Annotated in this window: 47 protein-coding genes; 26 read left to right on the top strand and 21 right to left on the bottom strand. The window is 46.9% G+C overall.

What is annotated here, in order from left to right; genetic code table 11:
• On the top strand, positions 1 to 615 hold a 615-nt coding region (locus QUB51_RS18160; protein WP_333298283.1), incomplete at its 5' end, for a calcium-binding protein.
• 48 nt (positions 616 to 663) lie between these two features.
• On the opposite strand, the gene QUB51_RS18155 is transcribed toward QUB51_RS18160, so the two are convergent.
• Complete coding sequence (locus tag QUB51_RS18155) at positions 664 to 1221, bottom strand: NUDIX hydrolase (RefSeq protein ID WP_333057007.1); 558 nt, start codon at positions 1219 to 1221, stop codon at positions 664 to 666.
• Positions 1222 to 1311: 90 nt separating this feature from the next.
• On the opposite strand from QUB51_RS18155, the gene QUB51_RS18150 reads away from it, so the two are divergent.
• The gene (locus tag QUB51_RS18150; RefSeq protein ID WP_333233462.1) at positions 1312 to 2637 is read left to right on the top strand and encodes an AMIN domain-containing protein; all 1326 of its coding nucleotides are present in this window, start codon (positions 1312 to 1314) and stop codon (positions 2635 to 2637) included.
• 109 nt (positions 2638 to 2746) lie between these two features.
• Here QUB51_RS18150 and QUB51_RS18145 read toward each other — a convergent pair whose 3' ends face one another.
• Positions 2747 to 3349 (bottom strand): DUF3172 domain-containing protein, encoded by a 603-nt coding sequence (locus tag QUB51_RS18145; protein ID WP_333057009.1) that lies wholly within the window; start codon positions 3347 to 3349, stop codon positions 2747 to 2749.
• Between the two features lie 291 nt (positions 3350 to 3640).
• Between QUB51_RS18145 and clpS the strand changes: the two genes are divergently transcribed.
• Positions 3641 to 3922 (top strand): ATP-dependent Clp protease adapter ClpS, encoded by a 282-nt coding sequence (gene clpS, locus QUB51_RS18140; protein ID WP_015178019.1) that lies wholly within the window; start codon positions 3641 to 3643, stop codon positions 3920 to 3922.
• 231 nt (positions 3923 to 4153) lie between these two features.
• Here clpS and QUB51_RS18135 read toward each other — a convergent pair whose 3' ends face one another.
• Together QUB51_RS18135 and QUB51_RS18130 are read right to left on the bottom strand one after the other, a co-directional pair.
• A complete protein-coding gene (locus tag QUB51_RS18135; RefSeq protein ID WP_172192890.1) occupies positions 4154 to 4483 on the bottom strand; it encodes an RNA recognition motif domain-containing protein in 330 nt (109 codons plus the stop codon).
• A gap of 287 nt (positions 4484 to 4770) precedes the next feature.
• A complete protein-coding gene (locus QUB51_RS18130; RefSeq protein ID WP_333057011.1) occupies positions 4771 to 6048 on the bottom strand; it encodes a hypothetical protein in 1278 nt (425 codons plus the stop codon).
• 408 nt (positions 6049 to 6456) lie between these two features.
• Here QUB51_RS18130 and QUB51_RS18125 point away from each other — a divergent pair, with 408 nt between their 5' ends.
• Positions 6457 to 7839, top strand: a complete 1383-nt coding sequence (locus QUB51_RS18125; protein WP_333057012.1) for a UDP-N-acetylmuramoyl-tripeptide--D-alanyl-D-alanine ligase — start codon at positions 6457 to 6459, stop codon at positions 7837 to 7839.
• A gap of 123 nt (positions 7840 to 7962) precedes the next feature.
• Here the strand turns inward: QUB51_RS18125 and QUB51_RS18120 are convergent, their stop codons facing one another.
• Positions 7963 to 8397 (bottom strand): hypothetical protein, encoded by a 435-nt coding sequence (locus tag QUB51_RS18120; RefSeq protein WP_333233458.1) that lies wholly within the window; start codon positions 8395 to 8397, stop codon positions 7963 to 7965.
• Between the two features lie 369 nt (positions 8398 to 8766).
• Here QUB51_RS18120 and QUB51_RS18115 point away from each other — a divergent pair, with 369 nt between their 5' ends.
• The gene (locus QUB51_RS18115; protein ID WP_333262557.1) at positions 8767 to 9894 is read left to right on the top strand and encodes an HNH endonuclease; all 1128 of its coding nucleotides are present in this window, start codon (positions 8767 to 8769) and stop codon (positions 9892 to 9894) included.
• Positions 9895 to 10010: 116 nt separating this feature from the next.
• On the opposite strand, the gene QUB51_RS18110 is transcribed toward QUB51_RS18115, so the two are convergent.
• The 6 genes from QUB51_RS18110 to rpsB all read right to left on the bottom strand — a co-directional run bounded on the left by QUB51_RS18110 (position 10011) and on the right by rpsB (position 19169).
• The gene (locus QUB51_RS18110) at positions 10011 to 10547 is read right to left on the bottom strand and encodes a Uma2 family endonuclease (RefSeq protein ID WP_333107390.1); all 537 of its coding nucleotides are present in this window, start codon (positions 10545 to 10547) and stop codon (positions 10011 to 10013) included.
• A 120-nt stretch (positions 10548 to 10667) separates the two neighbouring features.
• Complete coding sequence (fusA, locus tag QUB51_RS18105) at positions 10668 to 12752, bottom strand: elongation factor G (RefSeq protein WP_333056027.1); 2085 nt, start codon at positions 12750 to 12752, stop codon at positions 10668 to 10670.
• Between the two features lie 556 nt (positions 12753 to 13308).
• Positions 13309 to 15816 (bottom strand): ATP-dependent DNA helicase RecG, encoded by a 2508-nt coding sequence (recG, locus tag QUB51_RS18100; protein ID WP_333056026.1) that lies wholly within the window; start codon positions 15814 to 15816, stop codon positions 13309 to 13311.
• Between the two features lie 227 nt (positions 15817 to 16043).
• Positions 16044 to 16973 carry a hypothetical protein gene (locus tag QUB51_RS18095; RefSeq protein WP_333056025.1) on the bottom strand — a complete coding sequence of 310 codons (930 nt, stop codon included), beginning with the start codon at positions 16971 to 16973 and terminating at the stop codon, positions 16044 to 16046.
• A gap of 290 nt (positions 16974 to 17263) precedes the next feature.
• The gene (tsf, locus tag QUB51_RS18090; RefSeq protein ID WP_333056024.1) at positions 17264 to 17923 is read right to left on the bottom strand and encodes a translation elongation factor Ts; all 660 of its coding nucleotides are present in this window, start codon (positions 17921 to 17923) and stop codon (positions 17264 to 17266) included.
• 415 nt (positions 17924 to 18338) lie between these two features.
• On the bottom strand, positions 18339 to 19169 hold the full coding sequence (gene rpsB / locus QUB51_RS18085) for a 30S ribosomal protein S2 (RefSeq protein ID WP_333056023.1): 831 nt from the start codon (positions 19167 to 19169) through the stop codon (positions 18339 to 18341).
• Between the two features lie 536 nt (positions 19170 to 19705).
• Here rpsB and QUB51_RS18080 point away from each other — a divergent pair.
• The 4 genes from QUB51_RS18080 to QUB51_RS18065 all read left to right on the top strand — a co-directional run bounded on the left by QUB51_RS18080 (position 19706) and on the right by QUB51_RS18065 (position 24882).
• Entirely contained in the window at positions 19706 to 22081 is a 2376-nt protein-coding gene (locus tag QUB51_RS18080) for a cation:proton antiporter domain-containing protein (protein WP_333056022.1), read from the top strand.
• Between the two features lie 63 nt (positions 22082 to 22144).
• Entirely contained in the window at positions 22145 to 22651 is a 507-nt protein-coding gene (locus tag QUB51_RS18075; RefSeq protein WP_333056021.1) for a hypothetical protein, read from the top strand.
• A gap of 428 nt (positions 22652 to 23079) precedes the next feature.
• Positions 23080 to 23706 (top strand): DUF3038 domain-containing protein, encoded by a 627-nt coding sequence (locus tag QUB51_RS18070; protein WP_333155037.1) that lies wholly within the window; start codon positions 23080 to 23082, stop codon positions 23704 to 23706.
• A gap of 3 nt (positions 23707 to 23709) precedes the next feature.
• Positions 23710 to 24882, top strand: coding sequence for a DUF4335 domain-containing protein (locus QUB51_RS18065; protein WP_333210621.1), 1173 nt, complete (start codon positions 23710 to 23712; stop codon positions 24880 to 24882).
• Positions 24883 to 25185: 303 nt separating this feature from the next.
• Here the strand turns inward: QUB51_RS18065 and QUB51_RS18060 are convergent, their stop codons facing one another.
• Both QUB51_RS18060 and QUB51_RS18055 read right to left on the bottom strand, forming a co-directional pair.
• Complete coding sequence (locus tag QUB51_RS18060) at positions 25186 to 27225, bottom strand: abortive infection protein (protein WP_333233450.1); 2040 nt, start codon at positions 27223 to 27225, stop codon at positions 25186 to 25188.
• 44 nt (positions 27226 to 27269) lie between these two features.
• The gene (locus QUB51_RS18055; protein ID WP_333056017.1) at positions 27270 to 27941 is read right to left on the bottom strand and encodes a hypothetical protein; all 672 of its coding nucleotides are present in this window, start codon (positions 27939 to 27941) and stop codon (positions 27270 to 27272) included.
• Between the two features lie 239 nt (positions 27942 to 28180).
• On the opposite strand from QUB51_RS18055, the gene QUB51_RS18050 reads away from it, so the two are divergent.
• Positions 28181 to 29116, top strand: a complete 936-nt coding sequence (locus QUB51_RS18050; RefSeq protein WP_333056016.1) for an OmpA family protein — start codon at positions 28181 to 28183, stop codon at positions 29114 to 29116.
• Between the two features lie 538 nt (positions 29117 to 29654).
• Here QUB51_RS18050 and QUB51_RS18045 read toward each other — a convergent pair.
• On the bottom strand, positions 29655 to 30764 hold the full coding sequence (locus QUB51_RS18045; RefSeq protein ID WP_333056015.1) for an AI-2E family transporter: 1110 nt from the start codon (positions 30762 to 30764) through the stop codon (positions 29655 to 29657).
• A 96-nt stretch (positions 30765 to 30860) separates the two neighbouring features.
• Here QUB51_RS18045 and QUB51_RS18040 point away from each other — a divergent pair, with 96 nt between their 5' ends.
• The 3 genes from QUB51_RS18040 to QUB51_RS18030 are packed head-to-tail and all read left to right on the top strand — an operon-like array spanning position 30861 to position 32562.
• Positions 30861 to 31250 carry a type II toxin-antitoxin system RelE/ParE family toxin gene (locus QUB51_RS18040; protein WP_333056014.1) on the top strand — a complete coding sequence of 130 codons (390 nt, stop codon included), beginning with the start codon at positions 30861 to 30863 and terminating at the stop codon, positions 31248 to 31250.
• Complete coding sequence (locus tag QUB51_RS18035) at positions 31243 to 31572, top strand: helix-turn-helix domain-containing protein (protein ID WP_333056013.1); 330 nt, start codon at positions 31243 to 31245, stop codon at positions 31570 to 31572. The genes QUB51_RS18040 and QUB51_RS18035 overlap by 8 nt, the downstream gene beginning before the upstream one ends.
• 33 nt (positions 31573 to 31605) lie before the next feature.
• Positions 31606 to 32562: an alpha/beta hydrolase gene (locus QUB51_RS18030; protein WP_333056012.1), complete on the top strand. Its 957-nt coding sequence runs from the start codon at positions 31606 to 31608 to the stop codon at positions 32560 to 32562.
• A gap of 113 nt (positions 32563 to 32675) precedes the next feature.
• Here QUB51_RS18030 and QUB51_RS18025 read toward each other — a convergent pair whose 3' ends face one another.
• On the bottom strand, positions 32676 to 32903 hold the full coding sequence (locus QUB51_RS18025) for a hypothetical protein (protein WP_333210616.1): 228 nt from the start codon (positions 32901 to 32903) through the stop codon (positions 32676 to 32678).
• 111 nt (positions 32904 to 33014) lie between these two features.
• On the opposite strand from QUB51_RS18025, the gene QUB51_RS18020 reads away from it, so the two are divergent.
• Positions 33015 to 33206 (top strand): DUF433 domain-containing protein, encoded by a 192-nt coding sequence (locus QUB51_RS18020; RefSeq protein ID WP_333056010.1) that lies wholly within the window; start codon positions 33015 to 33017, stop codon positions 33204 to 33206.
• Between the two features lie 50 nt (positions 33207 to 33256).
• Here the strand turns inward: QUB51_RS18020 and cysS are convergent, their stop codons facing one another.
• Together cysS and QUB51_RS18010 are read right to left on the bottom strand one after the other, a co-directional pair.
• Entirely contained in the window at positions 33257 to 34813 is a 1557-nt protein-coding gene (gene cysS / locus QUB51_RS18015; RefSeq protein WP_333262561.1) for a cysteine--tRNA ligase, read from the bottom strand.
• Positions 34814 to 34914: 101 nt separating this feature from the next.
• The gene (locus QUB51_RS18010; RefSeq protein ID WP_333233444.1) at positions 34915 to 35037 is read right to left on the bottom strand and encodes a hypothetical protein; all 123 of its coding nucleotides are present in this window, start codon (positions 35035 to 35037) and stop codon (positions 34915 to 34917) included.
• A 203-nt stretch (positions 35038 to 35240) separates the two neighbouring features.
• Here QUB51_RS18010 and QUB51_RS18005 point away from each other — a divergent pair, with 203 nt between their 5' ends.
• The 10 genes from QUB51_RS18005 to QUB51_RS17960 all read left to right on the top strand — a co-directional run bounded on the left by QUB51_RS18005 (position 35241) and on the right by QUB51_RS17960 (position 46027).
• Positions 35241 to 35504 (top strand): hypothetical protein, encoded by a 264-nt coding sequence (locus tag QUB51_RS18005; RefSeq protein ID WP_333210609.1) that lies wholly within the window; start codon positions 35241 to 35243, stop codon positions 35502 to 35504.
• Between the two features lie 98 nt (positions 35505 to 35602).
• Positions 35603 to 36967 (top strand): DUF4912 domain-containing protein, encoded by a 1365-nt coding sequence (locus QUB51_RS18000; protein ID WP_333056006.1) that lies wholly within the window; start codon positions 35603 to 35605, stop codon positions 36965 to 36967.
• A 907-nt stretch (positions 36968 to 37874) separates the two neighbouring features.
• Complete coding sequence (locus QUB51_RS17995; RefSeq protein ID WP_333262564.1) at positions 37875 to 39191, top strand: ABC transporter substrate-binding protein; 1317 nt, start codon at positions 37875 to 37877, stop codon at positions 39189 to 39191.
• Positions 39192 to 39449: 258 nt separating this feature from the next.
• Positions 39450 to 40343, top strand: a complete 894-nt coding sequence (locus tag QUB51_RS17990) for a sugar ABC transporter permease (protein WP_333056004.1) — start codon at positions 39450 to 39452, stop codon at positions 40341 to 40343.
• Positions 40344 to 40441: 98 nt separating this feature from the next.
• Positions 40442 to 41305 carry a carbohydrate ABC transporter permease gene (locus QUB51_RS17985; RefSeq protein ID WP_333056003.1) on the top strand — a complete coding sequence of 288 codons (864 nt, stop codon included), beginning with the start codon at positions 40442 to 40444 and terminating at the stop codon, positions 41303 to 41305.
• Between the two features lie 146 nt (positions 41306 to 41451).
• The gene (locus QUB51_RS17980; protein WP_333262567.1) at positions 41452 to 42534 is read left to right on the top strand and encodes an ABC transporter ATP-binding protein; all 1083 of its coding nucleotides are present in this window, start codon (positions 41452 to 41454) and stop codon (positions 42532 to 42534) included.
• A gap of 333 nt (positions 42535 to 42867) precedes the next feature.
• Positions 42868 to 43215, top strand: a complete 348-nt coding sequence (locus QUB51_RS17975; RefSeq protein ID WP_333233442.1) for a hypothetical protein — start codon at positions 42868 to 42870, stop codon at positions 43213 to 43215.
• 732 nt (positions 43216 to 43947) lie between these two features.
• Entirely contained in the window at positions 43948 to 44214 is a 267-nt protein-coding gene (locus tag QUB51_RS17970; protein WP_333303915.1) for a hypothetical protein, read from the top strand.
• A gap of 483 nt (positions 44215 to 44697) precedes the next feature.
• A complete protein-coding gene (locus tag QUB51_RS17965) occupies positions 44698 to 45210 on the top strand; it encodes a hypothetical protein (protein ID WP_333233439.1) in 513 nt (170 codons plus the stop codon).
• Between the two features lie 28 nt (positions 45211 to 45238).
• Complete coding sequence (locus QUB51_RS17960) at positions 45239 to 46027, top strand: cobalt-precorrin-6A reductase (RefSeq protein WP_333262603.1); 789 nt, start codon at positions 45239 to 45241, stop codon at positions 46025 to 46027.
• 322 nt (positions 46028 to 46349) lie between these two features.
• Here QUB51_RS17960 and QUB51_RS17955 read toward each other — a convergent pair whose 3' ends face one another.
• From QUB51_RS17955 to hpsA, 4 genes are all read right to left on the bottom strand, one after another.
• Positions 46350 to 46982, bottom strand: a complete 633-nt coding sequence (locus QUB51_RS17955) for a type II secretion system protein (protein ID WP_333210597.1) — start codon at positions 46980 to 46982, stop codon at positions 46350 to 46352.
• A 58-nt stretch (positions 46983 to 47040) separates the two neighbouring features.
• The gene (gene hpsC / locus QUB51_RS17950; protein WP_333210595.1) at positions 47041 to 48093 is read right to left on the bottom strand and encodes a hormogonium polysaccharide secretion pseudopilin HpsC; all 1053 of its coding nucleotides are present in this window, start codon (positions 48091 to 48093) and stop codon (positions 47041 to 47043) included.
• A gap of 79 nt (positions 48094 to 48172) precedes the next feature.
• Positions 48173 to 48814 (bottom strand): hormogonium polysaccharide secretion pseudopilin HpsB, encoded by a 642-nt coding sequence (hpsB, locus tag QUB51_RS17945; RefSeq protein ID WP_333262574.1) that lies wholly within the window; start codon positions 48812 to 48814, stop codon positions 48173 to 48175.
• A gap of 40 nt (positions 48815 to 48854) precedes the next feature.
• Positions 48855 to 53873 (bottom strand): hormogonium polysaccharide biosynthesis protein HpsA, encoded by a 5019-nt coding sequence (gene hpsA / locus QUB51_RS17940; protein WP_333262577.1) that lies wholly within the window; start codon positions 53871 to 53873, stop codon positions 48855 to 48857.
• Between the two features lie 373 nt (positions 53874 to 54246).
• Here hpsA and QUB51_RS17935 point away from each other — a divergent pair, with 373 nt between their 5' ends.
• Positions 54247 to 54516 carry a hypothetical protein gene (locus QUB51_RS17935; protein ID WP_333262580.1) on the top strand — a complete coding sequence of 90 codons (270 nt, stop codon included), beginning with the start codon at positions 54247 to 54249 and terminating at the stop codon, positions 54514 to 54516.
• Positions 54517 to 54743: 227 nt separating this feature from the next.
• Positions 54744 to 55565: a sulfotransferase domain-containing protein gene (locus QUB51_RS17930; protein WP_333262583.1), complete on the top strand. Its 822-nt coding sequence runs from the start codon at positions 54744 to 54746 to the stop codon at positions 55563 to 55565.
• The last annotated feature ends 48 nt before the right edge of the window (positions 55566 to 55613 follow it).

Here is a 55613-nt window from a genome sequence, read left to right as displayed (position 1 = left end):
GATTCTCTGAGTGGGGGTTTGGGTAAGGATACCCTTCGTGGAGGCAAGGATGATGATGTTGTACAGGGAGATGCGGGCGATGATTTGATTTACGGGGATGATGGCAACGATATTTTGTGCGGCGATGAAGGTAATGATACGATTTTTGGCGATTCCGGGGAAAATCGGCGAGGCGCTGTGGGTGAAAACGGTCAGCAAGACTGTATTAATGGTGGCAGTGGCGATGACTTGTTATACGGCAATGAAGGTCAAGATACTATTAACGGTGATCGGGGTAATGACACCCTCCACGGAGGGAAAGATAGCGATATTCTCAATGGGGGTGCAGGGGATGACTGGCTGTTTGGTGATGGGGGAGATGATACTTTGATTGGGGGTATGGGGAACGATCGCTTTGTGTTAAGCGCTAATAGTGGTATTGATACTATCCTCAATTTTTCCGTAGGAAGTGATAAGTTTGTTCTGGCTGGTGGCTTGAGTTTTGAGGCTTTGCAAATTAATTCGACTGCCAATAGCACACTGCTACAAGTTGCGGCGACTGGGGAGGTTTTGGCTCAGGTTTTTGGCGCTGATAATACTATTACTTCTCTGGATTTTATGACTCTTTCGACTTAAGACAATTCTCACAAAAAACAGCGTGTAGGGTTCCATTCACACAGCACCTTACCGCTGTTCATTCAAAAATTCTAATCCTAAAAAAATAGCTGCGATGCTTCCTGCTACACAAATTTCTCGGTTTTTTATTTTCAACAAAACTTCGGTAAGTGGGATTAAAACTACTTCAATATCTTCTGTAATATCTAATTGTATTTGGCTGGCAAGCTTGACATTTTTAGCAAAGTATAGGTAGATAGAATTGGTGTCTTTTACGGGGTTATCATATAAGGTTGCTAGTTCCAAAATTTCTTCAGCAACATATCCCGTTTCTTCGGCAAGTTCTCTGGCGGCTGCCGATTTGCCGCTCTCTTCAGCAGGATTGAAAGATCCAGCAGGCAGTTCCAGCAAAATTTCGCCTACTCCGTGCCTGTATTGGCGCACTAATAAAAGTTCTTGCTGCTCTGTCGTGGCAAATACGAGGGCGATGTTGGGTCGGACATTAACAAAAAAGTCGTCTATAATTTGTCCGCTTGGCAATTCTATTTCATCTTGTCTAACCTGACACCACTTGTTGTTAAGAACGAAGCGCGATCGCAATAATTTCCATTTAGTTAAATTTTTCATATCGCAATAATGTTAAACTTTCAGCGTTATCCGAAGGCAAAATTTTCCCATCCATAATCTATTTCAGATCAAAAATTTCACCCAGCAGCCATGCCATACAAAAAATTACCACGAAAATTTTGGGAAGACTTACAAAAATTGACTGTTAATTATCTAGCACCCGGATTGTTTGCGATCGAGTCACTGAGTCTGAGTCTAGCAGTCGTTGCCGCAGTTGCAGCAGTGCCAGCAACACTGGAACCAGCAAATGCTTCTACAGTCACAAGTTGGAAATTCGATCCGGCGACAAATCAGCTAGAAATTACTCTCCCAGAGGGAACAACCCCCAGATATTCTCTACTCAATCCGTCTCAGATTGCTGTGGATTTGCCCAATACTGAGATCGGAGTAGATACAACTCAGCTATACCCGCAAGGCAGAGTGCGTTCTGTGGAAGTGAGTCAACTTCAACCGGGAACGGCGAGAATTCTGGTCAATTTGGCTCCTGGAGTCGGTTTCAGCGCGGGGAAAGTTCAATTCCAAAGAAGCGGGTTAGAAAATCGCTGGGTGTTGCGTCCTTTGATCGAACCGACTCGAATTATGGAAACTCCCGAAACTCAACCCCAGCCTGCCATACAAGTACCGCAAAACCAGCGGCTGACAGATTCCAACTCAACTGCTGCCCCAGAGGTCGATCGACCTGAGCCTCCTACTTCCCCGAATCCCGCTACAAATTATTCGCAGCCGCCAACTCCCAATGACCAAATCCGGCCGCTAAGAGTGCCTTTAGTCAATGTTCGCCTTGACGAACGCCGTGGGGTACAAGCTGCTGCTCTACCCCGCCTAGATCCTCAAATAACGGCTGCTGCACCCCAACAGCGGACGCTTACTTTTGGTGAACCGCTTCCTGGGGGACGATCGAATGCTCCTTTGCAGGCTGCGACTGGGGCGAATGTCTTGTTGCCGGCGGGCACGGAGCTGAGTTTACTATACCCGGGCGATCGGGCTTTGCGGCTGCAAGCGAAGCCCAGCCAAGAGGAAGTGCTGCTGCTGCAAGGGGGAATTTTCGACAGTCGCGGCAATACGATCGTACCTGCTAATACGCCGGTCATCGGTCGGTTTGAAACGACCAACCTCGGCAGTCGATTTGTGGTCGAAGCTATTAGTCTCAACGGCCGCAATATTCCTCTGTTGGCTCGCTCAGAACCCGTGGGAGGCCGCCGACAACAGCCTTCCGATCGCAGTTTGTTGCGAAATACTGGTATTGGTGGCTTAGCTTTGTTCTTGCTGAGCGGCTTTTCCGGTGTCGGTTTGTTGGCGGGAGCAGCAGGTGGTGTTGCTACAACTTACGTGGCTGCTCCTCAACCTGCTACGATTCAACCCGGCCAAATTTTTCAAGTTCAGTTAACGGAAGATTTCCCCCAGTTTGGTTTTTGAAGCCAGAAGGAGTTTTCCATTCTCTGAAATAAAGTAGGGACTTAGGCTTTGCCTAAATCCCTACCCCATATCTGTAATTGACTCAACTGAAAACCGCTATATCGGCGATTTAGAAATTTTGACCTTCACTGGTTGGAGCTATCGAACCCGGTTGGTTGAGGAACAGGTTTTTAGCGCCGTCGTTTTGGTAGATACAGTTAATTTCGGGTTGAGCTTCCAGGGGGCCGGTGAAGCCAAAGGTGTTCATGCGATTTTTGCAATCGCGCACTTGGTCTTGGCTGATGAGTTTTCTTTGTTCGAGAATTGCCCAGTTATTGGTTCGCAAAACGCATCCGGGGCGCATACTCGGCTGCGAGATGTAGACGTTGAAGGGGTTGAGGGTGACGTAGAGGCGCATATCTGTCACCATCGCGCTTGCTCCAAACTGCACGCAAAGTTCTGGGTTCGGGGCGCTGCGATCGATAAATTCACGGGAGGCTACGTTCTCTGGGCTAATTGTAGCTGTGGAGCTAAAGGCAATGCCAATGCCAATTCCCAGAATAAAGACGGCTGTTAAAATCCCTAGGGTGGCGGAATTGAGGAAAGAGGGTTTACCGGACTGAGGTTGACGCCGCGACTGTCCGCCAAAGGAGCCTGGGTAGTCGGAGTCTTCATCTGCTCGGGATGGGTCGCCGCTGAATCTGTCGTTGTAGGATTTAGGTTTGCGTTTCATATAATGTTCGTTCCCTCAGTTCTGGAGACTCAACAGGTAGTAGTTTGTTATTTTTAACCGATCGCGCCTTTCTAATATTATGGCGCTAGGAAGGTGGTTGCCCAGGGCCCAGGACACGCCCTGTGGGTTTGGTGTTGGGTTCACAGCTTGCGATCGACCAAGGGGCTGCCTTGTCTGAATTTTCAGATTTCAATAAAATAGCTGAAAGTGAGATAGTCTTGCACAGCGGAGGAATCCGGCTCAAGATTGTTGACAAATTTTAACATTTTACAAGTCAGGAGGTATAGATTAGTGTCTGTCGAAATTATTCAAAAGCCTTCCACAGTCCGCAAGCTTGCACCACGCTACCGCGTTCTGCTGCACAATGATGATTTCAATCCTATGGAGTACGTGGTGCAGACTTTGATGGCGACGGTACCGAGTCTGACTCAGCCACAGGCGGTAAATGTGATGATGGAAGCCCATACTAACGGGATGGGATTGGTGATTGTTTGCGCTCTCGAACACGCTGAGTTTTACGCTGAAACGCTCAATAATCACGGATTGAGCAGCAGCATCGAACCTGACGATTAGAACCTGACGGTACTGCAACGGATTCGCCCAGCCGATTTCCGACTTATACCGTCAACCCTCATACATACCAAAAAGCCAAGGGTTAGGCCCTTGGCTTTTTGGTATATTTAATCGGGTAGATATGGAAATTTGAAGAGCATAGATTTTTCGGAACGACCGGAAGTGGTTCGGAGCTAGGTGAGCTCTGGCGCCAATTTCAACTCTCCAATCTCAAATCTTTCTCAGAGGAAATTAATAACGTCCTCCGCCGCCGCCCCCTCCGCGAGCAAATTTTCCAGGGCCACCGCCGCCCCGGTTGCCGCCACCCCGGCCTTCATCTTCGCGGGGTTTAGCTTTGTTAACTTTGAGGTCGCGACCCATCCACTCTGCTCCGTCGAGAGCGCTAATGGCTGCATCTTCTTCTGCATCTGTGGACATTTCTACAAAACCGAAGCCGCGGGGGCGACTGGTTTCTCTGTCGGTAGGTAGATGTACTCGCTTAACGGTTCCGTATTCGGCGAAGACGGTGGTGATGTCTTCTTGGGTAACTTGGTAGGATAAGTTACCGACGTATATCGACATGAGGAATAACTCCAAAATTTAGACAGTGCGAAGATTTCAGTTTCGGAGAGTCCCCTGCCGATACAGAAGGGCAAGTTTTTAGACAATTCTGTAGCAATGAACAAAGCCTGCAACTGAATCTGATTCACACTTGATACTTTAACATAGAATAGAGTCTTTTGAGTAGGTTTCAGGAGTTAATTAAGTTGTTCTAATTAAAGGTAAAACTTTTAGGGTATTCAGAAACCTGGTCGATCGGTGTGATGTTTTGCCTGCAGTGGAAGCAGAGAAAGTTATGCCGCGCCCTCTCATCGCAGGAAAGATACATCCACCTTGCCAAAGTTGGTACTCAAAGCTAGGTTTACGTTTTCCAGGGCTTTGACTAACCAGACTACGCCTTCTCGAGTACTGCATTCGTAGTGACCGAACAAAATTGCCAGCCGCTTTTCTAGGTAGGGCTTGACTTTGCCGCAAATTAGTACGATTTTCAGCAGCAAACCTGTGGTTTGGGTGGGACCGAGGTTTGAGATCAAGTCGATGAAGACAAAGTGGTTGGGCCGCACAGGACTCTCTACTACTAAAAAGTTCAATAACTGGCTGCAAGTTCTGATCATTAAAAATTCATTAAACTTCTGATCGTCGCTGTGGGGCAGGGTATTTTGTAGTTGCTTATACAATTTTTCGTTAAAGAGACGTTTGCCGTAGCGATCGTCGGTGACAGAAGAAATCAGGTATTCGTACAAGTCGTCTTTAAAGGAGCGGTAGGACTGATTTGTGCTGGCGTTCGCCGTGAAACGGCCCGCTAGCTGTCTGTAGGTATCTGCTCCTTCTACTTTTCCGACAAATTGCTTGAGGGCAAAGAATAGTTCCGGGTCGGTCAACAGGGTCGGATTTTTTATAGGTTGTATACTTCTTTTGAAGACAATTGAGGTTTCCCGACGCGCTGTTTGGGCTTTTCTCACTTGGTGAGCAACATACTGGGAGAGGTTGATCTCAAATTGCTGCTGCTTTTGAGCTTGGATTTTTTTAATGATTTTTTGCTGTTCGTAGCTGCTGTCGTCGCTGAGCAGGCAGTGTTTGTACAGGTAAGGGTAGCGGGGAATTAAGGTTCCGAGGGCGAGGGTAGCAGGGGTTTTGCTGCTGCTATCTTCATTGTTGTGAGTTATGACTTTGGCTAAACGTTGGAGGGTGAGGTACTGTTCGCTTTCGGTAAATTGATTTACTAATTGGGGGATGGAGCCTCGCCCCCGCGATCTATGGTATCCAAATAAGATTTTGGGTGCTTCTTCAAACAGAGCGATCAATTCAGGGATGGCTGCTTGCTTGCTGGGGTAGGTTTGCCAGCGGTTGATCAGGATGTGGCAGCAGCGGTTGAGAATGTATTTGAATTCTTGTTCGGCGTGTTTTGAGGCTGCTATTTTTTCGAGTGCTTCGGCGATCGAGCGATCGGGATATCCGGTACCCTGGATAAACAAAGTGCGAAAGCGGCTGATGAGTTCGGCAGGCTGCTCTCGTTGTACCAACTCCAGCCAGTGCTTGTAAAGTAGCTGTTCTTCTTCGTGGCTTTGTCTGTTGTAGTCGTTCACTGTGGATTAACCCTCCGAGGCTGGGGCAGGAGCTTTCAGCGCTATTATTTTGATGAATTGGCAAATGAATCGCAATAATTGAGTCAACCGAGCTTCTCGCCGGCGGAGACTTATGGGTAGAAGCGGTCAGCAGCTTATGCCGATCGATATTTTTTGCTTAGTTAAACTATTTATCAACACCAGCATGACATGAATTGTTGGTAATTAGCAAGGCCTTAAATACCATCGACTGTGTAAAGTATTGGTAAAGATCGTGGGTGGGTACGGGATAATTTTTTGGTGAACCGACGATTTAGTATTAGGATGATCGAGGTCAATCCCGATCCGCCGCCCGCTGTTAGTTAAATTTGAGGTTGGGCGAGGTAGAATTAGCTGTGAAAATAATTATTTTAAATGTGAGTGCTGGTTATGGTTTGTCGCGTAAGTATCGCCCAACTTGCTGAAATTTTAACTGTACCTTTGCCTACTGTGTCTGAAGGCGTTTTGACAGTTGTAGGGACAGGTATTGCCACAGATACGCGCACTCTTGAGGGGGGTGAAGTATTTTTGGCGCTGCGGGGAGACAATTTTGACGGCCATCAATTTGTGGCAAAAGCCAGGGATTTGGGGGCGATTGCCGCGATTGTCGATCGACATTGGCAAGAGGAATTGCCTAATTTTCCGCTGTTGCGCGTTGACGATACTTTAAAAGCTTACCAGTCGATCGCCCGTTGGTGGCGTGACCAATTCAGTATACCTATAGTTGCTGTTACTGGGTCTGTAGGTAAAACTACTGTTAAAGAGTTAATTGCAGCGGTTTTGTCAACGAGTGGAAATGTTCTTAAAACTCAATATAACTACAACAATGAAATTGGAGTACCGAAAACTCTGTTGGAGCTTTCATCGACACACAATTATGCTGTAATCGAAATGGGAATGCGCGGGAGTGGCGAAATTGCGCTGCTGTCGCAAATTGCGCGTCCTACTATTGCGGTAATTACTAATGTAGGAACGGCACATATCGGGCGATTAGGTTCCGAAGAGGCGATCGCCCAAGCTAAGTGCGAACTTTTAGCCGAAATGCCTGCTGATAGCATTGCTATTCTAAATCACGATTGTAACAGATTAATCGCAACTGCGACCGAAGTTTGGCAGGGAAAAACTTTAAGTTACGGTTTAGAAGGCGGGGATTTGTGCGGAGAATTGCTCAACAATGATACAATACTTATAGATGGTATAGAATTACCATTACCGCTGCCGGGACGGCACAATGCTGTAAACTATTTGGCGGCTTTGTCGGTAGGGAAAGTGTTAGGTATTGATTGGGAAGTTTTAAAGCAAGGTTTGTCTGTGCAGTTACCGGATGGAAGGGCGCGCCGTTACGATTTGCCGCAGGATATTGTGATTCTGGATGAGACTTACAATGCTGGTTTGGAGTCGATGTTGGCGGCCCTGAGACTGTTAGCAGATACTCCAGGAAAGCGCCGGATTGCGGTGTTGGGAACGATGAAGGAATTGGGCGACAGGGCGATCGAATTTCACCGACAAGTGGGAATGGCGGCGCGAGAGTTGAATCTGGATGCTTTGTTTGTTTTTGCTGATTTTGAGGAAGCAGCGGCGATGGCCGCGGGCGCGGCGGGTTTGCCTTTTGTGGAGATAGGAGATATTACAGCCAAGGATGGGCGGGAAGATTTAGCAAAGCGGTTGTTGGGATTTGTCGAAAAGGGCGATCGGATTTTATTTAAGGCTTCTCATTCGGTTGAGTTAAATCGAGTTGTGGAGAAGTTTAGGGCAGATTTTGCGGGGGAGTAATAGAAAAGAAATTTTGGGGATTTGAAATTATGCGATCGCTTCTAGTCGATCGCCGCCTCAAACTCACGTTTCGATCGTTGATGCGTAGGGTAAGATGCCCATCTGCACCTAAGTCCCGATGCCTCAATATTTTGATAGCCCTCTGGCCTCGATTTCGATATCGGGATCGATCTCAATTATTGAAATTTTGGCATTTTCAACTACTGTATTTCCGAGCATTGTATTGTGCATTGCCTCAAACTTAGATTCATCCTTAGCAATTCGTTCGTAGTGCAAAATTACGTGATAACGCTTTTCAATTGGCTCTCCAGAATCCGAAATTTCCACCGCGTCCCAATCTATATTTTGAGACTCTTCGGCTTGCTGGCGGTAGCGAGATGCTAAATTTTCTAGGGCGATCGCGATCGCGTGTTCTTTCGTTTGTCCGTAAAAATTAATGGTATCATCAGGGCGATCGCTCAGAGATGACGAAATCTGACAAAGATACTGCCCGTTTGATTGAGCGCAAACGTCGATCGCAATTGTACCAGCAGTGCGATCGGGATTTATTTGAGTCATAAGCTGTTCGGCATTTAAAAGACGATAGTAGGGTGCGTCAGTCCATAAGCGTTTCCCAAGTCCTGTAAGTATTCTAACTGACCACGAATTTCTTGAGGGTAGAAGCCCCCGGATTTATCCGTGGAATCAATCCAAAATCGAAAATCGAAAATCCTCAAGCCCCCGCATTTATCCGTGGGGTCAATCTAAAATCTAAAATCTAAAATCTAAAATCTAAAATCTAAAATCGATTGACGCACCCTACAAGGCTGAAACTCACCACAGCAAAAGTTTTAGGAACCGGGGAAGCATGACCTATTTCAGGATATGTCGAAAAAAAGCTAAAATATCGATTAGTTTTCGTTGCACTTGTCATGTCGGAGAGCAAATATGAATTCAGTTGAGGAGACCGGATTGTCACAAATCGTTGACTTGCCACTGATAGGGTCTGCTGAACAAGATATCTTCTCAGTCGAGGACGATCGAGAGCGTGCTGATAAGCTAAAAGAATTACTTGTCCCTAAGCTTAAAATAATCATTAAACAAGCTTGTGACCAAATTCACCAAGTTTATGGCACAGATGTACTCTCAGATTGTCAGATATTGACTACACCATGGCACAGCCTTGTAGCCAAGAAAACCCGGCCCTTCAAAATAGCAACCGCTGGCTTGGCTATAAAAGGAAAAGGTTGGTATTTCCAACAGAGATTCGAGTGTACTTCTTATAGTTTATTTGTGAATTTTTTTGGATTAAGAGGGCTAGAAAGCAATCCGATTGTTCACGTTCTGAAAAACCATTTAGAAGATGTTACTAGGATTTTGAAGCATGGTATATATAATATTTCCTCTGATAATATTGCACCGGAAAAATATGGTAAGTTAAAGTATGATGAGTTCATTAACAAACTGCAATTAATTCATGAAGGAGGTAGGAATGGTACTTATATTCAGAGTCCATCCCTAGTTCTTCCTATTAAAGACCTAGATGCAGCTCAGCCAGTGATTGATAACTTTGTCACACTCTTTGCGATCTTTCGTGCTGCAGCAAATGTGTTTCTTGGTGAGGAAGACCGTTTTGAGGAATACCTAAAATGTTTGTTGGATTGGCAAAATCAAAATCCGCTTCAGGTTCAGGAATCTGTAACTACTACTAGATTCTTTCCTGATGAAGTAGATTCAGTACAAACATTTCGTGAAGGGGCTGTACGGCAAGTTTCAGTCAATGCCTATGAACGAGAGCCTAAAGCTCGACAAAAATGTATTGATTATTACGGTTCTAGTTGCTATATTTGTGATTTCGATTTTGGCAAAACTTTTGGACAACCAGGAAAAGGTTTCATTCATGTTCATCATCTAAAACCCCTTTCAGAAATTGCAGAAGAGTATGAAATTGACCCTATAAAAGATTTGCGTCCTGTTTGTCCAAATTGTCACGCTATGATTCATCGTCGTTCACCACCATTTAGTCTTGAAGAAATCCAGATGTTGTTGAAGTCTGCTCGTGGTTCTACTATCTAATATGTGGGGCTTCCTGAATAAGCCGATCGCAAACCCAGACCACGCAATATGCGGTATATTCAGCAAACCCTAATTACTATCAACGGGGTTTTAAACCCAGTTTTCTAATAAAATGCCTACTGTCGGCGAATCATAGCCATCACAGCATCAACCGTAAGTTCCGGGAGAATACCTAAAACTGGTAAAATATCTGCACCCGAACAGATTATAGGTAGCTCCTCACCCTGCCATACCCAAACTTGTTGGTGAGAGATATCGATTAGCCATGCTAATTGCGTGCCGTTAATGAGGCAGTGGAGGATCTTATTCTGCAATTTTAAAGTGCTTTGATCCGGCGATAGAATTTCAATTAACCAATCCGGTGCGCCGTTAAGTGGTCCGTCTTCATCGGTAAGCCGATCGCCTGCTACAATCGCTATATCTGGTACTGGCGAGTAGGGAAGTACCAAGCAACGCAACTCTGGTATCGCTTCAAATCGATCAGTCCGATCGTTGATATAGTTAACCAAGTTGTGTTGCAGTCGCGAATGAAAAAGGGTTGGCATAGTTTTTTGAACTGCTCGTCCCAGAATAAATTCCCATGCAGGCGAGGATTCAATATCCGGTTGAGCGAGGAAGTCTGTTAGTGAAAGTGTTGCGATCGACTCAATCATATTTTTTTGTCGAACCTCACTGTACTTATTATCTAGATTAAATCCCCGACTTCGTAGAAGTTGTCGGGGATTGAATTGTTCTGTTTGACTCCAGATAGCACCTACCAGGAGTCAAATACACTACTTCGCAGCTTGACGCTCTTTTGCCGCCTTAATCACTTCTTCAGCGATGTTATTAGGACAAGGAGCATAGTGCGAGAAGGACATGGAAAACTGACCGCGGCCAGATGTCATAGTACGCAAATCGCTAATGTAACCAAACATTTCGCTCAACGGCACATCTGCCTTGATCCGCGCTCCAGTTTGTCCTGTCTCCTGAGATTTCATCATCCCACGGCGGCGGTTGAGGTCGCCGATCACGTCGCCCATGTAGTCATCTGGAGTGAATACATCGACATTCATAATCGGTTCGAGCAACTGAGGCCCGGCTTTCGGCAAAGACTGACGATAGGCCGCTTTGGCAGCAATTTCAAAAGCCATTGCTGACGAGTCAACGGGGTGGAAACCGCCTTCTAGAAGGGTGAATTTCAAGTCTAGGCAAGGGAATCCGGCCAAGACGCCTTTGTCGATGCAGCTTTCAAAGCCTTTTTCGACCGCTGGCCAATATTCTCTCGGCACGCTACCACCAGTCACTTTTGACTCAAATATGAAGCCACTTCCAGGCTCACCAGGCTCGATCACGTAGCCGATTTTGGCAAATTGACCGGAACCACCTGATTGCTTTTTGTGGGTGTAATCGTCTTCGAGGCGCTTGGTAATCGACTCGCGGTAGGCTACCTGTGGTTCGCCGACTTCTACTTCGATGCCGTGGGTGCGCTTGAGAATGTCTACTTTGATGTCGAGGTGTAACTCGCCCATCCCCTTGAGAATCGTTTCGCCACTTTCTTGATCCGTCACCATGTGGAAGGAAGGGTCTTCTTGCACCATCTTGGTGAGGGCTGCTCCCATTTTTTCTTCGCCGCCTTTTTGTTTCGGTTTGACCGAAATCGAAATAACGGGATCGGGGAATACCATCGGCTCTAGGGTTGCGGGATTTTTGGGGTCGCAGATGGTGTGTCCGGTGCGGACGTTTTTCATACCGACGATCGCCACAATGTCCCCTGCTTGGGCCGATTCAATTTCTTCGCGAGAGTTGGCGTGCATTTCCACCAAACGACTGATGCGCTCGGTTTTGCCTGTGGCGGTGTTGAGTACGGTGTCGCCCTTGGACAGAGTACCGGAGTACAAGCGTGTGAAGGTTAGAGCGCCGTAGCGATCGTCCATGATCTTAAACGCGAGTGCCCGCAATGGCCTGTTGGGATCGACGATCGCAAACTCGCCGGTTTCCTCGCCATCGAGATCGACTTCTGGCTGCGGTGTGACTTCCATCGGGTTTGGTAGGTAGTCAACTACGGCATCGAGAACCAACTGCACGCCTTTGTTTTTAAACGATGAGCCGCAGTAGGTGGGGAAAAATGCCCGATCGCGAGTACCTTTGCGAATGCAGCGCTTGAGGTCGTCGAGGCTCGGCTCGTTGCCTTCGAGATACTGTTCCATCACAGTGTCGTCTTGCTCGACGGCCAGTTCGATCAACTTTTCGCGCCAAGTTTCGACATCATCCACCATATCGGCGGGAACATCTTTAATTTGATAGTTCAGGGGATCGCCGGAATCATCCCAGATCCAGGCTTTGCGGGTCAGCAAATCGACTACGCCGCAAAACTTTTCTTCTATGCCGATCGGCAATACCATTACCATCGGTTTAGCGCCGAGGATTTTATCAACTTGCTGGACAACGCGGTAAAAATCTGCACCGGTGCGATCGAGCTTGTTGATGTAGATGACGCGAGCGACTTTGGAATCGTTAGCGTAGCGCCAGTTGGTTTCAGATTGCGGTTCAACTCCACCCGAACCGCAGAACACACCAATGCCACCATCGAGAACCTTCAAAGAACGGTAAACCTCGATCGTAAAATCGACGTGTCCGGGAGTATCGATGATGTTGAGCTGATGCTCGTTCCAGAAGCAGGTGGTAGCAGCGGATTGAATCGTAATACCGCGCTCTTGCTCCTGTTCCATGAAGTCAGTAGTCGCCGCGCCTTCGTGAACTTCACCGATTTTGTGGATTTTACCCGTCAGTTTCAGGATTCTTTCAGTTGTGGTGGTCTTGCCAGCATCTACGTGGGCGAAGATGCCGATATTTCGATAACGAGTGAGATCTTTCATAAATTAGTGTTGAGATTAAATGCGACGAACCGTCGGCGACCACCTGCAAGCGTGACAAGCGAGGAATCAATGTTGCCTGGTAAGGCCAGTACAGGCCGGATTTCCTTTTTCCTGTTTCTGGCAGGACTATCTTAATTTTGACACTTCTCCGTCATTCCTGCGAAGGATTCTTGGTTTAATAAGAGCCCCAAGCCTGACAACTCATAAAAATACCCTAGACCAAGGGAAAAATCGTCTCCGAAAGTAGGTTGGGTTGAGGCACTCCTACCCAACAACTTCGTGTTTTTGACGTTTCGCTCAACCTGATATTTTGCAGCAGTCTCAGCAAAAAAGTATAAACCGCGTTTCCTGACAAAAAACCTAGGATTTTACGTGAGTTTATGGGAAGAAAACCGATTTCTTACATTACTGACATTAAATAAGTAGGTGCAAATAAACCTCCCTGTGGGGAGGAGGGGGGCTGAGTGCAGCAATAAACTGGCAGCTTTGATATATCTTTGCTTAACCGGCCACTACAAAATATTATTAAAAACCCCGTTGCTGCGTTCAAAACACTCTAAGTCAAAATCGACCCACTCATCATCCGCTGATATCTCCGCTCCAATTCATCCCGCACCACCGGCCATTGATTCAAACTTTCATCATTCTCAATTACCATTTGAGCCGCCGCCCTCGCCAACTCCAAAACCTCCTGATCCTCCACCAAACTCGCCAAAGCAAAATCCGGCAAACCCGACTGCCGAGTTCCCAAAACCTGACCAGGCCCGCGCAATCTCATGTCCATTTCCGCAATAAAAAAGCCATCTTGAGATTGTTCTAAAACCTTCATTCTCTGCATAGCTTCCGCCGTTTTGGAACCGGGCATTAACAAACAATAAGAACGGTTGCTGCCCCGACCAACTCTACCCCGCAACTGGTGCAGTTGCGACAGTCCAAAACGCTCAGAATTTTCAATCAGCATTACCGTGGCATTCGGCACGTCTACTCCCACCTCGACGACAGTAGTAGATACTAAAATATCCGTTTCTTTGTCCCGAAACTTAGAAATTGCGTCATCTTTGTCGGCACTGCTCATTCTCCCGTGGAGCAAACCCACCTTAAACTCAGGAAAGACACTTTTTTCAAGTTTCTCTTTTTCCTCAATTGCCGATCGCACATCCAACTTTTCCGACTCCTCCACCAGCGGTAGCACCACATAAACTTGACGCCCGCTCGCCACTTCCCGCCGAATCAAATCGTAAGCTTGGATTCGTTCTTTGGCAGACAGTACAGTGGTTTGAATCGCCTGCCTACCGGGGGGAAGTTCATCAATTTGACTCACATCTAAATCCCCGTGCAGCGTCAGCGCCAGCGTTCGGGGAATGGGAGTTGCCGTCATCGTCAAAACGTGGGGAGCTTCGCCTTTTTGCTGCAATTTAGCGCGCTGCTGCACACCGAATCTGTGCTGTTCGTCAATTACCGCCAAACCCAATTTATGGAAATTCACCGTATCTTGAATCAGCGCGTGAGTTCCCACTAAAACAGGTAATTCTCCGGTTTCTAATTGGTTGTGAATTTCGCGGCGCTTGGCTACTTTTGTGGAACCAGTTAACAGTTCGACAGACAAGTGCATCAAGTTAAACCAACCTACCAATTTGCGGTAATGCTGTTCTGCTAAAACTTCTGTCGGCGCCATTAAAGCGGCTTGATAGCCGGATTGAATTGCTGCTAGCATTGCCACGACAGCTACTACGGTTTTGCCAGCACCGACATCGCCTTGCACTAATCTGTTCATCGGTTGCGATGAAGCTAAATCGTTGAGGATGTCATTGATGACTCTTTCCTGAGCATTAGTCAAGGCAAAAGGCAAGATTTCATAAAAATGTTCGATCAATTTGCCAGTAGGAAGGATGACTGCACTAGCTTGAGCTTTTCTTTGGGTTTGGCGGCGCTTTAAAAGTCCTAATTGCAGGTAGAAAAATTCGTCAAAAACTAAGCGACGGCGGGCGGCGGCCAAACAATCTCGATCGAGCGGAAAGTGAATATTAGTCACGGCATCGGCTAAACCCATTAAACCGTAACGCTCGCGCAAATCCTCTGGTAGCGATTCTGGCAACATTTTCGCCGCCGGCATTGCAGCCAAAATCGATCGCCTCACCGAACCGGCATCCACCCCTTCCGTCAGCGGATAAACTGGTATCAGGCGGCCGACTTTCATTGATTCGATCGCACCGCCGGAGTCGTCTAATACTTCTAACTCAGGATTTTCTAAAGTAATTCCATATTTACCCTGCTTCACCAACCCCGAAGCTGCCAGCACTGCACCAGTACAATACTCGCGCTTTTTGAATTCTTGCCAACCGCGATTGCTGTAGCGAGGGCCTGCAAAAAAACGACTAATTTTTATCTCTCCGGTGCGGTCTTTTAAAATTACTTCTAATATGGTTAATTTCTTATTCTTCGGACTAGAAAAGCAATTGCATCGCTTTACTTCGGCGATTAAAGTGACAGTTTCCCCAGCTACTAGCTCGCGAATTTGTACTTGCTTTGCATAGTCGATGTGATTGCGGGGATAGTAGTAAAGCAAGTCATATACAGTGTATAAACCAAGTTTGACCAAGCGGTTGCCGTTGGCAGGGCCGATGCCGGTGACGCGGGTTAACTGTTGGTCAAGAGTCAGGCTTGGTGGTGCGGCGGCTGTACTCAGGGGTGCTGTTCGGGGAACGGAAACTGCCGGGGCGGTTGGTTGGGGAGCGTTTGCGGGTCTGACTTGTGCTACTTGTTCTTGCTGGTGGCGAGTTTCTTGTTCCCAAACTTGCTCCATTTGTCTGAGGAAACTCACCGTAATGGCGATCGAATGTTGGCGCTGTTCGAGATCCTTCTGAGGGTAGATGTCAAATTCAGCGGCTAGTTGTCTGGCTCGCTCGCGCGCCGAAGCCGCCACAGAACCTGCCAACTGTCTCAAACTCAGGCCCAGAAACTCGCTGAAGCGGTATTGACTGCCTTGGATGTCGTTAAATCCGCGATCGGCTTCTACTGAAAGAGCTTTTTGCAATCGCTGCCATTCGGGTTGATTATTAGTCATCAGTCATTAGTTATTAGTCATTAGTTATTAGTCATTAGTCATTGGTCATTGGTCATTAGTCATTAGTGGTTAGTCATTAGTTATTAATCATAGCTCAAGAATTCCCGACAATTACCTACGGACAACTGACAACTGTCAACTGACAACTGTCAACTGACAACTGTCAACTGACAACTGTCAACTGTCAACTGACAACTGTCAACTGTCAACTGACAACTAACAACTGACTAATCTTCAAACCAACTCGATCGCCAAGCCGACTCAGCCTCCACCACAGCAAGTTCCCGCTGCTTTTTCTGGTAATCGCGGCCCAGCGAGTTCAACTTGACAGACAGGTTACGAATTTGCTGGCGCCAAGCCGAGGTTCCCGCATCGGCAAACTCTATTTCCGACAGCCGCAGTTTAATCGCTGTAATGTGCAGTGCCCTACTACCAAAGGTTGCTGCCGCCAATTTGCGCGATGCTGATGAGGCATCGGTTTCAATAATTATGTTTAATAAGTTAGGCGGCCCGGCAACACTATCGCCGGAGGATTCAGCAGCAGAAGCAGCTTCTAGAACCGGTTCTGGTAATTGACTCGGCAAGATTCCCGACTGTTGCAGCAAGCGGTTGGTGTCGCGAGAAAGCAGCTTGAGTATATGGACGATCGACTTTTCAATACTATTTTGCCAGCGTGCCAAACTTTCCGGGGAATTGGCATTTGGCAATTGATAATTTGCCAATGAAAATAGATAGTTAATCGCGGAAACTTGGTTTTTTTCCTTTTCGTCTTCTTCGTCTTCCTCTTCTTCCTCTTCGTCTTTGTCGAAGTCGTCTTCCTCTTCCTCTTCGTCTTCCTCTTCCTCTATTTCTTCCTCTATTTCTTCCTCTGTTTCTGATTCAGTCACCAGCGATCGCAATTTTTCCTCCGACGCCGCAGCCAAAGCCTTTACAGACTGCTGCATTTTTTGCCGCCCATCGAAGGACAACTTAAGAAACGACTCCGGTACTGCTTGAGTGCAAAGGTGATAGCAAGCCAAAATTAACTGCTGTCGCACCGCTTGTCCCAACGCAGTTAAATAACCATCGTAGGTACTGCGAAACTCCATATTCAAGGCTGCTAAAGCCTCTTCGAGTCCTGCCAAATCTTGCTCTATTCTCTCTCTTGGTCGCACCATATCTCTCGTATAAAATTAAAATAAGCTAATCCACTTTTAAATTCCATGGTCAAATAAATTTTCACTTTTGTGGCGTGGGCAGCCGATCCCGCCCTCAACAAAAAATTTAAATGCACAACAGCTTAAGACTTACGCAAATTTTAACTTTTTACGCTGTCTGTAGTAGTAACTTTTGCAGTGCCCAGCCTACAAATATAGTCTGTCCATAAGTCCTATAAAAATTAAAAATTAAAAATGCAAAAAATCAAGTTTTCACATTTTTAATTTTTAATTCTCAATCTTAATTGGGATTATTGAACACCCATTTGGGCTGCCACTTCATCGGCAAAGTTAGCTTCTACCTTTTCAATGCCTTCGCCCAAGACAAAACGCACGAAGCGGCGCACTTGGATATTTTCTCCAATTTGGGCGATCGTTTGTTTCACCAACTCTTCCACCGAGATATTCTGATCTTTAATAAAAGGCTGATCCATCAAAGATAACTCTTTCATGCGCTTCTCAATCCGCCCTAGAACAATCTTTTCTTTGATGTTTTCCGGCTTATTGCCCAAGTCATCTTTGCCCATTTCAATTGCCTTTTCTCTTTCGACAACTTCGGCGGGGATATCTTCAACTTTCACGTATTCCACATTCGGGCAAGCTGCAATTTGCATCGCAATATTCCGCACCAAAGTTTGGAATTCTTCGCGACGTGCCACAAAATCTGTTTCGCAGTTAACTTCCACCAGCACTCCCACGCGGCCGCCCGTGTGAATGTAGCTGCCTACAAGCCCTTCTGAGGCAACTCGTCCACCTTTTTTACCTGCCGAAGCCAGACCTTTTTTCCGCAGCCACTCGATGGATGTTTCCATATTGCCTTCGTTTTCAACGAGGGCTTTTTTGCAGTCCATCATGCCCGCGCCAGTTTTTTCGCGCAGTTCTTTAACAAGTTTTGCAGATATGTCCGCCATCTTCTTTAAGTTCCCAATCAAAATTAGTTATTAGTCATTAGTCATCAGTCATTAGTCATCAGTCACTAATTTTAATGTTAATGATTAGACCAGAGTGAAGAAATACCCAGTCGATCTTAGTACCGACTTTGTAGGTGTAGCGCCAGAATTAATTCTGGCCCTCACACAATGAATGCTTTTGCCAGATATCTACTAATGACTTAGACTCGTGCTAAGCAGTCGCCCATTTAAATTGTATATTCAGGGCGGCCGGGACGCCCACCCCACAAGACTTTAATCTTTTTTGACATACAATTTAAATGCAGACCAGCTTATGTACAATTAAAAATTAAAAATATCCAACTAAAAATAATTATTATTTTTAATTTTCAATCTTTAATTTTTAATTTCCTGGTGTCAGATTCCGATCGCAATACTAGCTCTCGGTTTCTTCGCCGTCAGCGTCAGCGGCGTCGTCGGGATCTACATAATCGGGGTCATCCAATTCTTCGATTTCGACATCATATTCAGCGCCTTCGTAACCACCGTCGTAGTCGTAGTCTTCATCAGAGTCGCCGCCTTGCTGACCGTGACGACCTTCGTAGATGGCATCAGCCAACTTGCCGACAATCAGCTTGATCGATCGAATAGCATCGTCATTTGCCGGAATCGCAATGTCAACCAAATCCGGGTCGCAGTTGGTATCCAACAGAGAGACGATCGGAATTCCCAACTTTTGGCATTCCAACACCGCATTATACTCGCGGCGTTGGTCTACCAGCACCACTCCGTCGGGAATCTTCCGCATAGATTTAATCCCGCCCAGATATTTCTGGAGTTTTGCCATTTCTCGGCGCAGTACCGAAGCTTCTTTTTTCGGCAACAAATCGAGGGCGCCGATTTCCTCGCGGCGTTCCAAATCCTTGAGGCGCTCCACGCGGGACTTAATCGTCGTCCAGTTAGTGAGCATTCCCCCCAGCCAGCGCTGGTTGACGTAATAAGCACCGCAGCGTTGAGCTTCTTGGGCTACAATCCCGGCAGCTTGGCGCTTTGTACCCACGAACAAAAACTTTTTGCCTTTTTCTGAGGCAACTCTCATGTACTCGTAGGCGTCTTCCATAAGCTGAGCGGTTTGCACGAGGTCGATGATGTGAACCCCGTTGCGCTCTGTAAAAATGTATGGAGACATTTTCGGGTTCCACCGACGGGTTTGGTGTCCGAAGTGAACCCCTGACTCTAACATTTGAGCCAAACTGACTACTGGCATTGTATTTTTAACTCCTAATTCGGGTTAATCCTCCACCCGGTCGTATTTCTGAAGGTTTGCGCCCTAGAAACACCCGAAAACCCGGATGTGCGAATTTAAACAACTTTTCTAGTTTATCACAGCGCGCGCTACTTTTTCTGACAATTTTATATCACTAGGTTTAAACTCAGATGTTGCAGCAATATCAATAAGAGGATTTTTCGTGGGGTCGGGCGGGTTTATAGAACCTATTTGCAAGCTTTAAGGCTGTTGGCGAACCCGCCCCTACGGCTAATTGAGAATGGTGCAAGATATCAGTTTAAACTCAGATGTTGCACCATTGTCAAGAACGGGCTCTGGGGCCCGTTCCACAAAGAACGAGTTTTCTTGTGGAACAGGCCGAAAAGCCTGTTCCTAAACAAGTAATTGAGAATGGTGCAAAATGTGAGTTTAAATGGGCGGTGGGCAACCGGAGGTGAGATAGAGTCCGGGGTGCAGAGGCTGCGGTTAAAGTTACTTGCAAGCGCTTCTAAAAAACAAAAAATCCAAGTGGGAAGTTGCCAAAGCCTTTGTTGGCTTGTGAGAGAATGGCCTTGTTGGTGCGCCTCTGGTACCTTCTACCTTCGATCGAGCTGGTATCGATTTTTTTCGATCGGCAATTCAGTCAGCTTTACTACCCTGCCCTCTCCATCCGCAAAAATCCCCAAGCTAAAAACGCCATGCCCATACCCATTCTCGTCCTGCTTGAAGTTCTAATTGTTATCGCACTTTCGAGACTTGTCGGTTTAGGATTTCGAGCGATCAAACAACCTCAAGTCATTGGAGAAATTGTAGCAGGAATTATGCTTGGGCCTTCTCTATTTGGCTTAGTTGCACCAGCCACCGCAACTGCACTTTTTCCAGCCGAAGCCGTTCCCTTCCTCAACGTGTTGTCTGAGGTGGGGCTGATTTTTTTCATGTTCTTGATTGGTTTGGAACTGAATCCCAAGTACCTCAAAAGCAATTTAGATATAGCGATTTTAACTTCCCACGTCAGCATTCTAGTGCCGTTTTCCCTGGGAAGCTTGCTCGCACTGCTGCTGTATCCCATCGTTTCAAATAATAGCGTTTCCTTTACCGCATTTGCTTTGTTTTTGGGCGCGGCGATGTCAATTACGGCTTTTCCAGTGCTGGCAAGAATTATTACAGAACACAATTTGCAGAATACCAAATTGGGGACGCTGGCCTTGACTTGCGCTGCGGTAGACGACGTGACAGCGTGGTGTTTGTTAGCGGTGGCGATCGCAGTTACTCGTACTAATTCGATGATCGGTGCTTTGCCGACAATTATTCAATCTTTAATTTACATCGGTTTCATGCTGACTGTAGTGCGCTGGTTCTTGCAGCGACTTTCCAAACAGTACAACCGCACTGGCAGATTAACACAGTTATTGCTGTCCGGCATTTACATGGGAGTTGTAGCTTCTGCCTTAATTACTGAATGGATCGGCATTCATTTAATTTTCGGTGCATTTTTGCTGGGTGCTGTTATGCCTAAAAATGCGGGATTAACCAGAGAATTAGCTGAAAAAACCGAAGACTTTGTACTAATATTTCTGCTGCCCATATTTTTTGCTTACAGCGGCTTGCGGACTGAAATCGGCTTGCTCAACAGTCCCGAATTGTGGCTGCTGTGCGCCGCAGTTTTGGGAGTGGCAATTATCGGCAAATACCTCGGCACTTACGTTGCGGCCAGAGTTTGTGGCATCAGCAATCGCGAAGCTTCAGCCCTGGGATGGCTGATGAATACTCGCGGTTTGACTGAACTAATTGTGCTGAATATCGGTCTTTCCCTAGGTGTAGTTTCGCCGCTGCTATTTACAATGTTAGTCATCATGGCTTTAGTGACAACTTTTATGACTTCGCCTCTGTTGGAGTGGACTTATCCAAAACGGTTAATTAGGTTAGATATTTCAGAAGTTAACTCTGAGGATTCAGAATTAGAAAATTCACAAATGGCTGACAGCAGCGAAGAAACTGCTAACAAATTGCTGCCAACTTATCGAATTTTAGTACCGGTTGCCAATCCCAGCACGCAGAAAGGTTTACTGCGACTAGCGGTAGCGCTGGCGCAGCCGGCTGCTGGTATGGGTGGTGAGGATTTACAGTCGGCGGCGGTTCATCCTCTGAGTTTGATAGAATTAAATGATGACTATGCCTTTGAAAGTACGCCTGCGGAAGCCGATCGCATTATTCAAGAACGCCGCTCGAAATTATCAGAATTGATTGAGAGTTTGGAAGTGCCGGAGGCACAAAAATTCGTACATCCCATCATTCGGGTTACTAATGATGTTGCCAGGGAAACGGCACAAATTGCGGAAATAGATCGCGCGGATTTGATTTTAGTAGGATGGCACAGGCCAACTTTTAGCAGCAACCGTTTGGGAGGACGTGTCGGCCAAATTCTCAGCAACGCTAAGGTGGATGTAGCAATTTTTGTTGACAGAGGCCGGGAAAGGTTGAATAACTTGTTAGTACCTTACGCGGCAAACATTCATGATGATTTGGGTTTAGAATTGGCGCTGAGACTATTAGTTAATAGCGAGGAACGCCGTTTGACGGTGCTGCGGGTGGCGGTTGACGGGGAAGCTGAAAACAATCTGAGTTACGAGTTTGGGCGAGTGATGGATCAGTTACCAGTTGAGGTGCGATCGCGCATTGAGACTCCGATTGTGGAGGCTGCTGAGCCAATTCAAGCAGTAGTAGCGGCTTCTGCTAATGCTGATTTAACTATTGCGGGTACGAGTCGGGAGTGGGGAATTGAGCGCCAAACTTTGGGACAGTATACTGATGAATTGGCTGTGCAGTGTCATTCTTCGCTACTGATTGCGCGGTGTTACGTTAAAGTGCGATCGCACTTGGCATCGGTACTCAGTCAAACTACTCAGTATTAGTCATGAGTAGGGGCGCACTGGGCATTTTACCCAATTACCGATTACCAATTACCAATTACCAAGATGATGAATCATTTAAGCCTCAAATCCCTGGCATTTTACGGGATTGCGATCGGCTCAGTTTCACTGCTGTTTAAAGTAGTAACTGCTTACGGGGAAGCAAATTTAAAGGCGGCCCCGGCAATTGCGGGAACTTATCGCTTCGATCCTAAAAGTTTGCCCGAATGTCTGAATTCTGATGTTTTGGTATTGACAATCGAGCAATCGGGTGTTTATTTGAGCGGTAATTTGCGATCGGGCAGCAGGGAGGGCAGGGAAAAAACAGCCCAAGAGAAACCTTCTCTATTTGGTAGGTGGGAAACTCAAGGATTGAACTTGTCGGGTGCGGTTCCTAATTTAGCGGGTTGCAGGGACTCCACAGCAACCGGTCAAAACAGTTCTGTTAAAATGCGCGGAATTGTGGAGCAAGAAAGCCTCAAGGGAAAAATTAGTCTAACTGATAAGACGGCGGCTACTGATTTTACTGCTCAAAGAGAAGCGGCGGTGCAACCCCAGAAGCAGGAAGATTGATCGATCCCAATAGAGAATAAGAAAGGGGAAATGGGTAATTCTTGGTCGCTTTCCGACAGAAAGCATCCAGGATACCCGCCACGTAATTCATCCGTCCAGAAATAAAAAACCTGTATCCGATAAAGGAACCCCAGAATTTATCCGTGGGATCAATGCTTCAATTCTAAAATCTAAAATCTAAAATCTAAAATCGCGCAATCGATTGACTCTCCCCTTCTCCCCCCTCAAGAAGCAAGGAATCACAAAGCGGCGGGGTAGGGGAGTGGGCGATCGAACTCCTGCCGCCGGAGCTCGCCCGCGACGGTCGGTTGCTGCTAAATTAGAAAATATACCTAAAAGTCAATGATAAAAATAAAGTATCCCAGAGAAGTTCTTGGTTGAGAATTTGTCTTGCTCAAGACCCCCCGTGCCCGTATAGTTTGTTTGGAATGGATGTTGCCGTGATATTAATGCCGTCAGAAACTTCGCTTACCCAGTCAAACCCGTTAATTTTAGACAGTTTGCCAGACTTGTCGCCCTCCGATGGGGGATGTCCCCGCCGAGCCAGATTGCAAATTGACTTGATGTTGCTGGCGATCGAAGCCTTGTATCTCGGAGGTGCCGAAGAAATGCTGGCTGTGTCAAAGGACCTGGAATTGGAATCAATTATCAAAAATCGGGTTGCCCTTTGGCTGATGCGTAATACTAACCCGCTGAGACGCTATACCCAGCGCCGCTCCCTTACCATTGTGGAGGCAAAAGCGCTGGTGGCGATCGCCTGTAATATGGCGCGTAAGTTAACCGCCACAATTCGGCAGTTGCTGCTAGACTCCCAGCAGTTGCGATCGAAAAATATCCCCCTCAACCAGAACCAGCCGCTGGCGGAGTATTTAGAACGCTTTCGAGCTCACTTTCGATCGCGCATGAACCCCAAGCGATCGCTAGTTGCAGCTTACGATTCCGACGACAAGCTCAACGAACTAGCTTTGAACTTGTTGAGCAAACTGCTATTTTGTACAGGCACAGCCGGAATGCAGCGCTTCTGGGTTAGCCTGTTTGATGGAGAAGTTGAATAAAAAATGACTATTAGGCGTCAGTACAGTCTGCCAAATTGCACCCTGGTTCTAGAAGGGTTGAGCGATGGATCGGCAGCCAGCCAGTTAGATATAAGGCCGGTGCTTTCCATATTAATGAGCGCTGAATGCTATGTTACAGGTCTTGGCGAGCCCCTAAGCGGGGGACGGGAGTTTTTTGAAAGCTTGGTGAGGGCCGTCAGCAGCTACGCTCAAGAATTTATGAGCGGAGTGCATTATCCCGATCGCTACGGCCCGAATGTGGGTATGGTACAGTTGCACAGAATTGACGGGAATTTGCACCGATTGACCGTTCTACCCGCCTCCACAGGCAGCGCCACCCAAATCGATCAAAAAACAGAACTGTCGGCAAAAGTTGATTTGACGACGGTACAGCTATTTGACTTGGTAGAGGCGATCGATCAATTTTTTGCCGACACGCAGACGCTGCCGGAATTGTCGCTGCAATTAACCCCAATTTCCAAGCGTTACGTCAAGTCGGCCGAACCTTTGGCGAAGCGGACTTTACCTGCTGTCGTGGGGGTGTCGAGTTTGGCTTTGGCTGCGATGGCGTTTTTCTTGGTGCCGATACCGGAAGTCCAGCGGCCGAGAGATCCGGTGCCGCAGCCCAATCCTGCAGGCCAGAATCAGGGGACGCCGAATCCGGGCGGATCGGGTTCGCCTAATCCCAATCCCACGCCCCCTGCTGACGGTTTGCTGCCTGGGACTCAAACTCCGAACGCTGAATCGCTTTCGCCGACTCCGATCCCCGCGCCGCAGCCGGACGCTTCACCGTTGGCCACACCGCAGTCGAGCACTTCGCCGGAAAGCACGCCCACTCCTGTTGCGGAAGGTTTGGCAAGCCCAGATGTGGCAGCGGTGCCAATTACCGATCCAGGGGAAATTGACCTGTTGAGGGGCAAACTTTCCCAGCAAATTGACGGAGTTGTGAAGGATAAGCCTCCGGTTGATGCGGAGTTGGTTTATCGGGTGAGTGTGGCCCCAGACGGGGCGATTGTCGGTTACAAGCCGGAAAATTCGGCAGCAGTCGATCGATCAGAAACGCCGTTGTCTGAGTTGCTTTACCAACCGGTTGGCACCAGGACACCTGCGGAACCGCTGGCTGATTTCCGCGTAGTTTTGGCACCAGACGGCACTGTTCAAGTCACTCCTTGGTAATGGTTAACTGTTGACTGTTGACTGTTAACGGTTGACTGTTGACTGTTAACGGTTGACTGTTGACTGATACCAAATCCCGCTTAAATGCTGCCTCATACCATGTCCGATCGATCGCGCATAATACAATTGCCGGGGCGGGTTTTTGAGATTGTCGGTTTTTAGCAAATATTGTTGGTGAACCCGCCCCTACAGGAATCAGGGTAATTGACCGGACATGATATCAATCTCTTAGTCTGGGGAGGCAGACTTGGTTTTTCTAGTAGCGATTTAAATCGCCGAATCATCTACAAACCGATTGCTGATTCAAAACCCTGTTGGTGCGATCGGCTTAATGTCTGGGTCAAATCCTCCAACTTGATTGGTGCGAATTATCCACAAAAAAGCTCCTTGTTTTAATAAAACTTTGGCTATTTCATCTTGGGTTCGCCTCGGCAGCATTGTTCGGTAACTAATAGCAGTTTTTATCAGGGTTGCTATACCTGCAAAAAAGGTTTTTTTCAGTTCCGCATCAATCCCCGCCAATGTCGAATTTTTCCGCCAATCTGGACGAACAATTCCGAGGGGCATTAATACTTTTTCTAAACTCTCTCCTAAAGCTACTAATTGGTGAAACCTTTTGCTTTGTGCGTCGGTGGGATGTGTTTTTAACCAGTCTTGAATCTGAGGATTTGACTCTATTTCGGAAGTGATTTTTTTAATTGTGGCGTAAATTGCCTGACTTGAATCTTGGACGCAAGAAGTTGCTGGCGTGACTAAACTTGCGCCGGTGCCGTCTCCGCTGCGGTAGCGGGCCATCATGATATCTAGTTGCTGGTTTAATTCGGTTAAAGGTGACAAGGTGATGCCGTCAAAATCGTAGTCGCAACACACGCAGTCTAATTTACAGATGATATCGCAAACCGGGCGATCGCCCAACCAGCCGCGCTGCAAGTCTCCCATGTAGCTTTGCCATTTGCTGGAACCGGCAACAATTCCGTCGGGATTGTGGGCGTAAACTTGTTTGTATTCTATGTCAAAACGCAGTTCGCTGGTAAAGCGATCGCGCACTACTTTTGCTACTCCGAAAGCAAAATGTCCGGTGACAATTCCCAGGGGTTGCCGTTCGCCTTTTTTGCCGCCGATACCCCCGAAACTGTGAATCACTATCCCGATATCTCCTTCTTGCCAAGGAGAGATTGAAGCGTTTTCTTTAGCGTCATTTGGGGTTAACAATACTATTTTTGCTTGCCCTTTTTGGGCTGGTGTATTTTCCCAATTTTGGCTGCTTAAATAATCGATAGATTTTTTTAGTCCGAAATGTGTTTCATCTGGGATTAATTGGGCAATTTTGCGGGGTTCGATTGCCTGTACTACAAATATACTGTCTTCGTCTCTTTCGCCGTAAATGTACCAGCCTTCTGGATTTAAGGGCGATTGTTCGATTAGGTGATTGGTAGACCTCGCTACGCCATTTTTGTCTGGCTGTACTTGTGGAATCCGAATGATTTCGGCGGCGCCGTCAAATTGTTGAGATGTTTTGTTGAAATGCCGGACAATAAATTTGTCGCTGTCGCGTTCTTTTCGCTGTAAAATAGAGACTAAGGCGCAGAAACGTCCGATAATTTGTACTGGTTCGCGATCGATCGTGAGTTCCTGGCGATCGCTGCTGCTATAATGAATCGCAATCACCGGCCTCCGCAGCATCACAGTCACGCTGTCTTCAAGTCTGCTGCCTGCTAGAGTTTCTAAAGGCCCGACATTTCGCCAGCCGTTTAATCTATCTGGATGGATGTTGCCAGATTTTTGACTTTTTTGAGTTTCTTGTGTGAAGTTTATATCTTGACTGACTGCGTGGACAAAAAACTGTACTTCGCGATTTGTACTCCATTTCAAAAATGCTGTTTTGCCAATAAAGTTTTTATATTTTTTGGGTGCATTTATTACTTCAAAAAACACTGTGCCGTAGGGCAGCCGCTGTTCGTTTGATGGCAAAATTAAGCGCCCGTGCCAAAGAGCGATCGGCTTGTAGAGATAGGCAACTGCTGCTGATTTTTCGCAGATTATCTCCGGCTCAATCGCTCTTGAAATATCGCTTTTGCCTCCAAAAATAGTAGCAGTTAAATTGCCGTCACTTTCTACGAATCTGGGTTCTAAAAAAACCTTTTCAGGTTCGGAAATATGAGCGGTTGAATTGCCCGTCTTTCTGGTGAACGAGCGTATAAAAAAATGGCGGTTTCCCTCCAATTTCGCTTGCAACCAATTAAGAAAAATCCGAATAAAAATAAAAGCTGTTAGACCGGAAATAACAGCCAGAACTATCAGCCCCAGGGTCAAAATGAATTGGTTAAAAGACTGACCTGACACTAGAAAAATTGTGGGCCATATCCAAGAAAATGCCGCCATAATATCTAAAAACGAGTTTTAGGTTCGATCCAGTCTGTGCTGGCTTGACTGCCGAAAACTAGGGGTTTGTCCTCGGTGACTGCTACTGTTTGCCCTGTCATATCCACTGCACAAAGAGGCCAAGATCGATCGCCCAAATTGCCGGCGCGGAACAGAACTTTTCCGGGACAAACTTGACTCCAACCCAACAATACAGCATGAGTGTAAAGACTGCGAGCGGGAGCAACGGTATAAGTATAATTATCATTTTTGTCCCAAATGACACCGTAGTCGGACATATCGGAAGAGTTGAAAAGTGCTTCAAATTCGCGGGCGAGAATCCGGGAACCGTCTTGATTCCAAGAAACAGGCACTAAAATGGCGATCGTCCCGGACATATCTGTATCATCGCTAGCATACATCCCACTTTCGGCCAGTGGCGAAGCAGCCGCCACTGTTTGCAGTTCGCCGGTTTTGAGATTTTCCACAAACATGACGCTGCTAACCCGACATCGGGAGAATTCCGGCTGTACTTGCAACTCAATTCGACTGTAAGCTGCGTATTGGCCGTTAGTTGATACTAGAGATGGACTGCGATAATAGCGGAGGCCTGTGCCTGCAGTGGAGCTCACTTTAGCATGAGTGGCACTAATCCACTCCCAAGGAACGGGATAAGGGCTATTTAAAGGGTCAGTCATCGGTTTTTTTTCCAAAAGTTTTACTGAATTATCCAACAGATTCAGGCTGGCACGCAACGGACTAGAAACCAGGTTTCTAGTCCGTTGCGTGCCACCAAACCACAGATTTATATAAACCGGGTTTCTTTTTTATATTTTAGATTGGAGGACAAATCTCAAATCTCAAATCTCAAATTTCAAATCGGATAGGTAAGATAGTATCGAAATTAATGTGGTCTGTACACCGAGAGGGATGAAATATGACGCGATCTTTTAACCAAAAACCTTCAATCCCCCCCACTCGCGTCTCCAAGTCGCGGGGAAAAGGTTTGCTTGTACTGTCGCTGATTTTTCGACTGCTGCTGCTGGGGGTGGGTAGCGGTTTTGCGTGGGTTTTGGGGATGGCGATCGCTCAAATTTATCCGTCAGGGGCGACGGAAATGCCGATCGCAGAGAGATTGCTGCGTGTAACTCAAAATTTGACCTCCAGCCCGAAACGCGCCCCAGCAACGCCAATTCCGGCACTCCCGCCACCAACCGCTACACCGACTCCCCAGTCAACAGTCAGTCCTGCCCAGAGAGAGAAATTGCAGTCGGATTTGAGACAGTTGCAGGGCGAACTCAACGCGCTGATTGGTCGCACTGCCGCTTTGGAGAGTCAGTTGGGCAGCAGCCGCCCGACGGAAACTTTGGAAAAGCGTTTGCAGTTGATGTCGCGGGAATTGGCGGGGCCGGAAACGGCGGCAACTCCTGTTCCGCCTTTACCGGCGATCGGCAGCAGCCCCAGTCTGAACCCTGAAACGGTGAATACTGCGCCACAGAATGCCAATAATCCGGTGTTTGGGGGAGATGGGCTGATGGTGACTCTGCCCAGCGATGTTTTGTTTGATACTGGCAGCATTTCTTTGCGCGCGGGCACAAGTGCGATTTTGGACAATTTGGTGGCGGAGTTGGGCAATCACGAGGGGGCAACTGTGCGGGTTGCGGGCCACACTGACGACGCGGGGGAAGCGGCGGATAATCGCAATGTGTCGTTTGCCCGGGCTCAGGCTGTGGTGCAGTATTTGTCTGGTGTGCTCGGTCAGAAGTATCATTGGGTGGCGATCGGCTATGGGGAAAGTCGCCCTTCGGTAGACAATAGTTCTGATACTAATCGGCAGCGCAACCGCCGCATTGAGGTGGCAATTAGTCCTTAGTTTTTAGTCATCAGTCATCAGTTATCAGTCGGCAGACTTGTAGATACTGTTGAAGTGTTAATGGTAGCGATCGAATAATTGGAGTCAATCGATTTTAGATTTTAGATTTTAGATTTTAGATTGACTTGCGCGAGATAAATGCGGGGGCAATAAGTGATTTTCGATTTTCGATTTTGGATTGATTCCACGGATAAATAACGTGGCGGGTACCACATGAAGAAATTCGTGGTCATATCACATCCGGTTGAACCGGAATGATTTAACCGCAGAGGGCACAGAGGACGCGGAGGAAGAGAAGAGAGAGATGAATAATTCCGATGCCAACGGGTTTGATATCGAACGGCTTCTGGGATGTTAAAATTGCTGTTGTGAATTTAAGATCAAACCTGGCAACTACGGAATTATACCCAAGTACGAGTGTCCCCGCGATCGGTCACGTAAGCGCTGAACTCCGAAAATTATTATTCCGATGCCAACAGAAACGATATAAATTGTATGTTTCAATTCCCTACTCCCCTTCTCCTCTTCTCCCCTGCTGTCACGCCGAAGGTGTAAGAGGTGGCAAGTCAGAATTATTTTTAGCCCGATCTATTGCCTCTCGATGTTCGCTCCTAAGTTTCGGTTTTAAATACAAGTTCTCAATCAAAGCTGCCACTCCCGCAAACCAAGGCGGCACAATTACTGCCCCAATAATTCCTAATACTTGAACGCCTCCCAATACAGACAGCAATTGATATAAAGGATGCACACCAACCGAGGAACCAACCAGCAAAGGATCGAGTACGTAAGTTTCTAAATTCTGGATAATTACAAATAACAGTAATACCCACAAAAGTACCCAGCCACCTTTAGCTAATGCTACAATTAATGCTGGTACTGCTCCCAATACTGGGCCGATGAACGGAATCAAGTTTGTCACACCTGCGATCGCACCCAAGCCTAAAGCAAATTCCGGCATTCCCAAAATGCTTAAACCTGTGGTAATAAATATCCCTAAAATGCCCGAAACTAACACTCGCCCGCGAATATAGCTCCCCATTCTTTGACCAATTGGCGCCACTTGTGCGGCTAATCTTGTATCCCAAGGTTTTGGGAAAAATTGCACCAAACTTTTGATTAATGTGTCGCTGTCGGCAACCATGTAACCGGAAATAAATAATGCTAAAACTAAGCTGAAAAAACCGCCTAGAATGCCTCTGGTTAAACTGTACGATCGCAAAACCAGTTGTTGACTCGATCGAATCAGCCAATTAGTCAGCGATTGAGTGTCCACCAGACCCACCAAGGTTGGGGCGTCGTCGGTTAGGCGACTCAATAGATTAGTTGCCACAGTTCGCAAACTTTCGACATAAACTGGTAACTGCCGCAGCAGTAACTCTATTTGTTCGATGACTGTGGGCCCGATTAACACTACCGTCCCGCTAAATCCACCGATGAGAGTTAAATAAACCATAATCACCGCCAGCCAGCGGGGAACCCGCATCGTTTGGGCCCAATTAACGATCGGGACGATCGAAGCAGCCAGCACAACTGATATCATCAGAATTACTAGCAGGCTCCGCAATTGCCACAGCAGCACTAGCAGCAAGGACGATGCTACAATTAGCAGCAAGTTAGGTAAAGAAATGGTAATCCGCTGTTCTGACATGATTATTCTGACAAAATTGAGTAATGATATTGTTGTCGATCGTGTCACTCTCTATTTTATGATAAACGATATGATATAAATAATATAATTAAGATTATGAAGTCGCTCTTAAAACCCGTTGAATGGATCGGCAGTTCCCGTGACGACTTGCGCGACTTTCCTGAAGATGTTCAGCAAATTATGGGTTTTGCTTTGTACCGCGCTCAACTGGGTAAAAAGCATCCTGATGCTAAACCGCTTAAAGGATTTAAAGGTGCTGGCGTTCTAGAAATTGTTGAAAATTTTGATGGAGACACTTACCGAGCTGTATATACCGTAAAATTTGAAGGAATAGTCTATATTCTTCATGCTTTTCAAAAAAAATCAAAGCAGGGAATTGCTACCCCCAAGCAAGATATAGATTTGATTGAATCTCGACTTAAGCGTGCCAAAGAACACTACAAAAAATATTTAGAACAGCAAGAAGTGGAGGAACAAAATGACTGAAGAAATAAAAGTGCATTCCAGTAGTGGAAATGTTTTTGCTGATTTAGGGCTACCCAATCCAGAGGAATTACTGATTAAGGCAGAACTAGCTCATCAGATTAGTGAATTAATTTCGGAACGCCAACTAACCCAGAACCAAGCAGCAAAGCTATTAGGAATCGATCGACCTACACTCTCAGCATTGATGCGCGGTAAATTATTAGATTTCTCTACGGAACGCCTATTTCGTTTTCTCAACGCACTCGGCAGCAACGTAGAGATTAGGATTGCCCACTCGCCACCAAATGTTCAAGCTAAAACTCACATTGTCGTAGCATCATAAGTAAACAAACAAGTAAAAAATTAAAAGATTAATATGCAATCACCACCTTCAAATAAAGATTTGTCAACCATTTCATCTATAAAATCACCAACGCTGTTTTACGAATGGCAAAACTATCGCTGTGCTTATGATGTTTATAACCCAACTACTGCGACAGAAGATAGCATCCCTTTGTTATTAATTCACCCGATAGGAGTTGGTTTGTCAAGAATCTTTTGGCATAGATTTTGTGAGAGTTGGTACAAAGCAGGGAACAGTAATCCGATTTATAATCCCGACCTTTTGGGCTGCGGCGATTGCGAAATGCCGGCTGTGGCCTGCTATCCTGACGATTGGGCGGCACAGTTGCAGTATTTCTTGGAAACTGTAGTCAAAAAACCTGCGATCGTCCTCGTGCAAGGTGCTTTACTGTCTGTAGGCTTGGCTTTAGCAAAAAAGCAGCAGGAAAGCGGCTCAAATTTAATTCGCGGCTTAGTTCTCGCAGGGCCTCCAGCTTGGGCGGTGATGAACAAACATTCGACAGAAAGACAGCAAAGAATTGTCTGGAATTTGTTAAATTCTCCCCTGGGAAACGCTTTTTACCGCTACGCCAGACGCGCTGAGTTTTTGCGTTCTTTTTCTGTGAAACAACTGTTTGGCGATGCGGCACAAGTTGACAGCGAATGGTTGGATGCTTTGCAGGCTGGGGCGGCCAATCCTGACAGCCGTCACGCGGTTTTCTCGTTTTTAGCGGGGTTTTGGCGCCAGGATTATAGTAACACGATTCAAAAGTTCGATCGACCTGCACTCATTGTCATGGGAGAAAAAGCCTCAAGCATCAGTCAAGCGGGTAAGGAAGAGAAACCGGATGAAAGATTAGCGCAATATTTAGCTTATTTTCCCAATGGGGAAGGTTTATTAATGCCGGGGCGCAATGTTTTGCCCTACGAATCCACCGCAGAATTTGTCGCGGCTGTTGCCGAATTTGTGAACAAGTTAAATAAAACTTAAATCTATTTGTGGAGTTATTATCTAATAATAACTGATATCGTTTCCGGTTGCATCGGTATTGTTCAAATACTCAACAGTTAACAGTCAACAGTCAACAGTCAGAACCAGTTGTCTCATGCTTCCGGCTCGTCCAAAGACTGGCGTAATGTTGCAATAACATCCTCGGCTGACTGGTGTCGAAATTTGCCTGTACGGAAATCAGCTAAGGTTCGTTGGGCATCAGCAGCTATTTCCGCGCGGACACTCTCGCGGTGACGGTTTTGCAGGATTTTTATCAGCATTTCCTGCTGTTCGTAGGACAGTTGTAAAGCAGTTTCTAGCACTTGGTCGAGGGTATTCATAGAGCTAGGCTATTACCTCTAAGGTTGAACAAATTGCGAAGTTGAGTAAATTATATCGCTTATTCAAAGACTAGGCTACACTAAAAAAAATGTACTAAACTCGGTTTGGTCATGAGCGATCGCAAAATCATTACGATCGAACCAGGTAAACGCGGTGGAAAGCCTTGCATCAGGCGAATGCGAATTACCGTTTATGATGTGTTGGGTTGGCTGGCTGCGGGAATGTCTCACGCAGAGATTCTAGACGATTTTCCAGAGTTGACGGAGGAAGACATTAGAGCGTGTTTAGAATTCGGCGGTTGAAACCGCTTCTTGTCAAACAAAGTCTGCCTCCGCAGACTATGAATTTAGTTTCAACCACGATGCCAGATGGTTGTACCATCCTTTTGATCGATCAAAGTAATCCCATTATCCTTAAGCTCGTTGCGGATGCGATCGCCCTCAGCAAAATCCCTAGCTTTCCGGGCATCTTTCCGCTGCTGAATCATCGCCTCAATCTCCGCATCACTCAAACCATAAACAGCATCATTGCTATCACTTTCCGGCTGAACTTCTAAACCCAAAACCCCCGCCAAACTCACCAATGTCAGCCATTTTTGCTGCAACAAATCCGGCGCAGTTTCTGTTTTTCCCTGATGCACTAAAACATTGCCTTCTTTGGCCAATTCCTTAGCCAATTCAAACAAAATCGTCACAGCGCCGGGAGTATTGAAATCATTGTCCATCGCTGATTGGAATTCCTGCACAGCTTTGCTATCCTGTCCAGTTTTCTCAACGTCCCAACTCAGTTGAGAACCGTAGCGCAGCCCAAACAGCAAACCTTCATTGATGGTATTCCAGCCATTTCTAGCGCTAGCGATCGCCTCTTCGGTAAAATCAATTTGACTGCGATACTGCGCCATCAACACAAACAGCCTCACCGCCATCGGTTCCACCGCTTTTGCATTCTCGCTTTGATTCTGACTCCCATCCTGCGTAGGGGCGGTGCCCCCGTGCCCGCCCTGGGCTGCGGGGGGGTTAGATTCCAAATCGCCCGACCAATTCCCATCCAACAAATCGCGAATTGTAATAAAATTGTGCAAAGATTTCGACATCTTTTTGCCATTGACAGTCACAAAAGCATTGTGCATCCAATAATTAGCCAGTGACTTGCCAGTCGCGGCTTCAGATTGAGCAATTTCGTTTTCGTGGTGCGGGAAAGTTAAATCGGAACCGCCGCAGTGAATGTCAATTGTTTCGCCCAAGCAATCGCGCACCATCGCCGAACATTCGATGTGCCATCCGGGGCGACCTTTTCCCCAAGACGACTCCCAAGCAGGTTCACCGGGTTTAGCGCTTTTCCACAGGGCAAAATCAGAGGAATCTTGCTTTTTTTGAGCTTCTATTTCTGCGGTGTCCAATCTACCGCTAGCCCCTGCCTGCATTTCTTCCAACTTGCGGCCGGAAAGTTTTCCGTAATCGGCAAACTGCCTCACGTTGTAGTAAACGTCGCCGCCGTTCGCATAGGCATAACCTTTATTTTCTAATTCGTGAATCAGCCGTTTAATGCCGTCGATTGTATGGGTGGCGCGGGGATATTCATCGGCCCTGAGAATATTCAGTTTGTCCATATCTACGAAATATTCATCGATGAAGCGTTCCGCCACGGCTTCCATTCTGGAATTGGTTTCGCGGGCGCGGTTGAGAATTTTGTCGTCAATATCTGTAAAATTCTGCACGTAGCGCACATCGTATCCCCGCCACATCAGATAGCGGCGCACCATGTCCCAAACAATGTAAGCGCGGGCGTGGCCGACGTGGCAGTAATCGTATACCGTAACGCCGCAGCAGTACATCCGCACCTTTCCTGGTTCGAGGGGCTCAAAAGGTGATTCGCGACGGGTCAAGCTGTTGTAAAGCGTTAGAGTCATTCGATTTTAGATTTTAGATTTTAGATTTTAGATTTTACAAGATTTACGCAGAAGCTCTATGTGTAGGGTGTGCAGTGCCCACCTTATCTGTATAGGTAGCGTCAAACCTTTTTTGGGTTCAGGAATGTTGGTTTGTAGTTGCGATCGCCCGTAAGCGTTGCTTGCACAAGAGTACCGCCCAACTGCCAGCCTACCAAATTTTGTACTAAATCTCCTCTATCCATAGTACCGCCCTGGCCGACTCAATCTCACATCTAATTCATGTCAGGGAATGTTGACAATTGTTTCCCTGACGATCCCCACAAGCGCTTAATTATCAAGATTCCCTGACAAAGCGATCCCCAAAATCACGAAAATGCGTATAAGTACCCAGAATTAAAGGAAAAGACCCCTTGACCCGATCGCAAGTTGTCTGCAACATTGAGTCATGACAAAACGATCCCAAAGAAATGCTTCGATTAAGCAGCACTGGGAGTCGAATAGCGCGTGTGCTGCAAGCACAGCGTTGCTAGCAGCACCGATCGCACTCACAAAATCGATCTTGTCAATCAAGAATCGACAGATAAAGCTTTATTTAGATCGAACGGTGCGCGCAGAAGCCAAGAAGTCCAAACCCCCGATCGCATGGGGAAAAAGACAAGCTAAAAACAAGCAAGGCTTCAAAGGTTGGAGAGATTTGGAAGCTCGATAATATGTAGATTTAAAAGAGTTTCTAACTCAAAAAGTCAACACATTTGTGTTGGAAGAAAAAATCTAACCCGCCATCCTAAATTAGTGGAGAACCAACTCATGGCAAAAGAACGCCCACCATTAGAAGAGATGACTTTGCGACAACTCCGCAGAGTTGCTAGCGAATGTGGAGTCTCTCGCTACAGCCGGATGCGGAAATCGCAACTCCTGGCATCAATTCAAGAAATTCAGCGCACCAAATTTTCCTACAGCCCATCTCGCAAACTAGAGGCACAAGAAGCAGTGGAAGCAGCAAAGTTTGAACTCGGTCAAGAAGATAGAACAGGCGGTTCTTTGTCGTCTGTAGATGAAGGTTTAGCAGATTTGCCCAACGGCTACGGCGAAAGCCGGGTGGTTTTAATGCCCCGCGACCCAGAATGGGCCTACACTTACTGGGACATTCCCAACGATCGCAAAGAAGAATTGCGTCGCCAAGGAGGACAGCAACTCGCCCTGCGGATCTACGACGTTACAGATGTTAACCTCGACACTCAAAGCCCGCACAGCATTCAAGAATATCCCTGCGACGAACTGGCGCGGGAATGGTACGTGCCAATCCCCGTGAGCGATCGGGACTACGCGATCGACATCGGCTACCGCTGTGCAGATGGTCGGTGGCTGGTATTAGCTCGATCGGCTGAAGTCCGCGTTCCTCCCGTCTATCCCAGCGACTGGATTGAAGATCAATTCATCACCCTCGACTGGGAAGAAGAATTGCAGGGCAAAACCTTCGCCGAACTGGTTCCTCCGGCCAAGAAACTCGCAAAAGCAGTCAATGGCGGTGGTTACAGCACCAGCAACGCCATCTACGAACAAATCTTCGGCATGGCAGAATCTGCCGAATCCCTGCGCGTAGCGGGTTCTGTCTTCGGTTCCATGCAGCACGTCGCCGGTTCCGTCCAGCAAGTCGGCATCCACGAACAAGCTCTCAGTTCCTACGTGTTCCCCTCCGGCGTCGGAATGTGGGCGGCTCCCACCATGTCCGGCCTCACCGCGTCGGGTGTCGGTATGTCCGGCCTCACCGCGTCGGGTGTCGGTATGTCCGGCCTCACCATGTCGGGTGTCGGTATGTCCGGTCTCACCATGTCAGGTTTCGGTATGTCCGGTGTCGGTATGTCGGGAGTTGGCTTCGCCGCCCCGATGCGCCCCCGCCAGTTCTGGTTAGTTGCTGATGCCGAACTGATTGTCTACGGCGCCACCGAGCCTGACGCTACCGTCTACGTAGGCGGACAGCCGATTAAACTCAATCCTGACGGCACTTTCCGCTTCCAGATGTCTTTCCAAGACGGCTTAATCGACTATCCGATTTTTGCAGTAGCAGCAGACGGCGAACAAAACCGCGCCATCCACTTGAAATTCAACCGCGAAACCCCAGAACGGCGCACCAATACCAAGCAGGATGCTGTTGTGGAATGGTTGGGCTAATCGCTCGCGGTCGATCGAGCAACGGGCGATCGTGCAGGTTTGTGCCAATTTTTTAACCATCACAAGGCATAGCCTCAGCCGATCGTAATTTGTTAAGGTTAATCCCAGACAACAACCCATAACACCCCCTATACACCGTTCTCCTGTTTTGAGGAGCGGTGTTTTTTGTATGTAGGATCGCGAATTAAATAACTTACAATTTTAATTGTTATTGTGGGATGGGCGGGACGCCCATCCCACTTTCAAAAGTGGAAGTTATTTAATTCTCATTCCTTAGTTTGTATTTAGGATTTACTCAGAAACCGGGTTTTTATTGGAGAATAGATCGTCGATCGGGCGATCGACAAAAGTTATACCAATGCTTAAAAGTAGGGATAAATATAGATTGGATGCGAGCATCTGTAGGGACTTAGGCTGGGTGTAAGTCCCTACTTTGTTTCATCTGAGATATTGCACAATTCTCAATTACTTGTTTAGGAACAGGCTTTTCGGCCTGTTCCACAAGAGATGAATTTCATTGTGGAACAGGCCGAAAAGCCTGTTCTTGACAATGGTGCAAGATGTGAGTTTCATCCGATTGACAACTGCTATAGCAATCCTAAATGAGTCGTCAACTTTTTACCCCACCCCAACCCTCCCCTTACCAAGGGGAGGGAGTAAGAAATTCACAAATGATTTAGGATTGCTATATATTAGACAATTTTCTCAATATCTCTCTATAGATAGATGTCTACTCAACTCCCCTTCCACCTACTTAAATCAAAATGTGTACTCTTCACTCAAGCATTATTAAGTAAGCTAAAGTTTACTTAAATTTTTATTGCACAAACTGGCTAAATCCAGCGAAACAAAAGAAAGCGAGTTATGAGAGAAATAAGGCGATCGCACCGCCATTCCTCAAAAGCAAATGCAAAAAATAAATTCCCCGCAGCAACGAAGCCAGAAGCGCCCCCGTCTTTTAGCCTTATTCGCTGTCACATTAGCCACCGTCTTGCTTTTATTTATTCTGCCGGCACTGACTCAACAGCCAGTCGCGATCACCATGTTAATGCAAGGTCAAGACCTTGTTAACTGGAAACCCTTTGTCAAAGAATTTGAACAGAAAAACCCCGACATTCGCATCAACCTCATAGAAGGGCCTTTTGACAGCAATCTCATAGAAAATCTTTACACATCTGCCTTTCTTTTAGGCGACTCGCCCTACGACATCATCAACATGGATATTGTCTGGGTTCCCAAATTTGCAGCCGCAGGTTGGGTAAGCGATTTGACAGACAGAATTCCCCCCGAACAACTATCAAAATTTATCCAAGGAAACGTCGAAGGCGGGCGGTATCGGGGCAAACTTTATCGAATTCCCCACGCTTCCGATGCCGGAATGCTTTATTACCGCAAAGACATTTTAGAACAAGCGAAAATTCCCGCCCCGAAAACCTTTGAAGAGATGGTAAAAATCTCTCAAAACTTGCAAAAACAGGGAAAAGCAACTTGGGGTTATCTGTGGCAAGGTAAACAATACGAGGGAGTATCTGCGATGTTTGTCGAAGTGCTCTCCGGTTTTGGTGGCTTTTGGGCTAACCCGCAAACTTTTGAAGTTGGGTTAGATAAACCAGAAGCAATTAAAGCAGTGGAATTTCTCAAAAATACGATCGCCTCTGGCATTTCTCCTCCCGGTGTCACCACCTACGGAGAAGAAGAAACCCGGCTTTTGTTTCAAAACGGCCAAGCGCTGTTTTTGCGAAACTGGCCCTATGTTTGGAAGCTGGCAAATGCCGAAGGATCGAATGTTAGAGGTAAAATTGCGATCGAGCCAATGCTCAGCAGTATCGGTCAAACAGGCGGTTCCTGCTTGGGCGGCTGGGGCTGGGGAATTGCCAAAACCTCAAAACATCCAGAACAAGCGTGGAAAGCAATTCAGTATCTTACCAGCGAGGAAACCCAGCGCAAATTTATTTTACAAACCGGTTTAGTTCCCAGTTACAAATCCCTATTTACCAACAAAGAAATAGTCGCCAAATATCCCCACTACCCGCAACTGCTAAAAGTAGTGGAACGATCATCTTTGCGCCCGCCTCTGGCACAATACGCTCAAGCTTCTGATATTTTGCAGCGCTATTTGAGTTCAGCTTTTACCGGGAGAATGAGTGCAGAACAAGCAATGAAAGCAGCAGCTAGCGAAACTCGTAATTTATTAGGCAGTTTGAAACAACCCCAAGCTTCGTAAATTTGACATCTTGTCTCTGTTAGAAACAGGCAAGATGCCTGTTCCACAAAGAGTTAGAAACAGGCAAGATGCCTGTTCCACAAAGAGTTAGAAACAGGCATCTTGCCTGTTCCACAAAGAGTTAGAAACAGGCAAGATTCCTGTTCCACAAAGAGTTAGAAACAGGCAAGATGCCTGTTCCACAAACCAGTTAATTCAATTGTGGGGAGTAGGGGTTGGGCTTCTGGCCCGCCAAAAAATAAATTAAAGGTGAACAAGATGCAATTAGACAAGATGCGACAGCGCGAACAAAAAACCGGATGGATATTAGTAGCACCAGCTTTGATAATTCTGATGCTAGTATTTGCTTACCCAATATTGCGGGCTTTTTGGCTGAGTTTATTCACCCAAAACCTCGGTACAGAATTAAAACTGGTTTTTTCCGGTTTTGCTAACTACAGTCGAATGTTAGGCGACGGGCGTTTCTGGCAAACTTTAGGCAACACCACTGTATTTACTGTCGCCTCTGTTGTGCTGGAATTAATTCTCGGTATGGGCATTGCCTTAGTCTTAAATCAATCCTTCCCAGGGCGCGGCATTGTTCGCACAATCTCCCTGCTACCTTGGGCGTTGCCCACTGCATTGATGGGAGTAGCTTGGGCGTGGATTTTTAATGACCAATACGGGGTAATTAACGACATTTTGAGGCGATTGGGATTGATTCAAAATAGCATTAGCTGGCTGGGAGATCCGACTTTGGCAATGATGGCAGTGATTACAGCGGATGTGTGGAAAACTACGCCCTTTGTCAGCTTGCTTTTGCTAGCGGGATTGCAATCAATTCCCGGTGATTTGTACGAAGCCCACGCGATTGACGGCGCTAGTAGCTGGCAGAGTTTCCGTCAAGTTACTGTGCCCCTGTTGATGCCGCAAATTGTGATTGCTGTGCTGTTTCGATTTGCCCAATCTTTCGGCATTTTTGACTTGATTCAGGTGATGACGGGAGGGGGGCCGGCGGGGGCAACGGAGACGGTTTCTATCTACATTTACAGCACGGTAATGAGGTATTTAGACTTTGGGTATGGGGCGGCTTTGGTGGTGTGTACTTTTTTGATGTTAGTGGCAGCAGTTGCGATCGCCACTTATCTGTTATCGAGAGCCCGCATCAATTGATTTTAGATTTTAGATTTTAGATTTTAGATTTGAGGATTGTAGATTGTAGATTTTAGATTGCTGAACGGTTTAAATTTTTCCTTTCATTGGTATAAATTATGTCGATCGCCCGCGAACAACCTAGCAAAAAAACCTTTAACATCCGGCAATTAATCTTGCCAATCTCAGCGCTCTTAATTGTCGCATATTTTCTCGCACCTATTATCTGGCAGGTACTAACTTCTTTCAAAGTAAATGCGGATATTTCGGCGATTCCCAACGTCTACATTCCCAAACGAATTACTTTCGAGCATTACCTGTCGCTGTTCCAGCGCCGCCCGTTTGCACTTTACATTTTAAATAGCGCTTTTGTTTCGATTACTTCAACATTGCTGTGTTTGGCTGTAGGCGCTCCTGCAGCTTACGCTTTAGCCCGGTTGCGGCTGTGGAGCGAGAGAATTATCCTGGCAAGTGTGACGATTGTAACGCTATTTCCGGCGGTGCTGCTATTTTTGGGACTGCTGGAAATTGTCAAAGCTTTGGATTTAGGCAATAATTATTTAGCCTTAATTATTCCTTACACTGCTATCAATTTGCCGCTGACAATTTTGGTGATGCGAAGTTTCTTTCAACAGTTGCCAAAAGATTTGGAAGATGCGGCTAAAGTTGACGGCTACAACACTTTTCAAATGCTGTGGCAAATCGTGCTACCGATGACATTTCCAGCGTTAGTCACAACGGGAATTTTGACGTTTATTTCAGCTTGGAACGAGTTTATTTTTGCACTGACATTTATGACTCGCGAATCTCTGAAAACTATTCCCGTCGCAACTGCTCAACTCAGCGGGGTGTCAGTCTTTGAGATTCCTTACGGCCCGATCGCCGCAGCTACCGTTTTGGGAACTTTGCCCTTGGTTTTGCTGGTTTTGGTGTTCCAGCGGCGCATTGTTCAGGGTTTAACAGCGGGTGCAGTCAAGGGATAAATCGATTTTAGATTTTAGATTTTAGATTTTAGATTGGAGAGTAGTCAGTAGTCAGTAGTCAAACAAGCAACAAAAGATTAATCCGTGTATCCGTGTTTATCCGTGTCGTGCTGTTCTTAGCAATTCCCAATTACCCATTAAAAATCATGGCAAAATTGCAACTCAAAAACCTCAATAAAACCTACAGCCCTAAAGTTGTTCCCGTGAAAGACATTAGTTTGGATGTCAGCGAAGGGGAATTTCTGACGTTGCTGGGGCCTTCGGGGTGTGGTAAATCTACGACGCTGCGGTTAATTGCAGGGTTGGAACAGCCGACTAGAGGCGAGATTAGAATTGGCGATCGCGATGTCACTTATCTCAGACCGGGCGATCGGGATATTGCAATGGTTTTTCAAAGTTACGCGCTGTATCCGCACATGACAGTATACGAGAATATGGCGTCGAGCCTCAAACTTCGCAAAATCTCCTCCAGCGAAATCAATCGGTTAGTGACGGAAGTTGCAACATCCCTGGGATTGACGGAATTAATCGATCGCAAACCAGGAAAACTATCAGGCGGACAGCGACAGCGAGTGGCCCTCGGCCGCGCATTAGTGCGCCAACCGGAAGTATTTTTGCTCGACGAACCTTTGAGCAATCTCGACGCATTATTACGGGAAAAAGTTAGGGCCGAACTTAAACAATTGTTTTCCTCACAAAAAGCTCCTGTAGTGTACGTAACTCACGACCAAACCGAAGCAATGACGCTTTCTACAAAAGTCGCAGTTCTCAACAGCGGCAACGTGCAGCAGCTCGATCCGCCACACTTAATTTATACTCGTCCGGCAAATCAGTTTGTAGCTGGTTTTGTGGGCAGCCCGCAAATGAATTTGCTAGTGCTTAAATGCCAGGGAAATTTTGCTAAGTTGGGGGAGTTTGGAGTTCCACTCCCAAATATGCCGACTGTGCCGCCAGAAATTGTGTTGGGAATTCGCCCGGAACACGTCGGCTTTGCAGATGTAGAGGCTGGCAAGATGTCGGGCCCAGAGGCAATTAAAGGTGAGGTTTTTTTAGTGGAAAACTTGGGGATGCAAAATTTAGTTAGCGTCCGAGTTAAAGGTGTGGAGTCTGTAACGGTGCGGGCTTTGCTGCCAAATGACCGCCACTGGAATTCCGAAATTGTAGAGCTGGTTTTTCCGCCTCAGTTGCTGCACTGGTTTGACGTGAAAACGGGCGATCGCTTGCAATAAGAATTTGCCCTGCATACCATGCTTGATTAAAAATTGTCTAACCATGTGTATAAAAATATGTTTTTTGCTTCTAACTAAGTTATGACTTTAGTTAGAGGTAGAACTATTTGGCTGCTGTTAAGGTGATATTCATGTGTGAAAAAGCTAATTGGCTGACACATAGGTTGCGTGTTTAGCAGATTTTATCGCTAACCTATAACTCTATTTAGGTGGTCGATCGCAAGTTAAAGCTAAGTTGGCTTTACCTCGCATTAGCTGCTAAATTTGGAGCGAGTCAATTAGATGAAAAAATGTTGAAAATTATCACCAATCAACTTAGGGAGTATTACTGAGATGAATTTGATTTCCACAGCCATTGCTCGCATCAGTTCCCTGCTTAAGGGTTTTCAAATTAAGAGTTTTTTGAGTGTTGTCCTAGTCGGTTTTCTGGTGCTGACAACCAATGTTAATTCGGGAAGCAGTAACAAAGGTTTTGGCGCGCAAGCCAGCTCAAAGTCTGAGCTCAACAATCCTGAAAGACCCCAAACAACACGGGAATGGAGGCAAGAAGCTCGCGAAACCTCAGACTCTCCAGGCGATCGAGTTCAGAAGATTGGGCAAGAGGCAGGAGCAGCCGTGAAAGAAATGGGGGAGATGTATCAAGACACTGCTAAGAGAAGTATCCGCGAATTAAAGGATTAGTAGCTCCCACTAAAAAAATATAACACTGAGAAACCTGATTGCTTTCGGGGCGCAGCCAAGAGTGCTCGCCCTTGCGAGTTTCTGAACACCTGAAAAGTTTGAGGTTTAAATAGGTTGAGCTAGTTAATACGGCAGACGCAATCAAGTAGGCGACCATACATAAACTAGAACAGATGCTCAAAAACCCAGTTTCTCAGGTGAAACTGGGTTTTTGAGTTGAAAGTCTTTTATGTTACAGCATATTCGCTGGTTCATAAAGTACATTAGGAATGAGAATTAAATAACTTCCACTCTTGAAAGTGGGATGGGCGTCCCGCCCATCCTTTTTGGACGGGCGGGACGCCCATCCCACAATAACAATTAAAATTGTAAGTTATTTAATTCGCGATCCTTAGCAGCTATATTGTGTGGTGTTAGTCCGTAGGGTGCGTCGCTCCTTCATATTTGATAAAGATTGCAGATTGACGGGTGTATCCGCACCTTACTCGCGTTTCTCTTCTTGTATGTACCGCATATACATGGAATATGCTGTATGTTGAGGGCGGGCTTTCCGGCCCAACCCCTACTCCCCACAAGAAGGAAAATTTATTGCCCCATGCAATTTAAATGCGTATTAGCTTAGCCTCGTTACTGGTTTAAATGCTCCACAGCTTATTGATGATATTATTTGTGGTAATCAAGGTCATATCCTCAAAGATACTTAGGGTGCGGGTGCAAGAAAAATCATAGTTTGTGGGTATCGATCGCAGACTGCAAAAAATCGCTATAAAAACCTGGCCGGGAGAAAACAAAAATATGATGAATGACGGCAACCAAAAAGCTGAAGCGCCTGAAACCGAGGATGCACAAAATTTGTCCGGCATGGCGAAAGCTTTTATTGTGAACGTGGCTTGGTCTTACGCAGAGGCATTGGAGCGAATGAAACGATCGCGAAATCCACAGGAACCGGCGCCGGAATCTCCGACAGAACAAGTCGAAGCTGATACTGAAAAAAATTAATGAAGACTAAGCTGTCCTGCATTTAAACTGCACAGTCAAAACTTGATAAAGTTGTTGTGGGGAGTAGGGGTTGGGCCAGAAAGCCCGCACAAAAAATGCAATTTAGATGTCGAACAGCTTATTAATGGGATCGATTTGCTAAACTATCTGGAGATGCGATCGATCGCAATAGTCAATTATAGCAATACTCGCATCAGTTTCAATAACTGGTTAACTTCCAAGCTCTGCCTGGGAAACGATGTAAGCGAGGCTCTGCCTCTGCCCAGACTAGGGAGGCTCTTCCTGCGGATATGCGTTACCAGGAAGAGCCTGGTAACGAGTAAAAGCCTGGTAACGAGTAAAAAGCTTTAGTTCGGGGATGACAACTGCGTTGTAGGTTTGAACCTCAACCTATATCTATCCATAAAAGGGATTTAAACTAAACAAAGTACGGTTTTACGGCTACAGTGTACAAAACAAATAACCAATTTTTAGATCTGTCTCATGTCTAATTCAAAAATGATTGGTAAAGCGATCGCAGGTAGCCTTTGCTTGGGCATCCTCATTAGCTTCAACGCCGCCCTCGGTTCAGCATCCGCAGCAACACCAACAATTGCCCAAGAAACAGCAGCCCCGGCCGCTAGCACCCTCGACCAGCAACTCCTAGGCCAATGGCAAGGCACTGTCGCCTCGGGTCAGTCTTTCACCTTCGTCTTTGCGCCAGAAGGCAAATTGTTTCTCATGGCTAAAGGCCCCGACGGAGCTGCCCGCGCCAAAGAAATGAGGTACAAAGTTAATCTCGGTGAAAAACCGATGCACATTGATGTCGGCCTCAGCAGCACAGAAACCGTTGAGACTGTTTTTGAGTTGACTCCCGAAGGTCAAATGCGGCTTCAGTTGCAAGGCACGAATCCCGGACAGGCGAGGCCTAATTCCTTAAACGAGCAGGCAACTGTGTTTAAAAAGGTCTCCGAGGCAACTGCACTGCCTCCTGACACTCAAGTCATCGGTTTTTAAGGAAAATTGCAGGCAGAAGTATAATTTGGTGAAAAAACGGTTGCTAATTTTGGGGGGGACGGGGGATGCTGCGGCACTGGCGGTGAGAGCGTCTCAAATTGCTGATATTGAGGTGATATCTTCGCTAGCAGGACGCACTCAACAGCCTTTTACCCCCAAAACGGGTACGGTGCGGATTGGGGGGTTTGGTGGGGCGGCTGGGCTGGCGGCGTTTTTGCGCGTTAGCTCGGCCCGCCCCTACGGGGACTACGCCAAGGGAGTCGATCGCCCGATCGACTTCTTAATCGATGCTACTCATCCGTTTGCGGCTCGGATTTCTGCTAATGCTGCTGTTGCGGCTGCTGAATGTAATGTGCCCTATTTGATGCTGGTGCGTCCTGCTTGGGAGAGGGTGGAGGGCGATCGCTGGATTGAAGTTGCGGGCCACTCGGAGGCTGCAAGGGCTTTATTAGGGCTGTCTCAGCGGGTGTTTCTGACGATTGGTAGGCAGGAATTGGCTGCTTTTGCTGGTTTGGATGCTATTTGGTTTTTGATGCGGGCGATCGATCCTCCGGCACTCAATTCTCCTATTCCTAATGGTAAGTTGTTATTAGCAAGGGGGCCTTTTTCTTTGGAAGATGAGCGCCAATTACTATTAGAATATCAGATTGATACTATTGTTAGTAAAAATAGCGGGGGCGGTGCTACTTATGCGAAAATTGTGGCGGCTAGGGAACTGGGAATTCCGGTGGTGATGGTGCAGCGGCCGCCGATTCCCGATGTTGAGCAGGTTGCTGATGTTGCAGGGGCGATCGCTTGGTTAGTTAAGCAGTTATGATATCAAATTCGTTAGCATCGGAATAGTAAATTCGAGTTCTCTGTTGACTGTTGACGGTTTACTGTTCACTGTCAACTGTCAACCGTCAACTTCATTTCGGTGTTACCGGAAATGATATTAGTAGGGTTTCAAACATCGGCTAGGTTAGGTCTTTGAGTAATGGTTGATTTCCTGGCTGGATGATTATTTGTTTTAGTTCTAGCTGCATTTTTTGACTGTTTTAAGAGGATTTGAAATATTAAATAATTTCAGTTAATAGATTTTAGCAATTCAGAACTTATGCGGAATTGCTGTTAGAGATTAAGATTAAATTTATTGAAAGCTAGGGCGGTGGTGGGCAATCATTTCCTTCAGCAGTTCTCATTCCTCCTATGAGAGTTTCCACCATTACGCACTGCTTAGCAGGGGTGTTAGGTAGAGAATCGGGTGGATAAATTGTCACTGTAAAACCGTCAGTTAGTTGTCGTGGGGTTCTGCTCTGTATTGATGGGCTTGTGATCCAGCCTTGGTAATTAAAAGTAATTGATTTGATTGTGGCAACTCCATTAGCTTGAGCAAAAAGTTTGACCTGTCCGGGCTTTATTTCGCCTCCTGCATCCAAATTTTGTGGAGTATTAGTATTGATCGTATATGTTGGCTTAACTGGCGGATTAGCATTAGGATCGTAATTGAATGTAACTGTGACATCGCTCTTAGTTCGCTTTGCTTCGCTTTGTGCAGTTCGCAAGGTTTGCAAAACGCGATCGTTGACAGTACGAACTCTTTGTCTGGTGATGAATCCCAGCCAGCTTGGAGCGGCGATCGAGCTAAATATACCTATGATTAACGCTATCACGAGCACTTCTAGAAGGGTGAATCCTCCATCATCTTTTCTGGATGCAGTTTTGTTGAAATTAGGGCTGGGCTTGGCAGCCGAGTTATGCAAAAGTTTTAATAATATGGGTGAGGTTTTCATGGTATTTTCCTATTTTTTATCGGCGGGTAGCGATTCGGAAATGTGTTTCAGGCATCAGTTAGTTTCCTCGCGCACCTAGACCTTGTACTTGCACGGTTGCTGTTGGGAAATATGCCGATTTATTGGCATCATAATCAGCATCGTTGGCTTGAAGGCGGCGGAGACTATTTCCTCTGATAGTCACTCTGGCTATGTTTTTAGAGGTATCTACACAAGCGTAGAAGCTGTTGGTTGAGCCGTCGGCTGTTAATAAATCTGTTGGAGTTAATGCTGGTGCTGGTGCTGGTGGGTCTGTGACACCAAGAGTAGTTTTACAGTCGGGTAGAGGTGGAACGTTAACTGTACTGTTGTCGATGTAGTTCACCAGAATTTCCGGCTTTGTTGCTGTCGATAGGGGATTTCCCAGTTCCCCAACCTCTGTCACATTTTGTGTTGGCTTGCTGGGGTCGAACTTTTCGTTAAAAGCTGGATCTTTTCTTTGACCAGTTGTTGTCTCAGCGTCAGGGTAGTAAGCCAAAGTTGACGGGTTTTTTATTCCATCTCTAATTTCATAGCGGGCAATGCGGGTAGGACAAGTGTTTCCTAAAGGTTGACACCAAGTAACGTCGTTGTCCTTAAACTGGTAGTACGCAACTAATGAAAGTACGTAGGTATCGTTGCATTCATTAGGCCTAGTATCGCAGGTGTTTGGTCTTGCCGCCACAGTCGGGTTAATAGGAACAGAATTTTTAATCTGTTGTCGCTTCCAAAATACGAGGATCGGAATTCTATTAGGATTTCCATTGTCTGGAAGTTTATTTCTGATAGCAGGATTAGCCGCAGTTCCTACATTAATATCCTTATTATCGTAAATATAAATAGCTTGACTCAAATCTTGGGCGATGAAATCAACGGCTGCCTGAAGGTCTTGCTCGGTATTTGACTTGACTTGTTCCCTCCTGTCGGTATTGAGCATATCGACTACAAAACCGAGCATCGGCGTAATGATTAAAAACGCCATAATTGCTCCGACTAATAGCTCGACGAGAGTCATGCCCTTTTCTGTTTGAGCTGGCCCTGAGCGGTTTCGCTGGTACTGAGTTTTTAGAAGCAACCTGAGTAAACTTTTCATTTTGACTTCTTCCTTAGTCGAGTGGTTGAGAGAGATTTTAATCTAATAACACTCACTGTAATTATGGGTGTACAGTAGTTCATGGTTGATCGAGGCGATCAAAGATTGACTTATAGGAAGGATTTCCGGTAGCGGGAATCTCTGTAGACATTTCTACTACTGGCCTTGTCCGATCGCCCAAACCAGAACCCACAACAGATTGCTTCACAGTCTTTGGGGTCGGATTCAAAGTTACACCCGGAGCAAAGGAATCAGCCCTATAAACTCGGACTAAAAGCTGATAGCCTTTTAATGTGGGATCGTTATTAGTTATAGATGGATCGGGATTTAGCCAAGCGCCCTGAACGTAAAAGTCTTTGGTGCTACTGGGGGAACAACCTCCTCCATCCATGTCAACGCAGTATAAATCGGCGTTATTTCCCGGAACTGGTGCGTTAGCCAAATCTTCCTGATTTGTCGTTGTGTATCTAGCAGGAAACCCTTTTATTGTGCCACCAAACTTAATTGACTCCGATCGCAAACCGTCAATGTAAGCTTTCGCCGCTTGCGTTGCCAGTTCTGTCCGCCGCGCTTGGACGCGAGTTGCTACTGAGAAGGCCATCACGGGGGCGATCGCAATCATCAGCACCGAAACTACAATCATCGCTACCAATGACTCGATAATCGTGTAGCCACCATCTCGCGGCTGGGATAAATTTTGGTGTTGTTTTTGCTTAGTCATAAATAGGACTCCAGTAATTGCGCGGCGGATAGTTAGAGGGTTAGAGGCAGTCGGCAGTTGGGATGGTTTCGGTGGCTTTCTTGGTGGTATCTGCTTCTAGAACTCCGCACATCAAAGTTTTTACCCAGTCGTCATTGCGAGGTACTTCCCGGAAATACTCAGCCGGGGTGGGTGTTGAGGGAGGAGTTGTGAACTTTCGGGTAAACAAGTCGGGCGGTTGAGATAGCAGACCCACGTCAAAACCCCAATCCCGAAGGGGCGGGATGAAGAAGGGAAGCCGACCTACCACATTGCCACCAACGTTGATGCTGGCGTTACTGGTTCTGTAAAAAGGCAATGGAGTACCGCCACTGTAAGTGATGCTTGGTGGAGGTGGGCTCGGTGGGTTTGGCGATGACTCGAAAAGACTCCGCAATTTAGTTTGAGCAGTCTGCTGCGGAGCTGCCGGATTCAGAATCGGGATATAGGGCGCGGTGCTGTAGGCACTCCGGTTGAACTGGATAAAGGAACCCTGGATTACTGATCCAACGTTTCCATCCCAGCTTTCCAAGAATCTGGTCAAATTTTGCACACCGCCGTTAGAGTCACCGACGCCACTACCAAGCGTTCGGGAAGGAGTATCATTCGAGCCTACGACCATATTAGATGTTGTCTTTACAGCCTTGGGTATCCAACCAGTGGCGGCCACGATATTTGAACCTGATGGTAAGTTGGTCGGTGGAGTAGTCGGCGCGGCCGTCACAGTTTGGATCTGCAAAACCGGCATTAGTAGCGGCTGCGAGCTTTCAGTTACGTTTGCTGGTGGTGTTGATACTAATTTTGGTAAATCTGCACCGCTCCCGTCCTTCAGAGCCTTGTTAAACACAAAGGGAAATTTTTCTGAACCGTAAGTCACCGCATTAGCGCCTGATGTAGCAGTCGTGGCAAACCACAGAGAATTAGGTGTTAGATTTGTGCCAGGCCCAGCAGGAGCAACTGTGGTGCCACTAATCCCTAATGGCACAGGATCATTAGCATTTGTTGGTAGATCCAGTTGGTCACTTGAACGAGAAACTCCCCCTCTCTGAAAGGCAACACGGCGGGGGAAGCGTTGCAGTTCTGGTGCTGGCGGGATAGCGGTTGTTCCGGCTCCGGCGGTATATTGTGCAGCGGTGATGCTAGCACTTGCCTTCAAAGAACCCACCGGATTTACAAACCAGTCGCTATCCGTACACGCAGAAACGGGGATTTTGTTACAAACTTCCATTAAATACTCGGGGAAAGTCCCGCGCCGCTGCACTGGAGTGACGAAGTTGTTGAAGTAAGAACTGTTAATAGGATTGCTGTTGTTTGCGTAATTTGCATCCGTAAGTGTTGTGCCTCCTGTGTTGACTAATTTGCCGCTCGTAGCTGTGAATGCCCCGCTGGAAAGTCCGTTTGTGACAAAGTTGTTGCTGTAAAATCCTTGCTGTTTGCGAGGCATTACAGCAGCAGCACCGGCATTATTTCTGAGGTCAAAATCTCCCTCGTTGCGGAAGCCAAAACGGTAATTTTGTGAAAGCAGAGTGACTGCATCTGATAGTACGTTTGCGGGACGCCAAGTATCGCCTGTTGTACAATTACCTGCTAACCGGGGGTCATTTGGGCGACAGGCAAAGTTCTGATTAAGGTTTGTACGATCGTAAAAGCTACCCCAATCACCGGCCGGATCAAACTCTTGGTGGGAGTGAAGGTTAAAATCACCTTGGATATAAACCGGCAAATTAGATGCCAAAGTCAGCCCCTTTTCTAGGACTACATCCGCCACAGTAGGATTGGTGGGGCTGGGAACTCTACCTAACTCCCGACCATTAACAAGTAAAATTCCGTTGGGCTTGCGAGTAGGATCTAGTAGGGAATCTGTGGGGCTGACTGTTTCGCTCCTACTTTTATCTATGCCGCCTGCGGTAAGAGCTGGGCGAAAACTCAGATCGGGCAGCGCATCGTCGCGAGTGGCATAAATAATCCCGCTATTTGGCAGTAAAGGCTCGCCCCCTACAGATGGAGTTTTTCGCCGCAGTACATTGATGTCTATCCGAGTGGCGCGAATTTCTAGGGGTTCCCGTTCTTCTAAAGGCAGATTGTAGTTCCCTGTTAATTTTGCTGCTTGGGCAACTGTGGTGGGGCTGCTCAGCGTAAAGGCTTCGTTAACGTTGGTTGTCCAGTCATCGCGGTCGATCGCCTTGATTTCTCGACCGTTCAAAAATGCTACTTCTTTAATTGCCCCGTGAGGAATCTTAGGGTTAGGATCGGGAACGATAGTACCATCAAGAATGCTCAGAGCGCAAAGAGTAGAGTCAATAGCAGCTTTTTGTGCCAAAGTGCGATCGTCCTTCGCTACCTGAAGAGCCTCTCTCAACGGCCCGTTGGCAAACCGACCGTCAGGGAAGACTAAATTAGCTTGCGCGTCCAACTTCGCATCTCCGCTACCGCTCAACAACCCATTAGCAGCGACTGTGGCAGTTCCGCTTGGTCTGGCTCCCACTCCTGGGGAGGTGTAGGTGATGCCGTTATTAGAACCAATTTCACCGCCGCGAACCCCTAGTTCTCCAAAAGGATCTCCTACAGGCTGACCGCTGACATCTGTTCCTGGTGGAAGTGTACTTAAATTTCTTGCTGTCGAAGCCGTGCTGGGGTCGTAATAGCTGCTGACGCAGGCTAGCGGTTTGTCATTCAACTCTCCCTTCGCCGAAAAGTTATCTGCATAGTGATAAACTACTGTGGCCCGCATCCGCAAATCGCCCTTGGCATATTGGGGAGTGCTGGGGTCGATCGACGTGTTATCTATGGCGACTGGCAGCGATGGCGGTAGCCCTCCGGGGGGATAAGGAGGGGGAGGGGTTGTTGGCGTGGAACCTGGAAAGTCAACCCATTTTGGAAGAGGAGCCAGAGGACGATTATTGTAAACTTTCGCCCCAGGGCCCAAGGGTGACATCGGCATCGAGTCCGGCCAAACCACGGGGAACTCCTCCACACCTGGAGTAGCTGGGTCGTCGTAACTAGCAGTGTCCCCAGTTAAGGTTGCGCCATCTGTAGGATTTATCCAACTGGGTGGTGGCAGGAAAGAATTTCTGCGCTCGTAAACCCCTGCACCAGTAATGACGCGCAAGCCGCCATTGCCGTCTAATGGATTTTCCGGGAATCTCGCCGCTTCTTTTTCCCAGAAACCGTCGCGATCGATCGCTCCCACATCAGCGAGCTTCGTCACCTGTGGCGATCGTTCGCGCGTAGTGCCACTGTCTGTCGGATTCCACTTCGCTGCTACTGTTTCCGGCGTGTTGATAAATTTTGCACCGTCCCATCTCAGGGCTGGCAAGTTGTTGCCAGCCACAACGCGATCGCCCAGAAATTCTTCTTCAGTAGGAGGTTCTGGTATGGGGTTGGTTGCGTATAGCTTATCCGGCTTTAGGTTGATTTTGGTGTCGGCAGAGTTTGGAAGGCTCCATTTGTCTACAGGTCTTAGGGTGTCTTGGGTGCCTAGAATGGGTGGGGTTCCGGCCGGTGTTGCCCATGAAAGACCGTACCCTGCCGTTGCGTCTCCTCCAACCAGAGGCACTTCCGCAAAAGGAACCTTCCGGGTGAACTGTTTAAAATATTCTGTCAGCGCTTGTTTGCGATCTTGGGTGTCAGGCCGCTGCTGCACTAACAAAGGATCGTTAGTCTCGGGGTTGCTGCCGTTTTGTCCCATCTGCGCTTCTACTAGCAAATCTAGGCGCTTTGTATAGGCTTCGTTGTTGTAAAGAACGTCTAAGGTTGGATTGCTAGCTGATTCCTCGCTGGTCTTAATTTCTAGTTTTTTACCCAGCATGAATGCGGTTCTTCCGCTCCCAGGCAGGCTAGCTTTTTTGTAAAGGTGTACGTCCACTGCATTTTTGGTCGCGTTGTCAGTTGACACGCCATTTACTACATTGCCTGCCACAACAATTTTGCTGTTTTCTTGCTCGTAGAAACAAGACTCTGGGCTGCTGACCTGATACAGTTTGATGCTGTTAGCGCTACCCGCCCCTGATACCAGCAAATTACTATTTGTAAATAGCCGCCCGTTTAGATTCAGCGGAGGCCCTGGCGATATTTCTAAATCGTCTTCATAAACCACCGCGTTGTTGGCGATAGGAATGCGGATTTGGTCTTGCTGATATTCCAAGGCTGAAATGCTAGAAGCGCCTGTGAATTTTTGATAATTACTACCCAATGCGGTCGCTTCGGTATCTGTTATGGGTACGTTAACTGTATAAACAAAAAAACTTTTTTTAAGTTTGCCATCTAGCCTGTACCAGCCTGAGTCGCCCGCTAAACTAGCAGCAGTACCTCCACCCTGCAAGCACTTAGGATTAAGTCCTGCCACCGACATCGGCGGCGTTCTTGCTTCCAGCGGTTTTCTTTGTCTTAAGAACTCGCCCACAGTAGGGCTAAGCTTATCGTCGTCTCTTGGGGGGGTGCGAAAAAATATGCCGTAGAGCGTAAAAGTGTCAAATTTGCCGTCGTTGTTCGTATCTACGGGATATCTCCAAGCAGTGTTTATAGATTCATTGCTTTCGAGATTAAAATTAGGATCGTTAACGCCAAGATCGGGACTTATGCCGCCGGTACCGTCTAGGTTATACTGAAGTTTAAGGCGTTCTTCGTCCCCAAAGGTATAATAATCGGTTCCACCAATGGGGTTTGCTGTCAGGTACAAATCTTCATCGGAAGGAGTACCCCTACCCGCAGTTTGATCCAGCATATATTGAATTTTTGCTTTTGCCCGATCGAGCGCCGGAGTCGCCGCCGCCAGTACCTGCTGGTTCACGCGCACGTTACGCGCCGTATTCGCCCGATCGAACGATCGCAGGGTAATCGCCACAGTCAACAAAATCACTACCAGCAACACCATCGTCACCGTCGGCAGCACAAACCCCGCCACCGGCAGTCTCGCCCTCCGGCCCATAGCCATCAGGGTTTGCAGCATTGCTCTCATCAGCCGCTTCGCCCCGGATCTGGTAACACCAGCAATCCGCCGCAGCAGGGATACGATAACTTTGGATAATTTGCTCTTAAACATTGACGCCTTCCTGAATAATTTCAGAGATGGTATTGCTGGTAGTTACTGCTCGACAGTACAATCCCATCTTTATTGTTCCCATTTTCCACAACCTGCATATCAGCCTCTTGCACAAATTTAAATTTGTACCTTGGCTGAAAAATAAAACCCACAAACCCACAACCAAAATCGCCGCCGATAATATATTTCCGCGAAAGATTTGCCCCGCAGGGATTAGATATTCCTAACTCCACTCTAATCTAGTTAAATTGAAATGTCAGGGGTCAATCGATTTTAGATTTTAGATTTTAGATTTTAGATTGACTTGCGCGAGATAAATGCTCTTTCTTGAGGATTTTGGATTTTAGATTTTCGATTGACTTGCGCGAGATAAATGCGGGGGCTTGATACCACCTTTGAAATTCGTAGTCAGACTCAGAGTGAATGCGATCGCCCAAAAACAGCGATCGCGATCGTATCCCATGTATTTCCCAGCCCTTGTCTGGCCGGCTTTGTTGTTGTGTTCGCCTTGCTAGCGCTTTTCAACCACCGGAATCTACAATCACGATCGGCCCATCGAATCGTTATGCCTGTCAGCGCGATCGAATCTAAATTGGGCGATCGAATTGCCCTAATGCCCCCAAGTGCGATCGAATTGCCCTAATGCCCCCAAGTGCGATCGAATTGCCCTAATGCCCCCAAGTGCGATCGAATTTTCGTCTTGCGCCCCAGCCCGCCGGGGGTTAAAAACCCCCGTCTCATAGCTAAAGTCCTCTTGCATAGGACTAATCAAATATTAAGATATTAGATATATAAATACATCTTCAGTCCTTTTCAAAGGACTTGCGCTATGAGACGGGGGTTTTAACCCCCGGCGGACAATCGGTACAAATGCCAAATCCGAAACACTGTCAGTACAAGCGCCAAATAAACCTACCATCCCCACCCATGAAACAACCCCCCAAACCCCCCGACTTCATCATCATCGGCGCCCAAAAAGGCGGCACAACATCCCTGTACAACTACCTAATCCAACATCCCCAAATCCTCCCCGCCGCCCAAAAAGAAATCCATTACTTCGACTTCAACTTCGACAAAAGCCCCGACTGGTACTACGCCCAATTTCCCCAGCCCCAAACAAGCGAAAATCTACTAACCGGAGAAGCCAGCCCCTACTATATCTGTCACCCCCAAGTTCCCCAGCGAATTTATGATTTATGTCCCAAAGTTAAAATAATCGCCCTGCTGAGAAACCCAGTAGAACGCGCAATCTCCCACTATTATTACTATATCAAAATAGGCTACGAATCCCTATCATTAGAAAGTGCGATCGCCGCCGAACCCGAAAGACTCAAAGGCGAAATAGAAAAACTCCAAACCGATCCAAACTACTACAGTTACGAACACCAACACCACAGTTATCTAACCCGCGGCATTTACGCCGATCAACTCCCAGCCTGGATAAAACTTTTTCCCAAATCACAACTTTTAATCCTCAAAAGCGAAGACTTATATACCAATCCCTTCGGCACATACAACAGCGTCTTAGAATTTCTAGAATTGCCGCCCCACCAACTACAAACCTACGAAAAATACAACGCCACCCAATATCCCCCCATCAGCGACACAATATACGACCAATTGAGAGCATATTTTCGATCGCACAACCAAAGACTAGCCCAACTGTGCGATCGAGACTTCGGCTGGGACTAATCATTTCGGGAATTGTAGGGGCGGGTTCACCCACAATAATCGTCAATA

Source organism: Microcoleus sp. AT8-A3 (assembly GCF_036705675.1).
In the GTDB taxonomy this organism is placed as follows: Bacteria; Cyanobacteriota; Cyanobacteriia; order Cyanobacteriales; family Microcoleaceae; genus Microcoleus.
Note: the sequence above shows the minus strand (reverse complement) of the source record. Positions and strands in the feature narration are given on the sequence as shown.

Excerpts from the sequence above, each read along its gene's own strand:
- QUB51_RS18155 (WP_333057007.1), bottom strand. The coding sequence starts at position 1,221 with ATGAAAAATTTAACTAAATGGAAATTATTGCGATCGCGCTTCGTTCTT.
- QUB51_RS18150 (WP_333233462.1), top strand. The coding sequence starts at position 1,312 with ATGCCATACAAAAAATTACCACGAAAATTTTGGGAAGACTTACAAAAA.
- QUB51_RS18145 (WP_333057009.1), bottom strand. The coding sequence starts at position 3,349 with ATGAAACGCAAACCTAAATCCTACAACGACAGATTCAGCGGCGACCCA.
- QUB51_RS18135 (WP_172192890.1), bottom strand. The coding sequence starts at position 4,483 with ATGTCGATATACGTCGGTAACTTATCCTACCAAGTTACCCAAGAAGAC.
- QUB51_RS18125 (WP_333057012.1), top strand. The coding sequence starts at position 6,457 with ATGGTTTGTCGCGTAAGTATCGCCCAACTTGCTGAAATTTTAACTGTA.
- QUB51_RS18120 (WP_333233458.1), bottom strand. The coding sequence starts at position 8,397 with ATGACTCAAATAAATCCCGATCGCACTGCTGGTACAATTGCGATCGAC.
- QUB51_RS18115 (WP_333262557.1), top strand. The coding sequence starts at position 8,767 with ATGAATTCAGTTGAGGAGACCGGATTGTCACAAATCGTTGACTTGCCA.
- QUB51_RS18110 (WP_333107390.1), bottom strand. The coding sequence starts at position 10,547 with ATGATTGAGTCGATCGCAACACTTTCACTAACAGACTTCCTCGCTCAA.
- fusA (WP_333056027.1), bottom strand. The coding sequence starts at position 12,752 with ATGAAAGATCTCACTCGTTATCGAAATATCGGCATCTTCGCCCACGTA.
- recG (WP_333056026.1), bottom strand. The coding sequence starts at position 15,816 with ATGACTAATAATCAACCCGAATGGCAGCGATTGCAAAAAGCTCTTTCA.
- QUB51_RS18095 (WP_333056025.1), bottom strand. The coding sequence starts at position 16,973 with ATGGTGCGACCAAGAGAGAGAATAGAGCAAGATTTGGCAGGACTCGAA.
- tsf (WP_333056024.1), bottom strand. The coding sequence starts at position 17,923 with ATGGCGGACATATCTGCAAAACTTGTTAAAGAACTGCGCGAAAAAACT.
- rpsB (WP_333056023.1), bottom strand. The coding sequence starts at position 19,169 with ATGCCAGTAGTCAGTTTGGCTCAAATGTTAGAGTCAGGGGTTCACTTC.
- QUB51_RS18075 (WP_333056021.1), top strand. The coding sequence starts at position 22,145 with ATGATGAATCATTTAAGCCTCAAATCCCTGGCATTTTACGGGATTGCG.
- QUB51_RS18070 (WP_333155037.1), top strand. The coding sequence starts at position 23,080 with ATGGATGTTGCCGTGATATTAATGCCGTCAGAAACTTCGCTTACCCAG.
- QUB51_RS18065 (WP_333210621.1), top strand. The coding sequence starts at position 23,710 with ATGACTATTAGGCGTCAGTACAGTCTGCCAAATTGCACCCTGGTTCTA.
- QUB51_RS18055 (WP_333056017.1), bottom strand. The coding sequence starts at position 27,941 with ATGACTGACCCTTTAAATAGCCCTTATCCCGTTCCTTGGGAGTGGATT.
- QUB51_RS18050 (WP_333056016.1), top strand. The coding sequence starts at position 28,181 with ATGACGCGATCTTTTAACCAAAAACCTTCAATCCCCCCCACTCGCGTC.
- QUB51_RS18045 (WP_333056015.1), bottom strand. The coding sequence starts at position 30,764 with ATGTCAGAACAGCGGATTACCATTTCTTTACCTAACTTGCTGCTAATT.
- QUB51_RS18040 (WP_333056014.1), top strand. The coding sequence starts at position 30,861 with ATGAAGTCGCTCTTAAAACCCGTTGAATGGATCGGCAGTTCCCGTGAC.
- QUB51_RS18035 (WP_333056013.1), top strand. The coding sequence starts at position 31,243 with ATGACTGAAGAAATAAAAGTGCATTCCAGTAGTGGAAATGTTTTTGCT.
- QUB51_RS18030 (WP_333056012.1), top strand. The coding sequence starts at position 31,606 with ATGCAATCACCACCTTCAAATAAAGATTTGTCAACCATTTCATCTATA.
- QUB51_RS18025 (WP_333210616.1), bottom strand. The coding sequence starts at position 32,903 with ATGAATACCCTCGACCAAGTGCTAGAAACTGCTTTACAACTGTCCTAC.
- QUB51_RS18020 (WP_333056010.1), top strand. The coding sequence starts at position 33,015 with ATGAGCGATCGCAAAATCATTACGATCGAACCAGGTAAACGCGGTGGA.
- cysS (WP_333262561.1), bottom strand. The coding sequence starts at position 34,813 with ATGACTCTAACGCTTTACAACAGCTTGACCCGTCGCGAATCACCTTTT.
- QUB51_RS18010 (WP_333233444.1), bottom strand. The coding sequence starts at position 35,037 with ATGGATAGAGGAGATTTAGTACAAAATTTGGTAGGCTGGCAGTTGGGC.
- QUB51_RS18005 (WP_333210609.1), top strand. The coding sequence starts at position 35,241 with ATGACAAAACGATCCCAAAGAAATGCTTCGATTAAGCAGCACTGGGAG.
- QUB51_RS18000 (WP_333056006.1), top strand. The coding sequence starts at position 35,603 with ATGGCAAAAGAACGCCCACCATTAGAAGAGATGACTTTGCGACAACTC.
- QUB51_RS17995 (WP_333262564.1), top strand. The coding sequence starts at position 37,875 with ATGCAAAAAATAAATTCCCCGCAGCAACGAAGCCAGAAGCGCCCCCGT.
- QUB51_RS17990 (WP_333056004.1), top strand. The coding sequence starts at position 39,450 with ATGCAATTAGACAAGATGCGACAGCGCGAACAAAAAACCGGATGGATA.
- QUB51_RS17985 (WP_333056003.1), top strand. The coding sequence starts at position 40,442 with ATGTCGATCGCCCGCGAACAACCTAGCAAAAAAACCTTTAACATCCGG.
- QUB51_RS17980 (WP_333262567.1), top strand. The coding sequence starts at position 41,452 with ATGGCAAAATTGCAACTCAAAAACCTCAATAAAACCTACAGCCCTAAA.
- QUB51_RS17975 (WP_333233442.1), top strand. The coding sequence starts at position 42,868 with ATGAATTTGATTTCCACAGCCATTGCTCGCATCAGTTCCCTGCTTAAG.
- QUB51_RS17965 (WP_333233439.1), top strand. The coding sequence starts at position 44,698 with ATGTCTAATTCAAAAATGATTGGTAAAGCGATCGCAGGTAGCCTTTGC.
- QUB51_RS17955 (WP_333210597.1), bottom strand. The coding sequence starts at position 46,982 with ATGAAAACCTCACCCATATTATTAAAACTTTTGCATAACTCGGCTGCC.
- hpsC (WP_333210595.1), bottom strand. The coding sequence starts at position 48,093 with ATGAAAAGTTTACTCAGGTTGCTTCTAAAAACTCAGTACCAGCGAAAC.
- hpsB (WP_333262574.1), bottom strand. The coding sequence starts at position 48,814 with ATGACTAAGCAAAAACAACACCAAAATTTATCCCAGCCGCGAGATGGT.
- hpsA (WP_333262577.1), bottom strand. The coding sequence starts at position 53,873 with ATGTTTAAGAGCAAATTATCCAAAGTTATCGTATCCCTGCTGCGGCGG.
- QUB51_RS17935 (WP_333262580.1), top strand. The coding sequence starts at position 54,247 with ATGCGGGGGCTTGATACCACCTTTGAAATTCGTAGTCAGACTCAGAGT.
- QUB51_RS17930 (WP_333262583.1), top strand. The coding sequence starts at position 54,744 with ATGCCAAATCCGAAACACTGTCAGTACAAGCGCCAAATAAACCTACCA.